Raw genomic sequence first — 57671 nt, 5'->3', positions numbered from 1 at the left:
CCAGCTTTTACCAAACCAATAACTTCGAATGCTATAAAAATAGTTAAAACACATGGCTGGTTTGGTGAAAAATACGAGGTTCAGTCAAGTTTAGCTAAATCACACTTAGGAGATAAATTTTCAGATAGGTATATAACTAATCCTCCTAGTGATGGTAAGGTTACAGAGTCTAATATATCTAAACCATTACCTAGATACTGTATAGATTCAGCCGCATTAAGATTTATACCTCTAGATAAAATGAAAAAGGATGGTTATTCGAAATATATCAAGTATGTAAAATAATAATATCTTTATTTATAATTTTTGTTTTTTACAAGCTTATTTTTTAGTATGCTAAATGGTAGAATTTAGATAAAATATTTTAAGGACTAAATTATGTATAAATTATATTCAATTGCAGGCAGCTGCTCTACTGCAATAACCACATTAATGGAAAAACTTAATTTGGATTATGAAGTAGTTCAAAGATCTGAAGTTGCTAATTATTCAGATATAGTACCAACCAACCAGGTTCCTGCATTAGTATGTGAAGATCAAATAATTACAGAAGGAGCTGCTATAGCTTTATTTTTATTAGAGAAACATTGTAACTATCTTAAGAACCTTGAGCTTAATCAGAAGGCTAAATTCTATCAAATGTTAATGTTCAACTATGCTACTTTACATCCTGCATACTCTAAAATATTAACTGTATCTAGTATTATGGATACTAAAGAGCATACTTTATTACAAAGCCTTGCAGATAAAGTATCAGATAATTGGAGAATTATAGATAATCACTTACAAAATAATGAATTCATGTTTGGCAATTCACCAACAATTATTGACTATTTAATAACAATCTATTCAACATGGAGTAGATTTGCTCCAGAGTTAAAATTTGAAATAGGTGAAAACTCAAAGAGATTAGCATTACAGATATCTAAAACACCAGAATTTATAAATGCTTGTAAGAAAGAAAATATCAGATTTGATAGTCAATTACGCTTAAAGCAAGACAAATAGTATGAAACAACTGACCTTTTTGAAAATATAAAAAATCAAAAAGGAAAAAAGTTATCCAACTAGCATATCGACTAATACTGTTTTCAAAGAAGCCTTAAACAAAGGTAAAAGAATCTACATTACAGATAAATCAAATATGTTTTAAAAACCTTATAAAGCTATTAGTGATCTACCCCGTCAATTTGGGACAGTTTACTACTTCATTTTCCATTATATATTCAAATTGATATGGAGTCATATAATTTATTGTAGAATGTCTCCTTTTTGTATTATAGTAAGCTTCAATATATTCAAATATTGATAGTTTAGCTTCTTCTCTAGTTTTATATCTTTCATCATGTACTAACTCTACTTTTAAAGTTCCAAAGAAACTTTCACAAGCAGCATTATCGTAACAGCATCCTTTAGAGCTCATACTTGATAGTAGCCAGTGTTCTTTAATAATGTCTTGATATTGTTTGCTACAGTACTGTGACCCTTTATCAGAGTGTATAATCACACCACTAGGAAAATTTCTTCTAAATAATGCCATATTTAAAGCATTACAAACTAAATCCGCTTTCATCCTAGAATCCATTGCCCAACCAATAACTGATCTTGAGAATAAATCTATAATCACACAAAGATACAGCCACCCCTCTTGTGTAGGTACATAAGTTATATCTGTAACCCACCTATGATTTACAGATAAAGCAGTGAAGTTTTGTTCTAATAAATTATCATAAACATGTTTGTTGTGGTTAGAATCTGTAGTTTTCTTATGCTTACGAGCCGCTTTAGCATGTAAACCAAGTAATTTCATACGTTTAGATACTCTAGGTTGAGTAACTTTCCAACCCATATCTTTAAGCTCTTTGTATATCCTAACACTTCCATATCTAGATTTATGTTCATTAAAATAGCATCATCTAGTTCAGCATCATTATATTGCCTTTTACCTATAGGTTTATGAATCCATCTGTAATATGAAGATGTGCTCACATTCAAAGATTTACATAGTGTTGTTACTGGCATAACTTTATAATGCTCCTTAATAAAGGCGTACCTTACAGATTTTGCTTTGCAAAGTACGCTGCTGACTTTTTTAGTATTTCACGCTCTGTTTCTGCCTGTTTGAGTTTTTTCTTCAAATCAGTATTTTCAAAAGATAGTTGCTGGTACTGCGTTTTATAATCTATCTTTATTTCTTTCTGAGGGTTTGACATGGCTTTGGATATCCAACTGCAAATGGTTTTATATTTAACCCCTAAATTATCTGCTATTTCTCGTCTATTTGCATCTGGTTGTAAACATAATTTAACAGCTTCATCTTTAAACTCTTTTGTATATCTCTTCTTGTCTCCTTTTCTTAACACCTAAGTGTCCCAAATAGGAGGGTATGATCAAAACACTTAAATAGAAACAGTGTCTGTCAGATTTAATTTGAGCTATTACAATTCTATAAATTATTAATTAACCAAACTCAAAAGAAGTGATGCCATAAATTTCATTGACTGGTAATTGTGGTTGATCATATAAATACATACGCCCTGTTTCAATATAATGTCCCCAGAAAAAGCTACTGATTTTAGAAAGATTTTTATTCCTAGATGTTAAACTTAACTAGATAAATTAGGAAATAGATAAATGAGTAAAAAAAGAGTAACGTATACAGCTGATTTTAAAGCTAAAGTAATTATAGAATTGCTAGAAGGCGATATGACAGTTAATGAGATAGCAAGTAAGTATGATTTACTTCCTAAAAACGTGCATAATTGGAAGCAGCAATTTTTATCTAATGCTTGCTTAGCATTTGATAAAAGCTCTATTGTTAAGGAGTATAAGCAGGAAATAGATGAGCTTAGAAAAGATAAAGATGCAACAAGTAAAAAACTAGTCGAGGTAATAGTAGAGAGGGATTTTTTAATGGGAAAGCTAAAAAGCTTGGTATCATCAAATGATAGAGTAAACTCTGTAGATACTAAGCTAGAATTATCTTTAAATAATCAGCTTAAACTATTATCTGTATCTAAGAGTGTGTACTATTATACACCAATATCAAAATTTAGTAGTAATGATGATATTAAACTATTAAATGCAATAGATTTGATACATACTAAACATCCATATTATGGTACGAGAAGGCTAGTAAAGTTGCTAAATAGATTAGGATTTCTAGTTGGAAGGAAGCTAATCAAAAGTGCTATGTAATTCATGGGTATTAAGGCATTGTATCCTAAAAAAAAGACAACTGTCATTAATAAGCAAGACAAGAAATATCCATACTTACTTAATGTATTTAAAAATGAGACGAATCAGGTTGTTATAGATAAAGCTAATAAGGTATGGAGTGCTGATATCACGTATATTAGACTAGAATGTGGGTATGCATATTTAGCAGCCATAATAGATTGGCATAGCAAGAAAATACTAGCTTGGAAGATTTCTAATACTATGGATACACATCTAACAACTAGTGTGTTAAAAGAAGCGTTATTTAAATATGGTAAACCTGATATCTTTAACTCTGATCAAGGAACTCAATATACAGCAAAAGAGCATATTAAAATATTATCTGATAATAAAATAAATATATCTATGGATGCTAAAGGAAGATCTATAGATAATATTGCAATTGAGAGATTTTGGAAAACACTGAAATATGAAAATGTTTATCCGGCATCATATATAACTATGAAAGAGGCTAAAGTAGGTATCAAAGAATATATTGATATTTACAACAATGAAAGACTACATTCTAGTATTGGATATATGACTCCTGATGAAGTATATTCTGGTATTTTAGATGCTGCATAAAAGCAAGGAATAAAAATATTTTATAAAGTGGTATTGAATAACAGGGACAGTTTATAATATTTAATGGAAATAGTAAAGTTTAGTAAATTATTAATGTAGTAAATGTTTATAAGAATATCTTTTATACGTATTTGGAATAAATAATAGCTATATGCAAATTTCGTATTTTTATTAGTGTTGTATAAGTTTTATCAAATATGCTAGAATTTTACTTAAATTAAAATAGAAAAATAAAAATCCATGAAAAAAATAATATTAACATCATTATTTTTATCTATGTCTGCTTCAACGGTTGTCTATGCAGATAATGTCAAGAATAACACTTGTCCTAGTAATTTAAAGTATAAAAATATAAATATGGAGGATATGGACTTTAAATATGCTAAATATGATGATCATATTTGTGCTATTTTGAAAATTAATCTTGATAAAAATAAAAGCTGGAAAGAGCAAGGAAGTGGCTGGTTTGCAGCAGGCTTTGGCGCACAAACTATGAAAGGTTCTAATATGTTTATATTTGTTCCGCAAAAATCTGATAATGAAAAAGTGAAATATGATGTCTTTGCAAATATCGGTGGCGCATATGGTCCGACAAAGCCACTAAATACAAAACCTAAAAAAGGAGAGATAAAGATTTTATCGTCAGCATTAGGGAATATTGAATTTGCTTTATACCCTAAAAAAGTATCAAATCTTGCGGATAGTGGAACTATTAATATGATTTTTTCACATTCTAAAGCTGGTGTTTACAAGTTTGTTCCTCCTCATGTATCAGCCTATGATGATAAAAAAATGGTTATAAAATAAATATTTCCTTTAAGTTGTATTTAACCTCTTAATTAAATACAATTACTCTAGTACTTTTTAGTTAAATTATTTATGGGAAGATCTAGAAGAAGAAAGCTCAAAGAAGGAATCTTTGAGGCTGAAATTATGTCTTTAAGTCATGATGGTAGGGGTATTGCAAAAGTTGATGGTAAAACAACCTTTATACCTTTTACTTTGCCAGGTGAAGTAGTCAAATTTGAATATACTTTCTCAAAAGCAAAATTTGATGAAGCAAAAATTGTAGAGTATATTAAAAAATCACCAGATAGAATCACACCTAAATGTGACTTTTTTGAATTATGCGGTGGCTGCAATTTACAACATATATCTAATAATGCTCAAGTTGAGCATAAGCAAGAAACTTTGCTAAATCAGCTTAAATATATTGGTGAAGGTGTACAGCCTAAAAATGTCCTAGAGCCCTTATTAACAGATAATACCGAAGGCTACCGTAACAAGGCCCGCTTAGGTGTTAGGTATGTTACTAAAAAAGGTAAAATTCTTGTTGGTTTTAGAGAACGTAATGGTAGGTTTTTAGCTGAAATTGACAGATGTATAGTACTTAACCCATTAGTTGGTGAAAAAATTAATGAAATTGCTAAATTTATAGAAAGCTTATCAATATATAATCAAATTGCACAGTTAGAAATAGCGATAGATGATAATCGTCCTGCAATTATTTTTAGACATTTAGAGCCTTTTACTAACGAAGATCTTGCTAAACTAAAAAGTTTTGGCCAAGAAAATAACTATTGGATATATTTGCAGTCAAAAGGACCTGATACTATTTATAGACTTCATCCTGATAGAGAAAATTTACCAACTAAGCTAAGCTATGAGCCAATAGATGGTATTGAAATTAGTTTTGAGCCTAATGATTTTACTCAAGTAAATAATGATATTAATAAAAAAATGATTAAGAAAGCTATAGAGCTTTTAGATATTTCAAAAGAAGATTCTATTATTGATTTATTTTGTGGTCTAGGCAACTTTACTTTACCTATATCAAAATATGCAAAAGCTGTGATTGGTGTTGAAGGCGAATCAACAATGGTTCAAAGAGCTATTGAAACAGCTCAACATAATAGTATTTCAAATGTTAAGTTTTATGCAGCAAATCTTTTTGAGAGTTTTGAAGATAAAGAGTGGTTTAGTAATTTTGAATATAATAAAATGCTTTTAGACCCTCCAAGAGCGGGGGCCCAAGAAGTTTGTCAAGCTATTGAGAAATTTAATGTCGAGAAAATAGTTTACATCTCTTGCAATACTGCTACTTTAGCAAGAGATGCTGGTATTTTAGTAAATCAAAAAGGGTATAAGTTAGTTAGTGCTGGTGTTATGGATATGTTTCCACACACTATGCATGTTGAATCTATAGCTGTTTTTGAAAAAAAATGATGGAGAAACTGATGTATATAGGTTTAGATATCGGGGGTACTAATATATCTGCGGGTCTTTTTGATCAAGATAAAAATTTAATGGCTACGGCTAAGGTTAAATCAAAGGGTAAGAGTCATACTAATATAGTTTTGGGTCAAGTTTTTAAGATAATTAATGAGCTTACAGATAGCTTTAATAAAGATAAAATAAAAGCTATTGGTATTGGCATAGCTGGATTTGTTGACTCAAAGCAAGGAGTGCTTAAGTTTAGTGCTAATATAAATCTAAATGGTGTTAATCTTGCTAAAGAAGTAAGTCAAAAATTTGGTGATGTACCAGTATTTCTTGAAAATGATGTTAATGTTGGTGTGATTGGAGAATGGAAATATGGTATTGGTAAGGGCCATAAGAATATTGTAGGTATCTTTGTGGGTACTGGAATAGGTGGTGGTCTTGTTGTAAATGATCAATTTTTATATGGTGAGACTGGTGCTGCTGGAGCTGTTGGTCATGTGACTATAAATACTCAAGGGGCATACTGTCAAAGTTGTGGTTCCCAAGGATGCATAGAGACATATGCAGGTAAGGTTGGTATTCAAAATAGAATTATGAATCTGCATAAAAAAGGTATCAAAAGTATGCTGATTGATTCTGTTTTAGAAAATAAAGGAGAACTAAATGGCTTATATCTTAAAAAAGCCATAAAAGCTAAAGATCCAGTAGCTATTGATGTAGCAAATACAGCAATGACTCACTTAGGCATAGCTGTGGCAAATTACATAAATTTGATGAATCCATCATTAATTCTTTTTGGTGGAGGTATTATGGAGGCTATAGGTAGAGATTATTTAGATATTATTTACCAGTCGTGTTCAAAGTATGCTTTTAAGACAATGTTAGATGCATGTCAGTTAAAAATAGCAACATTAGGTGATAATTCTGGAGTGTATGGTGCTATGGATATAGCAGTTAATAGATTAGAAGGAAATTGGTAATGTTTATAGGTGTAGATATCGGTGGTTCGAATATGGCTGCTGGTTTATTTGATGAAAGTAGAAAGTTAATAACAACTGCAAAAGTTAAGTCCAAAGCAAAAGATGCAACGGAGGTAGTTATTGGGCAGTTATTTAAAGTTATTAATAAACTAATAGCTGAGATTCCTAAAGATAAAGAACTTAAAGGTATTGGCATTGGTGTTGCAGGTTTAATAGATAAAAAAACATCTGTAGTACGTAGAAGTGTGAATATTAACATTAATGGAGTTAACTTAAAGTATATACTAGAAGAAGAGTATAGTGTTTTAGCCGAGATAGATAATGATGTCAATGTTGGGATACTAGGTGAAGCTAAATATGGTGCAGGCATTGGTTGTGATGATATAGTTGGAGCATTTGTAGGTACTGGAATTGGTGGAGGGTTAGTTTTAAATGGTAAGTTATATACTGGTAATAGTGGTTTAGCTGCAGAACTTGGCCATACTATTATTAAACAGGGTGGTTCATATTGTCCTGGCTGTGGCTCACAAGGTTGTCTAGAGGCTTATGCTGGTAAGGTAGGTATAGAAAAGAAAGTAAAAAACCTAGCTAAAAAGAAAATTAAAAGTACGTTAATTGAATTAGTAATTGAGAACGATGGTAAACTCAAAAGTAGCCATATTAAAAAAGCACTTGATGAGAATGATGAAATTGCTCTAGATATTTTATCAGAAGCTATGGTATATTTAGGTGTAGGCTTAGGAAGTGCTTTAAATATGATTAATCCATCTATGGTAATCTTAGGCGGAGGGGTAATGGAAGCTATTGGTGAAAAATATCTCCCTCAAATAAAAAGAGCAGCTATGAGAAATTCATTTGCTGATGTTTATGCCGAATGTGAATTTAAATTAGCAAAATTAGGTGATCAGGCAGGTATATATGGCGCTATGGAACTAGTTGCTAATTAAATTTACTTGGATATAGAATGCTTAATCAGGTTCTTTATGGCTTTTTCTCACAGCTATCTAGTTATCTTAAAGGATTCAAAGATATAGATCTCAGAAAAATTTTTGATGACTATAACTCTTTTGAGATTCTATGGTTTATATGTTCTGTTGGAGTGCTTGGCTTTATAAGTATATTAACTACTAACCAGTACTTAATTTTGACAACTATTGCCATAGTCACAGGGATGTTGAATCTTTTTCTAATCGCAAAAGGTAAAACTCTTAATTATTTTTTTGCTTTTATTAATAACCTAACATATGCCTATGTTTGTTATAAACAAGATATTTTTGGTCAGTTCTTATTATTTGCATTTTTCTTTTTCCCGATGCAGTTTTATGGTTTATATAATTGGACAAAGCCACAAAATATAGGTAAAAATAATGATATTGTGACAAGAAGTCTCACCACTAAGCAGAGGGTATACTTATCTATAGGTATTATTATTTCGGCTATTTTATATGGTACTTTTATATTAAAAGGTATATTTAATCAGCAAATTGGGCTTTTTGCTGACTCATTAACAGGTGTTGTTTCTGTTGTTGCTATTATACTTATGGTAAAGGCATATTTGGAGCAATGGACATTATGGATAATTATTAATACTCTTTCAACAATTATATGGTTACAGCAATACATATCAGGGTCTGGTGATAGTGAGGCTTTTCTTGCTATGTGGCTAATTTATCTATTTAATGCTATATATGGCTACATAAATTGGAAAAATTTAGAAAAAGACTCTTAAACTTCCTGCATAAACTTAACTTAGAACTTCACTTACTATATAATCAGCATTGTTCATCGATTAGATTTCTGGGAGTTAGATCATGTCTATTAGACAAACTTTATTTTTGATTCTTACACCAATAGTAGCGATGTGTATCTTGTCATTTGGGAATGGTTTTTTTACAACGTATTCATCCATTGAACTTAATGACCTTGGTCGCTCTAATCTAATGATTGGTTTGGTTTCAGCCGCTTACTTTTTTGGTATGATGGCAGGCTCTTATTTTTCACAGTCTACAATTGTCAGGGTTGGTTATATTAGAGCATTTGTATTATTTGCTTCATTAATGGCGATAAGTACTCTAATAATAGGTATTTTTAAAGAAATATCAGTTTGGATGTTTTTTAGATTTGTCTGTGGTTTTTCATTAGCTGCTTTATTTATTGTAATTGAAAGCTGGTGTATATTATCCTCTGAGAAAAAAAATAGAGGCTTAATATTTTCTATATATTTATTTGTTTACTATGGCACACAGGCTTTATCTCAGTTGATGATAAATTTTCATTTTAGTCAAGCTTTGTTGGCTTATTGTTTTATATCATCATTGTGTAGTATTGCTATTGTGTTAATGGCATTTACAAAAACAGTTGCTCCTGTGCCCCAATCAGAAGAAATCTGTTCACCGATACAGATTATGATAAAAGTTCCTTTAGCAATGGTTGCAAGTGTTGTAGGAGGAGCTTTATTAGGAGCTATTTACACTATACTTCCAGTATTCTTAGTTAGAGTTGATAGTAATCATGATATGATATCATTTCTAATGATGACTACCATTTTAGGAGGCATGTTATTACAAATTCCTATGGGTAAATTATCAGATATTATAGATAGACGAAAAGTAATTTTATTAGCTGGAGCAGGAATCTGTTTGGCTTCTATTTTAATCTGTATGTTACATAATTCATACCTTATATTTTCGATTATTATATTTGTATTTGGAGGGTGTGCTTTTGTGATCTACCCTTTATCAATATCTCATGCTAGCGATTTTCTTGATGAAAGTGAAATATTAGGAACAATTGGGGTCTTAACAATCGCATATGGCTTAGGATCTGTAGTTGGTCCAGTTGTAATATCTAGTTTTATGGCAGTAGTTGGTCCTTTTGGGTTTTTTGCTATAACAGCGTTACTTAGTGCTAGTTTATGTGTTTACTCTATTTATAGGATTTCTAAAAGAAAATCTGCAACGGATACCGTACAATTTATAGCAGCAACTCCAGAGAGTCTTAATTTTAGTGAAGCACAAGAGATTGTTTCAGATAAGTCATTAGAAGAAGAATAGCCTTAAAGGTCTATATTCAAATTGCAAAGCATACTCAGCTAGCTTATAATTACAGAAACTTGTATATATGCAAGAAAGACTTAACATATCTTAAGGAGTTTATAGTTATGTCATCACAAATAAGTAAAGTTTTTGCAAGACAAATATTAGATTCACGTGGAAACCCCACTGTTGAAGTAGATGTTGTTTTGGAAAGTGGTGCTTTTGGTAGAGCAGCTGTGCCATCAGGGGCTTCAACAGGTATTAGAGAAGCTCTAGAGCTAAGAGATGGAAATAAGAAACTTTTTCTTGGTAAAAGTGTTTATAAGGCAGTAGAAAATGTAAATACAAGAATTACCCAAGCAGTTAAAGGTCTAGATGCTTTAGATCAAAGATTGGTTGATAAAACTATGATTGAGTTAGATGGTTCAGAAAACAAAAAGAATCTGGGTGCAAATGCAATTCTAGGTGTTTCATTAGCTACAGCTAGAGCAGCAGCATCCCATTTAAGAAAACCTTTTTATCGTTATTTGATGGATGTTAAAGAATATCTAATGCCAGTACCAATGATGAATGTTATCAATGGTGGTTCGCACGCTGATAATAATGTTGATATGCAAGAATTTATGATTGTACCTGCTGGTTTTGAGACTTTTTCAGAGGCACTTAGATGTGGTACAGAAGTGTTCCATACGCTTAAAAAAGTCTTAATTGCAGATGGCTACAGTGTTGCAGGTGTTGGTGATGAAGGTGGTTATGCTCCTGATCTTCCGTCAAATGAAGCTGCTATTGAATCAATTTTAAAAGCTATTAAAGAAGCAGGATATAAGCCTGGTAAACATGTATTTATAGCCTTAGATCCAGCAAGTAGCGAATACTATAAAAATGGTAAATATGAGCTTGCTTCAGAAGGAAAATCTCTAACTTCAGCAGAAATGGTTGAGTACTTTGCTAAATGGGTTGAGAAATATCCAATTGTATCTATTGAAGATGGTATGGCGGAAGAAGACTGGGATGGCTGGAAATTAATGACTGAAAAATTAGGTAAAAAAGTTCAGTTAGTAGGAGATGACCTATTTGTAACAAATCCTAGTATTTTAGCTAAAGGTATCGAGAAGGGTGTTGCTAATTCGATATTAATTAAGCTTAATCAAATTGGTTCATTAACTGAGACTTTTGAAGCTATGGCAATGGCTGGTCAAGCTGGTTATACATGTGTGGTTTCACATCGCTCAGGTGAAACATCTGATACTATTATTGCTGATTTAGCAGTAGCTACTTGTTCAGGTCAAATCAAAACAGGTTCGCTTTCTAGATCTGATCGTATTGCAAAATATAATCAATTACTTAGGATAGAAGAAGAGTTGGGTGAAAATGCAATCTATCCTGGTTTAAAATCTTTTGTTTTTAGTCCAGAAGACGATAGTTCTAGTGATAATGATGCTCAAGAGATTATTGTTGAAGAAAGTGAGACTGAAAAAGTTATAGTTCAGGTAGAAGAATAATAACTATTTCATGAATACAAAATCAAACTTCTTTTTTTACTTTTTTATTTCTGCTGTTGTATTGTTAATTATTATATTACAATACGATCTTTGGTTTAGTAACACCGGTTTAATTAAATATAATGCATTAAAGAAAACTGTTGCTACTCAATCAAAAGAGGTCAAACAAAAATCTCAAACTAATGTTCAGCTATATTCAGAAGTTGTATCATTGCGTAAAAATAATGAAGTTCTTCAGAGTTTAGCTCGTGAAAATATGGGCTTAATTAAGAAGGGTGAGGTTTTTTATAGTGTCAAATAAATATGTGATCATTCCTGCTGCTGGTATTGGTACAAGGATGCAATTGGATATTCCCAAACAATATTATAAGCTTTCTAATGATAAAACTATTCTTGATAATACTTTAGAGAAGTTTATAGATAATCCACTTTTCGATTATATAATTATATCTTTAAATTCTCAAGATGAATTTTGGGATCAATCAATTTACTATGATCATCCTAAAGTTGATACTTGTATAGGGGGAGCAACTCGCTTTGAAAGCGTTTATAATGCTTTGAGATTTATAAGAGGTAATAGCAATGATTGGATATTTGTTCATGATGCTGCTAGGCCTTGTGTTGATACTGAAAATATTATAGCTTTATATGAGCTGACAAAAACTTCTCATTCCCAAGCTGGTATTTTGGCAGTCAAAGCGTTTGAAACTGTGAAAAAAATTGCTACCAAGAATATTGTAGTAAAAACTATTGATCGTAATGATATTTGGTTAGCTCAAACACCACAGCTATCTAGATTGGGGCAGTTAGAAAAGTCTTTTGATTTCTGTTATTCAAATAATCTTATTAATAAAATAACTGATGAAGCTTCGGCTTTAGAGTTATATGGTATTAATCCGATAGTTATCGAAGGTGGTAGAAGAAATATTAAGATAACTACCCAGGATGATTTGGATATTGTTAACTGGCAGTTAAGTAAATAATACTATTTTATTAGCAACCCAATCACATATCCAAATATAATTACTAATCCCATTATAAATAAGGTCGAATTAAAAATTACTTTCCTATATGCTTTACATTTAATATTTTTATAGATAATTATTACAGGTAAAATATACAGTAGAAAAGCAACAGCCGGAGCTACTAATATACCTATAATATTAAGGATTTTAAAATTACATATTGTGCATATCCATAAAATTATAAATATTAAGCTAATGCATATTTTATTTATTATTGATTCTGATACTTCTTTATTGCAAACATTTTTGAAAAAATATTTAAACAAATATTTTAGAGCTTCTTTTGAGCCTATGTAACATCCTATAAATGAACTTATAATAGCAGTAAAGACAATCATAGGGGCTAAGATGTCTAGCATGGTACTATGATGTTGCTCTTGGATTAGAGTCACTATTGATAGGTTATTATTATTGGCTCTACTTAAATCTGTAACAGTTGTGCTAAGTAGACAAGATGTTACAAAAAGCAGTACAAAGATGAATAGTATTAAGGCATTGATTTTGAGTATTTTATATATCTTTATTTTTTCTTCATACTCATCAAGTTTTACATAGTTCTTGTAAAAAACGACTAAGCTAGAGATAACAGGAGAATGGTTCATAGATAATATTAATATTGGTAAAACCATTAAGATGCCTACGATATATTGAGAGAAGTTAAAGTGACTATCTGTAATAAAACTGTAATTCCAGAAAGGTATAATATATATCGATAATATCACTACCATTACTATTAAGAAAATTACGATAAGTTGCATAAATTTTAGGATAATATTTATGCCTAAAGAAACTATTATTAATAGAGTCGTTAATATACTAAAACTAAACCAAATATTTGCCGATAAATCTATATCTGTAATATTATGATTTAGCAAAAAGTTGCTTAGCTCATTGTTTAAGCCAATAGAATACATTGGCATATTTAAGAAAATAGCAAAGAAATAAATAATAACACAAGTTAAACCAAAAAATTTTCCTAAATTATGAGTGAAAACACCAGTAATACCGTCATTCTCAGAGATAATTACAATATTTGCCATATTTCTATGTGAGTAATATGTTAGAGGTAGGGCAAATATCATCACAGTTAGTAGCGCCCAAAAACCACTATCCCCAGCTTGAACAGGTAAATATAGTAACCCTGCACCAATAGCAGTACCAAATAGAGTAAAAACCCATTGAGAATCAACTTTTTTGGAGTTTACCTTTTTCATGAGCTACTCCAGTCGAGAATTACTTTGCCGCACTTGCCACTTTTCATTATCTCAAATCCTTTTTTATAATCATCAATATGTAACCTATGGGTTATTATTGGACTTACGTTCATACCAGCTTGAATCATGCTAGACATTAAATACCATGTTTCAAACATTTCTCTACCATAAATACCTTTTAGAATTAAGCCTTTGAATAGAATGGTTCCCCAGTTTATAGAAACATCTCCTGCAGCTATTCCTAATAAAGATAGTTTACTTCCGTGATTCATAACATCTAGCATCATTGATATAGCTGAATTAATACCAGACATCTCTAAACCAACATCAAATCCTTCACTCATGCCAATGTCAGACATTACTTTCTGCATTTGTATAGTTAACTCTTGTTGGTTTTTATATGGTGCTACATTTAATGCAACTGTTGCGCCAAACTCTTCAGCTTTTTTTAAGCGATACTCATTAACATCTGTAATAACTATTCTACGAGCCCCACAGAATCTAGCAATTTTTATAGCCATTAATCCTATTGGTCCAGCTCCTGTTATAAGTACATCTTCACCAGTTAGGTTAAATGAGAGTGCGGTATGAACTGCGTTACCAAGAGGGTCAAATATACTAGCGACCTCATCTGAAATTGTATCAGGAAGTTTAAAAACATTTGATGCAGGCATAGCTAAAAACTCGGCAAATGCCCCTTGTACATTAACACCTATTCCCATAGTTTCTCGACAAAGATGGCGTTTTCCTGCCTTACAGTTACGACAGTGTCCACAGACAAGATGACCTTCACCAGATACTCTATCACCAATATTCAATCCTGTTACACCATTACCTTTAGCTACAATCTCACCAACAAATTCATGGCCAGTAATCATTGGTACAGGAATTGTCTCTTGAGACCATTTATCCCAATTGTATATATGTAGATCTGTTCCACATATAGCAGTTTTTCTAATTTTAATTAAAACATCATTGTATCCATACTCTGGCATTGGAGCATCATTTATCATCCATATACCAGGTTCTTTTTTTAATTTAGATAATGCTTTCATAATTTAAATCCTTTAAAATGAAACTAAATAGAGAAATAGTAATTCTCTATTACTTTGTTAGATTATACCTAGATCTTTAGCTGCTTTAGTGAAAGCTTCTACAGCTTTATCTATTTGTTCAAATGTATGTGCTGCAGACATTTGTGTTCTAATACGAGCTTTACCTTTAGGAACAACAGGGTATGAAAATGCGACTACGTATATACCATAGTCAAGAAGTCTCTCAGCAAACTCAGCAGCTTTCTTCTCATCATAAATCATTACTGGGATAATAGGATGCTCCCCAGGGATTAGATCAAATCCAGCAGCTGTCATTTTGGATCTAAATCTTTGCTGATTTGCTTGTAATTGATCTCTTAGCTCATTAGAGTTTTTAGTTATTTCTAAAGCTTTTAAAGATGTTTTAGCAATAATTGGAGCTAAAGAGTTTGAAAAAAGATACGGTCTTGATAAGTTTTTCAGTAGATCAACAATTTCTTTTTTAGCACTTATATATCCACCAGATGCTCCACCTAGACCTTTTCCTAACGTTCCTGTTAGGATATCCACTCGACCCATTACACCACAGTGTTCTATAGAGCCTTTACCATTTTTCCCAACAAAGCCAGATGCATGTGAATCATCAACCATTACAATGGCATTATATTTATCAGCTAAGTCACAGACAGCTTTAAGGTTAGCAATAATACCATCCATAGAGAAAACCCCATCAGTAGCAATCATTTTGAACCTTGCGCCAGCTTTATCTGCCTCGATAAGCTTCTCTTCTAGAGCTTGCATATCGTTGTTATTGTATCTAAATCTCATAGCTTTACATAATCTAACGCCATCGATAATACTTGCATGATTAAGAGAATCACTAATAATAGCATCTTCTTTGGTAAGTAAAGTTTCAAAAAGACCAGCATTTGCATCAAAGCAGGACGGATATAAGATAGTATCTTCAAACTCAAAAAAATCACTCAATTCTCTTTCAAGCTGCTTGTGAACACTATTTGTACCGCAAATAAATCTTACAGAGGCCATCCCATAGCCACATTCTTCAATATGTTTTTTAGCATAAGCAACTATTTCAGGATTATTTGCAAAACCAAGATAATTATTAGCACAAAAATTGATGAGTGTTTCGCCGTTTTCTAAGCTTATAACCGGGTCTTGAGGAGTGGAGATTATTCTCTCACCTTTGTAAGTGCCAGCTGTTTTTATTTCTTGAATTTTATTATTGATGTTGTTGTAGAAATTTTTATTCATACTTAAATCCTTAATTGTTTCTCAGCTATCCCTACTCTAATACTATATAAGAATAGTTAAATTTGGAATTTCAAAATGTTAGATTTTACAAAAAATATATTTGTGCGAGAATATTTGCTTAGTTTTTTGTTAACGTAAATCTTCATTCAAATTTTTATGTTTGAGTAAATATCTTTCATATAGCTTTAGTAGCACAAAAAATACCGAGACTATATAATTTTTTGTAAATTATAATAAAAAATTAAGTTTTTCTAAAAGGACTCCAATAATCATAAATAATTATAATTTTTGTTGTATTTTTTTTTTTTATCTTTATACAATTAATTATGAGCACCAAGAGGAGAATAAGATGATTGGGGAAAAGAAGCTAGCGACTGCGATATCATATATGCTGATGGGTTTATGTTCATTTACACTAGCAGAAGCAGCTACGAGTAATAGCGTTGAGACTTATGATTTTAAAGCACCATTTAAGGATTATAATAATAAAATAGTTCTAAATATTAATAATGTATCATCAGCAAAGATGGTTGAATTTACAAGCAATTTTAAACCGAAGGCTGGTTGGGGTAATTGTTTTGGAACTAGAGCAGATCTTGTTGATTTTGTATCTACACAAAGTAGCAATGGCGACTATGTAACCAAAATGACGTTGAAAGACGGAGGATCTTTTGATCTAACGCAATCTTGTGATATTATGGGGACAGATTCTGGTAATGCAATTGTGTTACCTGGGGTTGTTGTTCCTTTAGTTAATGACCTTAAGATTGATGGTAAAAATCTTGAAATTGAAAGACCATGTGCTGGAAATATATGTAAGGATCCTGCTCCAGGATATACAAATTCAGCATATTATGCACAATGGGCTGTATGGGGACGCAAATATAACCCTTATGATTTTAAATATAATAAGTTAAATACAATAATTTATGCATTTATAGGTTTTGATAAAGATACAGGTAATATAAAAACACTTGATGCTTCAGCAGATACATGGGGACTTTCAGCAGCAGCTCGTGCAGCTAAGAAGTATCCATATCTAAAATCATTTTTATCATTTGGTGGTTGGACGAATAATGGTGTTACAACAGCTCCGATGTTTGAGCAGTTAGCTTCAAATCAACAAAGTATGGAGACTTTTGCTAAACAGTCTGTAGGGTTGATGCGTAAACTTGGTTTTAATGGTATAGATATTGACTGGGAGTGGTGGTCTGATTATGGTAATGATGTAGCTCCAGCTAAGAAAATGTTAGCTTTCTTTAAAGTTCTTCGTGCTAAGTTAGACAAGGCTGGTAAAGAAGATGGTAAGAAATACTATCTGGCAATTGCTGTTAATGGGGCTAGAAGTCGTATTGAAGCAATGGAAGATCCAAACAATCCAAATAGAGTATCAGATTTCTGGAAACAAACTGGTGAGTTAATGGATGAAATAAATGTTATGAACTATGACTATCAAGGTGCATGGGGTGCTGGTTTTCCTGCATATTTCCAGGCATCTGCAACATTCCCAGATGTATCTCAATATAGTGCTAATAGATATAATGCTGGAAAAGTATCTGGAGATGTACAAGATAATGTTACAGATAGTGCTAGTAGTGGTGTTAGTTTAAGTGAATCTATTGGTAAAGCTGGTGGATGGTCAATCCATGATTCTATTGATGCATATATCAAAGCTGGAGTTCCTGCTAAGAAATTAATAGTAGGTTTACCTTTATATGCAAGGTCAATGGCTGTTGATAGTGATGTAAATGGAGGTTTATTCCAAGTAATTACTGGATCTGGACTTGGTGATTATGAGAATGGTGTATTTGACTATAAATGTTTAGTTAATCCTGTTAGTGATCCAGTAACTGGTTGTGGAACATCAAAACCAGTAAATGGGTTATCAGATTTACAATTTTATAATGAAAAATCAAATTTAGATATTTTTGATAAGTACGGTAAAGTTGCGATGCAGCCATGGGCATATAGTCCATCTACCAAGTCATTTATAACTTATGATGATGCTTGGTCTGTAGCTAAGAAAACAGAATTTGCTATGGGTAGAGGGCTTGGTGGAACAATGTTCTGGCAGGCTGATGGAGATTCTACAGATGATGGTAAGTCTTTAATAAGTGCAGTAGCTGCTGTATACCAATCAGATAGCATTTATGTATCTGTAGATAATGTAACAGAGACATCAGCAACAATATCTTGGAATAAGCCAGAACTTGATGGTAATGTTACATATATAGTTAAACTAAATGGGAATATAATTGCTCAAAATATTAGTGTTCAAAACTATATACTAACTAATTTAGATAAAGCTACTAACTATAATATTGAAGTTATTGCTAATGCTTTAGGTGAATCTAGAGAAGATAAATTGTCATTTACAACAGCTAGTGGTAATGATCAAAATCAAACAGATGATGTAGCTACAAGTAACTGGGATCCAGATAAAGCTTATACTAAAGGTGAAAAAATAGAAGTTAATGGAGTAGTATACGAAGCACAATGGTGGACTAAAGGTGAAAACCCTACTCAATCAGGAGAATGGGGTGTATGGCGAGAGTTTGATAATCAAACAAATGATCAAGGCGATGATACTTCTTCATCTTCAGGAACATGGAGTACTAAGACTGTGTACAGTAAAGGAGATCAGGTAACGTATAATGGTCAAATATATACAGCTCAATGGTGGACGCAAGGTGATATTCCATCAAATGGAGGTGCTTGGGAAAAACCAGTTATTCCTGGAGGTGCTTGGGAAAGTGGTATTGCATATACAAGTGGGCAAACAGTAACTTTAGATGGAAATACATATAAAGCTAAGTGGTGGACTAGTGATGATAATCCTAAAGATGGAGGTGTATGGCAGAAGTTATAGAATAAAAGTTAGTCAATTACTTAATCTAAATATTTATTCTAAAATATATTTGATCTTTTTTTTAAAAACATATAGAAGTTCCAAAAATAGCTACAGTCGTATTTGGTCTATAAAGTATTTTATTTATTGGGTTATTAATACTATTTTGCTTACTGTATGTATTTAGAGATTAGTTGCTAATATTATGTTGAAGAATGGAATTGAAAGAAAGTTTAAAAATATTCAAAAAAGCGCTTGCGTTTTGGATGGATGATGCGTATTATATGTCTTCACCGGCTGACGAGTGATGTTGCTGGTAAGAGGCTAAGGTCTTTTAAGATATTTAATAGATATATTATATACAAACACTTTGTTAAAGAATTTGAGTAATCAGTAGTTAGAGTCAGAATTTGAGAATTAAACTGAAGAGTTTGATCCTGGCTCAGATTGAACGCTGGTGGCATGCTTAACACATGCAAGTCGAACGGTAACAGGAGAAGCTTGCTTCTTGCTGACGAGTGGCGGACGGGTGAGTAACGCGTAGGAATCTGCCCATTTGTGGGGGATACCAGTTGGAAACGACTGTTAATACCGCATACTATCTGAGGATTAAAGGTGGCCTTTGTGCTGCCGCAGATGGATGAGCCTGCGTTAGATTAGCTTGTTGGTGGGGTAAAGGCCTACCAAGGCTACGATCTATAGCTGATTTGAGAGGATGATCAGCCACATTGGGACTGAGACACGGCCCAAACTCCTACGGGAGGCAGCAGTGGGGAATATTGGACAATGGAGGAAACTCTGATCCAGCAATGCCATGTGTGTGAAGAAGGCTCTAGGGTTGTAAAGCACTTTAGTTGGGGAGGAAAGCTTATGAGTTAATAGCTCATGAGAAGGACGTTACCCAAAGAATAAGGACCGGCTAACTCCGTGCCAGCAGCCGCGGTAATACGGGGGGTCCGAGCGTTAATCGGAATTACTGGGCGTAAAGGGTCTGTAGGTGGTTTGTTAAGTCAGATGTGAAAGCCCAGGGCTCAACCTTGGAACTGCATTTGATACTGGCAAACTAGAGTATGGTAGAGGAATGGGGAATTTCTGGTGTAGCGGTGAAATGCGTAGAGATCAGAAGGAACACCAATGGCGAAGGCAACATTCTGGACCAATACTGACACTGAGGGACGAAAGCGTGGGGATCAAACAGGATTAGATACCCTGGTAGTCCACGCTGTAAACGATGAGTACTAGCTGTTGGATTCGGTGTAAAGGATCTAGTGGCGTAGCTAACGCGTTAAGTACTCCGCCTGGGGACTACGGCCGCAAGGCTAAAACTCAAAGGAATTGACGGGGACCCGCACAAGCGGTGGAGCATGTGGTTTAATTCGATGCAACGCGAAGAACCTTACCTGGTCTTGACATCCTGCGAACTTTCTAGAGATAGATTGGTGCCTTCGGGAACGCAGTGACAGGTGCTGCACGGCTGTCGTCAGCTCGTGTTGTGAAATGTTGGGTTAAGTCCCGCAACGAGCGCAACCCCTATTGATAGTTACCATCATTAAGTTGGGTACTCTATTGAGACTGCCGCTGACAAGGCGGAGGAAGGTGGGGACGACGTCAAGTCATCATGGCCCTTACGACCAGGGCTACACACGTGCTACAATGGGTATTACAGAGGGCAGCGAAGTAGCGATATGGAGCGAAACTCAGAAAGGTACTCTTAGTCCGGATTGCAGTCTGCAACTCGACTGCATGAAGTCGGAATCGCTAGTAATCGCAGGTCAGAATACTGCGGTGAATACGTTCCCGGGTCTTGTACACACCGCCCGTCACACCATGGGAGTGGGTTGCTCCAGAAGTAGATAGCTTAACGAATGGGCGTTTACCACGGAGTGATTCATGACTGGGGTGAAGTCGTAACAAGGTAGCCGTAGGGGAACCTGCGGCTGGATCACCTCCTTAACGGAAATACGAAAAAAATAATAAGCTTTGACTATTGGTTTTCAGATAATTTAGCTTAGTGTTTGTAGATAATATATTTTAGTGTAAATAAAATACGGGTCTGTAGCTCAGTTGGTTAGAGCGCACCCCTGATAAGGGTGAGGTCGGTAGTTCGAGTCTACTCAGACCCACCAGTTTTTGGGGCCATAGCTCAGCTGGGAGAGCACCTGCTTTGCACGCAGGGGGTCAGCGGTTCGATCCCGCTTGGCTCCACCATTGTTTTATTTGCATGATATAGAGATATTTAACAATTTAGTATAGAAATAGACTTAAGAGAATAAGTGCAAGCGGTGGATGCCTTGGCATTCAGAGGCGATGAAGGACGTGTTAATCTGCGATAAGCTTCGGTTAGTTGGTAAATAAACTATGATCCGGAGATTTCCGAATGGGGGAACCCACCTAACATCAGTTAGGTACTCACTCGATATGGAGTGTAGAGCGAACGAGGGGAACTGAAACATCTAAGTACCCTTAGGAAGAGAAATCAATTGAGATTCCCATAGTAGCGGCGAGCGAAGTGGGAAGAGCCTGGTATGATTTAGCTATAATTATAGTAGAACAAGTTGGGAAGCTTGACGATAGAGGGTGATAGTCCCGTATACGAAATAATCATAGTGGAACTAAGCATACGAACAAGTAGGACGGGGCACGAGAAACCTTGTTTGAACATGGGGGGACCATCCTCCAAGGCTAAATACTCCTGAATGACCGATAGTGAACTAGTACCGTGAGGGAAAGGTGAAAAGAACCCTTATAAAGGGAGTGAAATAGAATCTGAAACCGCTTGCATACAAGCAGTAGGAGCACGATTTAGTTGTGTGACTGCGTACCTTTTGTATAATGGGTCAGCGAGTTACTTTTAGTGGCAAGGATAACTGAATAAGGGATCCGTAGCGAAAGCGAGTCTTAATAGGGCGACTAGTCGCTAGGAGTAGACCCGAAACCGGCGCGATCTATCCATGGCCAGGTTGAAGGTTAGGTAATACTAACTGGAGGACCGAACCCAATAATGTTGCAAAATTATGGGATGAGCTGTGGATCGGAGTGAAAGGCTAATCAAGCACGGAGATAGCTGGTTCTCCCCGAAAACTATTTAGGTAGTGCCTCGTGTATAACTGATTGGGGTAAAGCACTGTTTCGACGATGGGGGTTTTACGACCTTACTGACTCGATGCAAACTCAGAATACGATCAAGTTCAATCACGGGAGACACACTGCGGGTGCTAAGGTCCGTAGTGGAGAGGGAAACAGCCCAGACCGCCAACTAAGGTCCCCAAGTCATAGCTAAGTGGGAAACGAAGTGGGAAGGCCCAGACAGCCAGGAGGTTGGCTTAGAAGCAGCCATCCTTTAAAGAAAGCGTAATAGCTCACTGGTCGAGTCGGCCTGCACGTAAGATTTAACGGGGCTAAGCTATGCACCGAAGTTGCGGAATATATAGTATATATTGGTAGGGGAGCGTTCTGTAAGCCGATGAAGGTGAATTGAGAAGTTTGCTGGAGGTATCAGAAGTGCGAATGCTGACATGAGTAACGTAAAATAAGTGAGATTCTTATTGGCCGAAAACCCAAGGATTCCTACGCAATGTTAATCAACGTAGGGTAAGCCGGCCCCTAAGGCGTAGCTGAAGAGTGAAGTCGATGGGAAACAGGTTAATATTCCTGTGCCGCTTATATGAACGAAGGAGGGACGGAGAAGGTTAGGTAGGCCTGGCGAATGGTTGTCCAGGTAAAAGTATGTAGGTAGAGATGCTAGGCAAATCCGGCATTTTGTTGATCTGAGATACGAGACGAAGTCAAACTTGTTTGACGAAGCTATTGATACCAAGCTTCCAGGAAAAGCTTCTAAGTATATTGTATAAGTGACCGTACTGTAAACCGACACTGGTGGGTAGGTAGAGAATACTAAGGCTATGAGATAACTCTGGTGAAGGAACTAGGCAAAATGACACCGTAACTTTGGAAGAAGGTGTGCCCTTGATGGTGATAAGACTTGCTCTTTGAGCTGTTGGGGGTTGCAGATACCAGGTGGCTGCGACTGTTTATCAAAAACACAGCACTCTGCTAAATCGTAAGATGAAGTATAGGGTGTGACGCCTGCCCGGTGCTGGAAGGTTAATTGAAGGGGTTAGCGCAAGCGAAGCTCTGGATCGAAGCCCCAGTAAACGGCGGCCGTAACTATAACGGTCCTAAGGTAGCGAAATTCCTTGTCGGGTAAGTTCCGACCTGCACGAATGGCGTAACGACGGCCACACTGTCTCCACCAGAGACTCAGTGAAATTGAAATCGCTGTGAAGATGCAGTGTACCCGCGGTTAGACGGAAAGACCCCGTGAACCTTTACTACAGCTTTGCACTGGACTTTGAATATTTATGTGTAGGATAGGTGGGAGACTATGAAGCATGATCGCTAGATTGTGTGGAGTCGACCTTGAAATACCACCCTTGAATATTTAGAGTTCTAACTCAGGAGAAATTCGAGGACAGTGTATGGTGGGTAGTTTGACTGGGGCGGTCTCCTCCTAAAGAGTAACGGAGGAGTACGAAGGTGCACTCGGTATGGTCGGAAATCATACCTAGAGTATAAAGGCAAAAGTGCGCTTGACTGCGAGAGTGACGGCTCGAGCAGGTACGAAAGTAGGTCTTAGTGATCCGGTGGTTCTGTATGGAAAGGCCATCGCTCAACGGATAAAAGGTACTCCGGGGATAACAGGCTGATTCCTCCCAAGAGTTCATATCGACGGAGGAGTTTGGCACCTCGATGTCGGCTCATCACATCCTGGGGCTGAAGCAGGTCCCAAGGGTATGGCTGTTCGCCATTTAAAGTGGTACGCGAGCTGGGTTCAGAACGTCGTGAGACAGTTCGGTCCCTATCTGCCGTGGGCGTTAGAGATTTGAGAAGAGTTGCTCCTAGTACGAGAGGACCGGAGTGAACGAACCACTGGTGTTCCGGTTGTTTCGCCAGAAGCATTGCCGGGTAGCTACGTTCGGAAGGGATAACCGCTGAAAGCATCTAAGCGGGAAGCCTCCTTCAAGATTAGATCTCTCTAGCTATAAGCTAGTAAGGAACGTTGGAGACTACGACGTTGATAGGCTGGATGTGGAAGTACAGTAATGTATGAAGCTTACCAGTACTAATGATCCGAGAGACTTAAGTCTATTTCTATGCTGAATTGTTAAATATTTTTAATCCAAAACATAAAGTTTTGGCGATGATAGCTTGTAGGAACCACCTGATCCCATTCCGAACTCAGAAGTGAAACTATAACACGCCGATGATAGTCTGGCATTTGCTCAGGTGAAAGTAGGTAGTCGCCATCTTTTTCGAATATCAAAGTCTCAACAACAAGAGCACAATATGAAAGCCTTGCCTAATCAGCAGGGCTTTTTTTGTTTCTGACGATTAATAATTTTACATACAAGAAGTTTAACTATAGTCATATTTTCCGTAGTTTAATATGTTTAAATTATGATCTACCCCGTCAATTTGGGACAGTTTACTACTTCATTTTCCATTATATATTCAAATTGATATGGAGTCATATAATTTATTGTAGAATGTCTCCTTTTTGTATTATAGTAAGCTTCAATATATTCAAATATTGATAGTTTAGCTTCTTCTCTAGTTTTATATCTTTCATCATGTACTAACTCTACTTTTAAAGTTCCAAAGAAACTTTCACAAGCAGCATTATCGTAACAGCATCCTTTAGAGCTCATACTTGATAGTAGCCAGTGTTCTTTAATAATGTCTTGATATTGTTTGCTACAGTACTGTGACCCTTTATCAGAGTGTATAATCACACCACTAGGAAAATTTCTTCTAAATAATGCCATATTTAAAGCATTACAAACTAAATCCGCTTTCATCCTAGAATCCATTGCCCAACCAATAACTGATCTTGAGAATAAATCTATAATCACACAAAGATACAGCCACCCCTCTTGTGTAGGTACATAAGTTATATCTGTAACCCACCTATGATTTACAGATAAAGCAGTGAAGTTTTGTTCTAATAAATTATCATAAACATGTTTGTTGTGGTTAGAATCTGTAGTTTTCTTATGCTTACGAGCCGCTTTAGCATGTAAACCAAGTAATTTCATACGTTTAGATACTCTAGGTTGAGTAACTTTCCAACCCATATCTTTAAGCTCTTTGTATATCCTAACACTTCCATATCTAGATTTATGTTCATTAAAATAGCATCATCTAGTTCAGCATCATTATATTGCCTTTTACCTATAGGTTTATGAATCCATCTGTAATATGAAGATGTGCTCACATTCAAAGATTTACATAGTGTTGTTACTGGCATAACTTTATAATGCTCCTTAATAAAGGCGTACCTTACAGATTTTGCTTTGCAAAGTACGCTGCTGACTTTTTTAGTATTTCACGCTCTGTTTCTGCCTGTTTGAGTTTTTTCTTCAAATCAGTATTTTCAAAAGATAGTTGCTGGTACTGCGTTTTATAATCTATCTTTATTTCTTTCTGAGGGTTTGACATGGCTTTGGATATCCAACTGCAAATGGTTTTATATTTAACCCCTAAATTATCTGCTATTTCTCGTCTATTTGCATCTGGTTGTAAACATAATTTAACAGCTTCATCTTTAAACTCTTTTGTATATCTCATCTTGTCTCCTTTTCTTAACACCTAAGTGTCCCAAATAGGAGGGTATGATTAGTTGCTCATATTATACTCTTTTTGATAAAGAGAAGGCTTGAATTTGAGCTTCTATTTTAGAAGACAATAAATTGAATAATGTTTGTAATAGCTACTATAAATGGCTTCATAATATAAAATAATAAATTTGATCCATTGAATGGAATAATTATTAGAGCAAGTAAAATAAAAAAGCCGTATCTTTGAATGCTGTTATACTTAAACGCTAGAGATGGTGGTAGAAAAGCTGTTACAATCTTACTTCCATCTAACGGGGGCATAGGTATTAAATTTAAAATCATTAATACTATATTTATCATTATGCCGTAAAAGGCATTCCTTGAACATAAGGGTGAAAAGTTACATATTTTGCAACTATAGCCCATAACAAAGCCATTATAAAATTTGCTAAAAGGCCGGCAGCAGCAACCAAAGCCATATCGAATCTAGGATTTTTTAATTTGTTATAATCTACAGGTACTGATTTAGCCCATCCAAAAATGAAAGGAAATCCAGAGGCTATTGAAGATAGTAGCATTATTCCTGGAATTAGTAGAGTTCCAATAGGATCTATATGAGGGACAGGGTTTAAAGTAACCCTGCCAAGAGTATATGCTGTATTATCTCCTCTTAGTTTTGCAATAAGTCCATGAGCAGCCTCATGCATAGTTATAGCAAATATTAATGGAATTCCTGCCATCAATAGAACCATTAGAATGTGATTTAAATCAATGTTTAATAATTAATTTAATTGATTATGGATAAATTATATGTAAAACTAATACAATATATTATAATAAAGTGTTAATTAATTAGGATTTATTATTAATATGCAATGTTGTTCTAATTAAGAATAATTAAGTAATATGACTAACGAATAAATGTTTTATTAAAATTAATTTTTTAACTTTAACATTAATTATAAATTATTTAATAATTATGTTTATTTTAAGTTAAAATTTAGAAGTTTTAACATTTGCTTTATCAAAAGCTTGTTGTAGATAAAAAAGTAATATTTTTTGTTCACGAGGTCATTCACTTTTTAATTATAAATTAAAGGAGGCTCAATTTTATGGCAAATCAATATTCAGGGAACTTTGAACAAATAGTTGAAGATAGATTTAAGTGTTCAGCACGAGAAATGCTACTGAAATGTCAAAGGGATGGTTTAAGTTATCAAGATGCTGAAAAAGTTTTAGGCTTTAAGCATGTAACAATTAGGAAGTGGGCAAAAAGGTTTGATATCAAGCTACCTCCTAGATTTAGAATGAATGAAGATAGTGCAGATCTTAATAGAGAAGTAGCTTACCTTAATGAGTGTAAATCAGAAAACCTAACTAAAACAAATATATTTAGTCGCTGTTGGGTAAATATGAGTCTTTATTCAACTATAAAGGCTAAATCTTGATTGACTTGTATGGCTGAGCCATTCGTATCAAAATTAAAAGATACTTTTTTTCCTGGCGTCAGGATAATAACAGTTGAGCCATAGTTAAACCAACCTATGGTACCACCTTTTTTAAATTCGATGTTAAAATTATCGTTATTGTAATCCCAGGTTTGGATATTCTTATAATAATTAGGAGCAACCTTACCGTACCATACCGTTTCTATACCTGCTACTAAAAGGGCCCCTACAAAAATTACAGCAATTTCGCCAATTTGTGTATTAAAATAACAAATTAGTCTTTCATTCTTAGCAAATAGGTTATCTATTTTATTTGTTGTTAGTTTATTTACAGAGTAGAGATTGCCGGGGATATAGACCATTTTTGTTAATTTACCATCTATAGGCATATGGACTCTGTGATAATCTTTGGGTGATAAATATATTGTTGCAAATTTTGTAAAATCTGTTTGAGAGCTGTTTGCTATTAGTGATTCTGTAGTAAAATATTTTCCTTTTGCTTGAATAAGGTCGCCACTTTCTATGTTTCCAAATTCACTCAAAATACCGTCAGCTGGAGATGTAATCACTGTTGGATCTGTGTTTAGAGGTCTTACATCATCTTTTAATTTTCTTGTAAAGAAATCATTAAATGATATATAGCTATCAGGATTAGTTTCTTTTGCTTCATTGATATTTATTTTGAACTTTTTTATAGCTAAATTAATTAAGTAGTTTTTTATAGCTTTATTTCTTGATTCAGCAAGTCTACTTATTAGGCGTGACGTTAAACCATGCGGTAATAAATATTGTAAAAATATAAATAAGTTATTTTTCATTAGGTATACTCATGTTTATTTACTAAAAGCTTATTATATATCAGTATATCACTGTGTTATAATATTTGGCTAACTTAATCATATTAATTTAAAATAATGAGAAATATATCTAAAATACTTGTAATATTGAGTTTTGTCTTTTTATTACAGGACTGTTCAACAAATAAAGTTGATAATGATTTTTCGTATGAAAATTTATCAGAAACTGTAAGTGGAGCACCATTTAGAAATAGAAAATATGATTATGCAAGAGTTCAAGTAAAAGAGGAGTCACCTTTAAAAGTACCGACTGGCTTAAATGGTAATAAAATAAAACCAGCGCTTAAACTTCCAGAAGGTGATAATGATTATGCTAGATTAGAAAGCAGTGAGGCTCAGAAGCAGATGTTACCTCCAAATTATTCTGATAAGTTTAATATGTCTAAAATTATTGATGATCAAATTGCTAAAGTTTCGATTAGTGTTCTTTATGATGATACTGGGGAATTGAAATTAGTTTTTAGAGAACCAATAGCTATAACCTTAAACTTACTTGAAGAATATTTTAAAGCTAGGCCAAAAGATTATAAGCTTATGTCAGTAAAAGACGAGATGTTATCTGGGAATCTGATAAAGGTTAAAGATATACATAAACAATTAATATTTGTTATTAAAGCTCGTAAGGTTGATGATTTATCTAGCTTGGTAAAAGTAAACGCAGTATTTACAGCTGATGGTAAAACACAAGCACCAGATCATATAAATCAAAGTGTTAAACTATTGAGTGAGATACGTAAAGCTTTAAATAATGCTGAGCTTAAGAGTAAAGCTAATATTAAGATAGTTAAGCAGACAGAAGCTCAACTAACTACAACTACATTATCTGCAAAAGATAATAAACACAGTATGAGTGGAATTTCAGGTTCTTCGAAAAAAAGTAAATTTGGCTTTGGTTCGTATGATAGAACTATGGATAAATCCCAACCACAGCAACAAAAATCCGAATCATACCATGACTATACTCAGATGACAGCACCGTCAGATAGTAAGGTTTATAATAGTGATACACAGGCTCAAGTATTAAATACATAGGTAGTAAAATGTATGATATTTCAGTATTTATAGGCAGATTTCAGCCTTTTCATAAAGGACATTTACATAATATTTTAGTAGCTCTTTCGAAGAGTAGGAGAATAATAATAAATGTTGGAAGCTCTTTTAATGCACCTAATATTAAGAACCCTTTTTCTTTTGAACAAAGAGTGTTGATGATCGAGGAAGATTTAAAGGCTTCAGCAGTTGATTTATCCAGAGTTATGATAGAACCTTTGGCAGATTATTACTATGAAGAGCAAAAGTGGGAAGAAGCTTTACGTAATAATGTTGCTAAATACACTAAGGCAGGTCAAACAATTGCTATTGCTGGACATATCAAAGATGATTCTAGTTATTATCTTGAGAGTTTTCCTGAATGGGGATTTATTGCTGTTGATAATTATAAGAGCTATAATGCAACAGACTTCAGATTAGAGTTCTATAAAGGATTTATTAAAATCGATTATATGTGTAGTGATGATCCTAATATTGCAACATATAAGTTTCTTAATGATTTTATGAAAACACAAAGCTATCATGATTTAGTAAAAGAGAATGATTATGTTATAGAACATAAAAAATCATGGAAACCTGCTCCATATAAGCCTATTTTAGTAACTGTAGATGCTTTAGTAATAGTGAATGATCATATACTTTTAATACAAAGAAATGGCTTCCCAGGAAAAAATATCTGGGCACTGCCAGGAGGTTTTTTGGATTATGTTGAAACAATATCTCAAGGAATTATTAGAGAGTTATTTGAAGAAACAAATATTGACTTAACAGTTGAACAGTTAGCCATAGCGAAAAGAAAAGAGAAGGTTTTTGATTACCCATCTCGATCAGTACGAGGTAGAATCGTTAGTCATGTTGGCTTGTTTATATTTGAAAAATGGCCAAATTTACCTAAGATTAAAGCAGCTGATGATGCAAAGAATGTTAAATGGATATCTATAAGGTCAATTATTAATAATATGTATGATAGAATGCTAGAAGATCATTATCAAATTATTACAGTTTTACTAGAAAACTATTATAGAAATAAAGTGTAGGGAGATTTTTATATTATGAGTTTATCAGTTGTGATTTTAGCGGCAGGTAAAGGTTCTAGAATGAACTCAAATAAACCAAAGGTTTTGCAAACACTTGCAGGCAAGACTCTTATAGAGCACGTTGTTGAATCTGTTGTAAAATTAAATCCTGATAATATTGTTGTTGTAACAGGACATTTAAAAGAACAGGTTGAGAATATCCTAGATGGTAGAGATATCACATTTGTGCATCAAAAAGAGCAGTTAGGAACAGGTCATGCTGTTTTACAAACATTACCATATCTAGAAAGTCAGAAAATTTTAATTTTATATGGAGATGTTCCTTTAATATCAGCGGAAGTTTTAGATAACTTAGTTTCTACAACTCATGACTATGATCTAGGTGTATTAACTGCTCTTGTTGAAAATCCAAAAGGTTTAGGGCGAATTATAAGAGATAAGTTTGGTGCAGTATCAGAAATTGTTGAAGAGAAAGATGCAAATGATGTACAACGTCAAATAAAAGAAATAAATACTGGTATCTACTGTGCCCATAAAAAGCTTTTAGAAAAGTGGCTACCTAATTTAGAGGCTAATAATGCTCAACAAGAGTATTATCTAACGGATATTGTTACATTTGCTAAAAATGATAAGTTATCTATAAATGTAACTCATCCTATTAATGAGTTTGAAATATTAGGTGTAAATGATAGACAACAGCTTGCAGACCTTGAAAGAACTTGGCAAAGAACAATAGCAGAAAGAATCATGGCTAAAGGTGTTAGTATTGCAGATCCAAATAGATTCGATGTAAGAGGACACTTAGATGTTGGAAAAGACTGCTGGTTAGATGTTAATGTTATCATCAAAGGTAATGTAAAGCTTGGTAATAATGTTGTTATTGGTGCAAACTGTACTTTGAAAGATTGCATTATTGAAGATAACGTTAAAATTAAATCAAATAGTGTGGTTGATGGTTCAATTATAAGAAAAAATGCTATCGTTGGACCATTTGCTAGAGTTAGGCCAGATTGTGATATAAAAGAAGAAGCGGTTATAGGTAACTTTGTTGAGACAAAAAAAACTATTCTTGGCAGAGGCTCAAAAGCTTCCCATTTAACTTATCTTGGTGATAGTGAAATAGGTTCTAATTGTAATATAGGCGCAGGAGTAATCACCTGTAATTATGATGGGGTTAATAAGCATAAAACTATAATTGAAGATTATGCATTTATTGGTTCAGATTCTCAACTAGTTGCCCCAGTGAGCATTGGACAAGGGGCTACTGTTGGTGCAGGATCAACAATTGCAAAAGATGTCCCTGCTGATAACTTAGCGATATCACGAGCTAGGCAGCGTCATATTGATAGTTGGGGAAGACCTGTGAAGAAAACAGATAAGTAAAATAATTAATAAGGTTTTATTATGTGTGGAATAGTTGGTGCTAACTCAACAAGGAATGTTACAAATATTTTAATTGAAGGCTTAAAGAAACTTGAGTATAGAGGCTATGATTCAGCTGGCTTAGCAATAATTGATGGTGAGCAAGATATTGATATATGTAAAGAAGTTGGTAAAGTTATTGAGCTTGAAAAATCAGTACGTTCTTTATCAGATTTTAAAGGTAGTATTGGTATTGCGCATACAAGGTGGGCTACTCATGGTAAACCATCAAAAGAAAATTCTCATCCTCATGCATCAGAAAAGTTTTGTATTGTGCATAATGGTGTGATAGAGAATTTTTCTGAACTTAAAAAATCATTAATAGCAGATGGTTATGGATTTAAGTCAGACACTGATACTGAAGTTGTTGTCCATTTATTAGATAGAGAATGGAAGAACCAAGAGACTATAATAGATAATATTAAGCGTATTATAAGTTTGTTAAAAGGCGCTTATGCTTTAGCAATTATATCGCAAAAATTCCCTGACAAAATTATCGCAGTGCGTTCTGGATCACCTTTAGTAATAGGTGTTGGTATTGATGAGAATTTTGTATCATCTGATGCTTTATCTTTATTGCCAGTGACAAATAAATTTTCCTATCTTGATGAAGGTGATATTGCTATAGTGTCAAAAATAGATGTGAAAGTCTTTGATAATCAAGGAATACCAAAAAATCTTGAAGTTGAAGAATATAATTATTCAGCTTCAAGCACATCAAAAGATGGTTATAAACATTATATGCTTAAAGAGATATATGAGCAGCCCGAGGCTATTTCAAATACAATTCTAGCATCATTAAAAGATAATAATGAAATCAGTTTGGAGAATTTTGATAATAAAGCAAAAGAGCTGTTTGAGAAAACTAAGCATATCTGTATTGTAGCATGTGGTACAAGTTATAATGCTGGTATGACAGCTAAATATTGGATAGAAAAATATGCAAAAATATCATGTAGTGTCGAGATAGCAAGTGAGCTTAGATATCGAGATAATGTGGTTGTAGATGGTTCGCTATTTGTAAGTATTTCTCAATCAGGTGAAACGGCAGATACCTTAGAATCGCTTAGGAAGAGTAAAAAGCAAGCTTATGCGGGAAGTATGTGTATTTGTAATGTACCAAATAGTTCACTAGTAAGGGAGTCTGATGTTGCATTTATGACAAAAGCAGGTGTTGAGATAGGAGTTGCATCTACTAAAGCATTTACTACTCAGCTGATAGTGTTAGCAATATTTACACTAGCCATGGCTAAACTTAGAAGAAGCTTATCTGATGTTGAAGTTAAAAAATACATACAAGAGTTAAAAAATGCACGAGCTTCGGTTATGGGAGCTTTAAAGCTTGACCCTGAGATAGATGAAATAAGTGAGTATTTTTCAGATAAAGAGCATACGATCTTTTTAGGTAGAGGCTTATATTTCCCTATAGCTGTTGAAGGTGCTCTGAAGCTTAAAGAGATTTCTTATATTCACGCAGAAGCTTATCCATCTGGAGAGTTAAAGCATGGTCCATTAGCTTTAGTTGATAAAAATATGCCAATAGTAGCAGTAGTACCTAATGATGAATTATTAGATAAAACTCTTTCTAATCTTCAAGAAGTACATGCCAGAGGCGGTAAGTTAATTCTTTTTGTTGATAAGGTAATTAAAGATCGAGTTGATTTTGATAATAGTATTGTATTAGAATTAGATGGTGGTCATGATTTTAGTGCACCAATAGTATTTACAGTACCCCTTCAGCTTCTTTCATATCATGTTGCTATACTTAAAGGAACCGATGTCGATCAGCCTAGAAACTTAGCTAAATCTGTAACAGTTGAGTAGGATAAAAGTTTCACTGTTTACTACGCAAAGTTAATATTCTGTTCATTTTTTTTATAGAAATGGGGTTGTTTATGGATTTTAATAAATCTTTATCGTATGAAAATGTTAGCCTTCAAGTAATACATCAAAGTGATTTTGATAGCTTGTTTAAATTGGCCAGTGATCCTGAAATATGGGATCAGCATAATGATCAATAACGTTGTAAAAAGGAAGGGTTTAAGAAATTTTTCGATGGAGGCATAAATAATTCTCAAAATTGTTATTTGATATTCTATAAAGAGGAGCTAGTTGGATCAACCAGATATTATGAATACAACCTTGATGGGCCATCAATAAAGATAGGGTATACATTTTATGCGAAAAAATATTGGGGAACAAGTTTAAATAAAAAGGTTAAAAAGCTAATGCTTAGTTATGCTTTTAAATATGTCGAAAATGTATTTTTTGATGTTTGGATTGAGAATTTTTGTTCACAAAAATCTGTTGAAAAACTAGGTGCTAATCTTTATAAAAAAAATAACATACATGGAAAATTGGTTTTTAAGCTAACTAAAAGAGATTGTTTGTTAAGCCTTTATTAAACTACAGAGTTTGCCATAAAATAGTCAAATCCTATTTTAAAATATTATTTTGATGTAGAATTCTTTTAATGTTATAACTTTGATTAGAGGTTGTTGGTATGCGACGTAGTTTACAAGCTTGGTTATATGAATATTCATTAAGTCATCATAATTCTATTAATAAAAAGATTCATAGTATTTGTGTTCCAGCTATTACTTTCTCAATTATTGGGATATTATATTCAGTTAGCTTTTGGCTGGCTTTAATCCTAATAGTCTTATCATTATGTTTTTATTTCTCATTATCTTCTGCGTATGCTTTGATTATGCTATTAGTAAGTTTTGTAATGCTAGGAGTAGTTATATTTATTCCATATATTTTATTAATTTCGATAGCTATATTTGCTATTGGTTGGGCATTACAATTTTATGGGCATCATTTAGAGGATAAAAAGCCATCTTTTCTGAAAGATATTCAATTTCTACTAATAGGTCCTTTATGGGTAATACAGAAATTTTATGAAAATATTCGAGATTAGAAAAAGAATCATAGTGTTTAAAATTTATTTTTCTAGGTATAGAGAAGCATTAAAAGAAATAAATTGATATTCATGAATAAGGAAAAATAATTAACTGAAAACTCTTCTTTGAGCAATTCTTGCCCTTTTTACAGCCGCTCTCTTAGCTAATTTTCTTTTTTCGGTTGGCTTAATATAGTGCTGTCTATCTCTAAGCTCTTGCTTGATTCCAGCTTTTTCGCAAGCACGTTTGAAGTTTCTTAAGCTGATATCAAAAGGTTTACGCTCATCTACTCTAATACTAGGCATTATAGTACCTCAATATTCGCAGCTTCAGGACCTTTTTTACCTTCTTGAGTTTCAAAAGTAACCTGTTGGCCTTCTAAAAGTGTTTCGCCATTTAGTTTTGATATATGTACAAATACATCTTTACTACCATCTTCAGGAGTTATAAAACCAAATCCTTTTTGGTCATTGAAAAATTTTATTGTACCTTGTGATTTATTATCCATTTTTATTCTCTTTAATTTTTATTTGGTTAGTTTTCTATAGCTTATTACAAAGCTATTAATTTATATGTATGGATTCATATGATATTACAACTTAAGAGATCAAGCAAAAATTGAACATTAACATAGCGAAAATTAAAACTTTCTTATCCTTACACCGCTAGTCTAGTATAAAAATGTTATAAAAGATATAGTTAGTTATAAAATACCTACTATAATTGTGCATATATTTAATTAATCTAACTTGGCTCTTTTTGCTTTAAGTAGTTCACTAGAGCTTTGCCATTGCTTTACTCGTGGTTCTAAACCTTGTATTTTTTTATTAAACTCTATCTCAAGATCTACATCATATAAATTAGCAATTTCAAGTACACATACTAAAATATCAGTTAGCTCTGATTTGATTTTTTTATTATTCTACAACACTTATGTCTACAGAAGGGCGTAATGTTGAACATACAGCCAGTGCTTCGTGTACAGGGTGGTCAGCAAACTTCTCAAAAGGAGCATTAGCCCCTGCTTTATTATTAATATATGGGATAGCTTGTTGCATTAGGTTATAGTCAAACCTAGGTGCCCATTTGCGTGAACCAAGCCTAGCTGTTGTTGAACAATTATCAACCATATGAGCAACACCTTTAAAATGCATGTATGGGTTTAGTGAATCAACCGCTTCAATAATAGATTCGTTGACTATCTCAGAATAAGCATGGCCTTTTTGAACTAAAATATCAGATTGAGCCATTATACAAGCAATATAAACGCCAGCTGTAATTGGATCGATTGGAGTTGTATGTTCATTGCGTTTAGCTCTTACTTTTTCACCAATTTTCCATAGCTCAGTTTTATCAATTTTGCCCATTGGTAAACGATCATGGCGTGCACCAGCCATTACAACTGAACGGATTTCATTACCACTTTCAACATCTTCATAACACTCAATTAGAATATCAAATAAAGGAGTATAAGCAGCATTATAGGCATTTTCAAACTTTTGTTTATCTTCAGTAGTTTCTAAACTATCGTATACTTTTTTCATACCTTGAGTTGATATGATTTTAGATATAGGCCCAGTAATTGCTTCAGCAGTGCGGCGGAAAGCTTCTTCCTTGTCCATGCCATTATCTGTAAAGTATCGATAAAGAACTTCAATAATTCCATGAACACCACCAAGTAAAATACCTCTTTCTCCAAAGATATCTGAGCGATACTCCATTTCCATAGTTGTTGGGAATACAAATGGTGCACCACAGGCTATAGCCCAACCTAGAGCTTGCTCAGTTGCTTTACCATTAATATCTTGATAAACACCAATACTACTATTAATACCCGCTCCATTAATTGTTTTACCTTGTTCGTATAAACGACGAACAGAAGGCCCCATACCTTTAGGACACATTGCAATAATATTTATATCATCTCTAATTCGGCAATTAATGCCCTTAACGAAACCAATTAAGAAACCATGAGAAAAACCTAACGTTGCTCCAGGCTTAACAGCTGCGAAAATTTTATCGTAAAGTTTAGCTTGAGCGGCATCTGAGATTAAGATAATAGCCATATCTGATTCTTTTATTACTTCAAACATTTCTCCAAGAGTTCCACTTTCCCTAGTAAAGCCAACAGCCTCAGCTTCTTTTTCTGAGCTTGAACCAGAACGTAAACCAACTTTAACTTTAATATTTGTTCCTTCTAGAGAGTCACGTAAGTTCTGAGCCTGTGCAGGACCTTGAGATCCCCAACCAATTACACCAACCTGTTTAATTCCTTCAAATGCTTGAGGTAATTTTTCAAATAGATGACGCCCACCAGCAACAATAGTTTCGTTGCATCCGCCTAAGTTATACTCTTTAACTTCAAAAATGTTACTTTGAATTTTCATAATAGTCTCCGGTATTTAGCTCTTTTATTATTAGTTTAACTATAAAATTACATAAAAAGTTGCTTGAAATAAAGTGAAAAATTTGCAATTATTTATTGCATAAGATGCAACATAAGTTAATTGTGATTGATAAAAAAGAATTGAATGCATTTAAGGTTTTGGCTGAAACTTTGCATTTTGGAAAGGCAAGTAAAAAATGTTTCTTAACACCATCAGCGTTAACCCGTCTTATTCAACGGATTGAACAAGAGATGGAGGTAATATTTTTTGAAAGAGATAACAGAAATATTAAATTAACAGATGCTGGTAAGGTTTATTATCAATTTACTAAAGAAATGTTGCAAAAATATGAAGATATAAATTATATATTACATCCTAAAGAAGGACAGATAATTGGTGATATTAGGTTATCTTGTACTGTAACGGCATCACATGTGGTTTTACCAGATATTATTAAGAAGCTACATATTAATTACCCAGGTATAAAAATACAGTTAACTACAGGCTCAATAAAAAATTGTACTAGCCAACTTGAAGAAGATGCTACTGATGTAATCATAGCTATTTTATCAAAAGATATTCCTAGTAACTTTTGTGTTAAAGAAGTGTTAACTACAAAAATGGTAATGATTGTACCTGCCATAAAGAAGATTAAAAATTTAAGAGAAGTTATTGGTGAAATACCATTTATTCGACCATCTCATTATATAGGTGGTAGTAATTTGGATGAATGGTTTACCAAGCAGAACTTAAAACCAGAAGTATATGGTGATGTTGATGGTAATGAGGCTATTTTGTCACTAGTATCATCAGGTATAGGTACTTCTATATTGCCAGAAGTAATACTAAAACATAGTCATCTATCCAAATCTGTAAATGTAATAAAAACTGATGGTCTACCAGAAATATCTGTGGGTGTAGTGATGAGAAAAGAAGCACTAGCTTCACCAATTAAAAAAATATTTTGGGAGCTTATTGAGAGGTTAGACGTGATCAAAATTTAGCATGCTAAAATTATCAATAAGACGTAGAGAGAAATCCTATGCCCTCAGGTATTTTATGTATATATTCATTATATGATAGTTTATAATGGCTAGTTAGATTTTTTGAAAAGTTTGATATTGATAAAATGAGTGAAATAATTATAAAAACATTTGAAGAAATAGAGAAAATGCGTGTTGCTGGAAAATTAGCGGCAGAAGTTTTAAAGATGATTACTCCATATGTAAAAGAAGGTATTACAACTGGAGAATTAGATAAAATGTGCCATGATTATATTGTTAATGAACAAAATGCATATCCAGCACCTCTTAACTATCACGGTTTTCCTAAATCTATATGTACATCAATAAATCATGTCGTTTGCCATGGAATACCTGCAGATAAAAAACTTAAAAAAGGTGATATTTTGAATATTGATGTCACGGTTAAAAAAGATGGCTATCATGGTGATACAAGCAAAATGTTTATGATTGGTGAACCATCTGTAATGGCTAAGAAATTGGTTGAAGTTACATATGAATGTTTATGGAAAGGTATAGAAGTAGTTAAACCAGGTAATTATTTTGGTGATATTGGTGCAGTTATTGAGAAACATGCTAAAAAAATTGGTTACTCAATAGTTGATACTTTTTGTGGTCATGGTATCGGTGCGAATTTTCATGAGCCTCCTCATGTTATGCATCATGGTAAATCTGGTACTGGAGATAAAATAGAAGAAGGGATGATCTTCACAATTGAGCCAATGATAAATGTTGGTAAAAGAGCAGTTTCAGTTTTGAAAGATGGCTGGACAGCAGTTACTAAAGATAGATCTCTTTCCGCTCAATGGGAGCATACTATTTTAGTGACAAAAGATGGATGTGAAGTTTTAACTTTAAGAGAAGAAGAAAAAATATAAGATGTCACAAAAAGTAACGCAAAAACTTGTAAATCAAAAGTGTGAATTATTAAAATCACAGAATGAGGATATTACTGTTAATAAAGTTAGAAAACTTATTGGTGGAAATATCTCAATTATTGATTTAGTAGAAAAGGTTACTTTATACAAACAAGACAAAAAAAAGGCTTTTACTGAAGCAGAAATAGAGGAACAGCCACTTCAAGATAAACCTCGTGATCAGTTATTAAATATTACTCAAAAAATATTAAAAGAATACTCAATTGAAGAAAATCAAATAGCTTTTGGCTTACGTAGTGGTTTAAAAAAATATATAGATCAGCAAGTCTCTGAAAAATCTAAAAAGCTTAAACAGAAGCAAGTTGAGATATCTAATAAGAATGATAGTTTAGAGATATCTAACTTGACCTTAAACAGACTCTATAATGAACTTCTTGAGAAATATAATGAGCTTAAAGAAGAGTCGTATAGTTTAAAGCAAAATTATAATTCAAAGTCGATGCGTTTTATTGAAAAGGAAACTGTAGAAAAAACTCTTTTAGCATGGGAGGATTTTAAGGATATTAAAGAGCAAATGTCAAGTTTAGGGGCTTATGCAAAAACAGCAATATATGATAAAAGAGGAGTTGTTGTTATAAAGTTTCCAGCTACAGATTTTTTGACTCAAGAATGTCGTTCAGGTGTTAGTAGATATCTAAAAGCTAAAACAACTTTTGATTATTCTATCCAAGCTTGGATTCTTTCAGGATTTACAGATATTTTGAAAACATTAGATTTTTTAAAGAGAAATAAATTTATTTTTTCAAAAGAGCTAGAAACTATAGCTTATCACCGTAGAAAAGGACTAGATTAACTAGTTATAGTAAACTAGTATAGAAGCCATTGTTGATATATAATTTAGAGATAAATTATTAATAATTTCTCTTAATAAATGGATTTATTCTCAAGTTTGGAAAATAAACAGTCTGTAGGCGAGTTTTCAGAGCAAGCATATCTAAACTATTCAATGTATGTGATATTAGATAGAGCATTGCCACATATTTCTGATGGTTTAAAACCTGTACAAAGACGCATTATTTACGCAATGAGTGAGATTGGTCTAAGTCACTTATCTAAATATAAAAAATCTGCGCGTACAGTTGGTGATGTGTTAGGTAAATATCATCCTCATGGTGATAGTGCTTGTTATGAAGCAATGGTTTTGATGGCTCAAGATTTTTCTTATCGTTATCCTTTCATTGATGGTCAAGGTAACTGGGGATCAGTGGATGATCCAAAATCATTTGCAGCGATGCGTTATACAGAGTCACGTCTATCTAAATATGCAGTTCTACTATTAGATGAACTTAAAAAAGGTACAGTTGATTGGGTTAAAAACTTTGATGGCACAATGGATGAGCCTAAGCTTTTGCCTGCGCAGGTTCCAAATATCTTACTAAATGGTGCCATGGGTATTGCTGTGGGGATGTCGACATATATACCTCCTCATAATATTACAGAAGTTATGAATGTTTGTTTGCATCTTTTATCAAATCCTAAGTCCTCAATAGAAGATATTCTAGAGATAGTAGAAGCTCCAGATTATCCAGGTGGTGCAAATATAATTAGTACTAGAGAAGAAATAGCAGATGTATATAAATCTGGTATAGGCTCAATTAGACAACAAGCAATATATGATTATGATAGTAGTGGTAATGTTGTAATTACAAAACTACCTCATCAAGTCTCAAGTTCTGCTGTTATGGAGCAAATAGCAAATCAGCTAAAACAGCAGAAAATTACTTGGATTAAGAATATTCAAGATGAGTCTGATGATAAAGAGCCGGTTAAGATAGTTTTATATTCTGGAACTACAAGAAAAAATATTAGTAAGATCATGGGGCACTTATTAGCTAGAACAGATCTTGAAAAAAGTTTCCGCGTTAATATGAATATGATAGGTTTAGATTATAAGCCTAAAGTTAAAAATTTATTAGATATTTTAAATGAGTGGCTTGAATATCGTAGACAAACTTTACGCAGAAGGTTACAAACTAGTTTAGATAAAGTGCTTGCAAGATTGCATATTTTAGAAGGTTTGTTGATAGCATTTTTAAATATAGATGAAGTTATTGATATTATCAGGAATTACGATGATCCGAGTATTGAATTACAAAATAAATTTTCTCTTTCAGAAATTCAGGCAGAAGCAATTTTAAATATTAGATTACGTAAGTTAGCAAAAATTGAAGAAATTGAGATAAAAAAAGAGCAGAAAGAATTAGTAAAAGAAAAAGAGCTTTTAGAAGGTTATCTAAATAGTGAAGTTAAATTTAAAAACTTAATGAAAAAAGAGTTTAAACAAATATTAAAAGACTTTGGTGATGATAGACGTTCAAAAGTTACTCAAACTGAGAAGGCCCAAGCGTTAGAAGAGAAGGATTTAATCCCTAGTGAAAAAGTTACAGTGATTTTATCAAAAGCTGGTTGGGTCAGATGCGCCAAAGGAGATAATGTTGATCCTAATGGCTTAAATTATAAACCAGAGGACAAGTTTTTTCTTGCAGTTTCAGGTAATAGCAATATTAAAGTAATATTTTTTACAAAGCTTGGTAAAGCTTACTCGATGTATGTCGATAAATTTCCTTCAGCCAGGGGGTATGGTGAACACATTACTACATATATCCCACTAGATAAAAAAGATGAAATTATCAATATGGAGTTTGTCAATACAGCTTCGCATTTTTTAATTGCTAGCACTAGTGGTAAAGGCTTTGTTATTGCTGCGAATGATCTTATTACCAATAAAGTTACCGGTAAGAATATTTTTGATGCAGATGATGTGTTTAAATTCATACCATTTGATGAGAATATGAAGATGCTTGGTGTAAGCTCTAATGGTAGAACTGTTATTAGAGGTTTTGCTAATTTTGCTATACTTAAAAAAGGTAAAGGTAAATTAATTATTAGGCTTGATAAAAGAGATAAGCTAAGGTTTGTAGAGCTATTAAGTTCAGAACAAGAGGCTATCTTAAATGCAGGTAAAAGATTTATACGTATAGATAATAAAAATATAGAAACATATCTAACTGACAAGCCCTCTGGTGGAGGAGTACTTTTACCACAAGGGTTTAGAAAAATAACAAAAATAGAGCTAGAAGGTAAATAAAATGAAAAAAATAGCAATTTTAGGAGCTATGGAAATAGAAATCCAACCAATATTAGAGAAACTAGATAGTTATGAAACAGTTGAATATGCAAATAATAAATATTATTTAGCAACATATAAAGATAAAGAACTTATCATTGCTTATAGTAAAATAGGCAAAGTATTTTCTAGTTTAACAGCAACTATAATGATAGAACATTTTGGCGCACAAGCCTTACTATTTACAGGTGTCGCTGGAGGTTTACAAGATTTAAAAGTTGGTGATATGATTGCTGCTACTGCTACTGTACAACATGATGTAGATCTTACACCATTTGGTTATCCACATGGTAAGATTCCTATTTCAGAAGTACAAATTAAGACTTCGGATTTTATTCTTGATCATGCTAAAGATGTTGCAAAAGACCTTGATCTTGATCTTCACACTGGGATTATAGCAACTGGAGATCAATTTATTAGCTCAGCTGAAAAAAAGGACTTTGTTGTTAAAGAATTTATGGCAAAAGCTATAGAAATGGAAGGTGGTAGTGTTAACCTTGTATGTAATGAAATGAATATACCAAGCTTAATTTTAAGAAGCATTTCTGATGCTGCAGATGGTGATGCTACTGAAAATTTTGATGAATTTGCGAAAAGTGCAGCTCAAAAATCAGCAAATTTTGTTATAAATCTAGTTGAGAGAATATAAAAAGGAGATTAGTTTGTGTTTTAAGAAGTTTATTATTTGTAGTATTAGTTTTTTCTAGGTCTTATCTTATGGTTTGACAGATAGACAAATTAATGATGTAAAACAACAACTTAAACAAATACAGCAAAAACAAAGTAACAATAATTTACAGATTAAATCTAGCTTAAAAACTATTAACTTAGATAGTTACCTTAAATATAAAAATATATCTCAAAATCCTGAAATATTTACACAAAAGCAGATTGCAAACTATATCAATAATCATCAAGATGAGTATTGGGCATCAGCATTATGTGATGATTTAGCTATACATTATGCTAAAAATAAAAACTGGCAAATGTTTAAAAAATTTTATGATGGAAATTTGGAAACAGATGGTAAATGTTGGATAGCACAAGATGATCAAAATGAAGAGTTCAGACAAAAATCTATTATAGATTTTACTAAACTTTGGCAAAAAGATGAGACCTCGTCAGCCTTAGAGTGTCAGATATCTAAATAAAGGTAAAGGCTATCCAAATAAAGGTAAAGGCTGTGTAGTAAATAAAGCTTATACTCTTGCATTTAATAATAGTTTTGATAACGCATTAAGACTACTTGATAAGCATATTAAACAACGGTCATATAGTGACTATATAAGTGCATGGAAAGAAATTATAAAAAATCCTTAGAACTTAGATGAATTCATTGCGAAATATCATAATTATCCAAAGTTTAGTGAAGTGCTGATAGATATATCAAATGATTTAACAAAACATAATCTTCAGCGTTATGCAAAGATATGGTCAGAATTAAAAAATACAAAATATTTGGATACAAAGCTTTATAGTCAAGCTGTACTACCTATAGCTATTAGTTTAGCTAAAAATCATGATGCTAATTCAGAACAATGGTTTTTAAAAGCTAATAAGAAATATTATAGTGATGATGCTTGGCAGTGGTTATTAAGAGCAGATTTATATAATTCAGATTTTAGTAATTACATCAGAACATATCAAAAACTACCTAAGCATCTACAAAAGGAGAATGTCTGGAAGTATTGTTTGGCATATAGTTATGCTAAAAAGGACTATAAAGCAAAAGCTAATACTATTTATCAGAAGCTTGCTAAGAAAAAAGGTTTTGACTATTATGTTTTATTATCAACAGATGCTTTAGGACAATCGTATGATTTAGGTTCTAGAAATGCAACTACGATATCTAAATCAAAATATTCTGAGCTATTAAAAGATCACAATATTTATCAAGCCATAGCTTTGTATAATGCTAAACAGTATAAAGATTCTACTAGACTATGGCGTTGGATTATAAGAGAGAAATTTAATAGTAGAGATAGATTTCAAGTTTATGATTTAGAAGAAGTGGCAGCATATAATAAAATGCATTATCAAGCTATTTTTGCAATGGGTATGTTAGGAGTAAAGAGTCGTTTAGTATACTACCCCAATAAATTAAACAATATTTTCAATTATTTAGTTCCCATCTAAGCCGCCCGTTTTTCCAATAAGTTATCGTAATAAAATTCCATAGGTTTTTTATAATTGATAGACTCATGAAATCTTCTATTATTATAAAAATCTATATAATCATCCACATCGTTTCTTAGTTCAACAATGCCAGGATATTGATTTAAATAAAATCTCTCACATTTAGCACTTCTCCAAAATCTTTCGATGCAAATGTTATCAGTTGCTCTACCTTTACCATCCATAGATATAGTAATTTTTTTATCCAATAATGTTTGGATATGAATGTTAGATGTGTACTGGCTACCTTGATCAGTGTTAAATATTTCTGGTACTCCATATTTATACAGAGCTTCATTTAAAACTTTCATAACTAAACTACTATCCATAGTGTTGGATATCTCCCAACTTAGTACAGCCTTAGAGTACCAATCAATAATAGCTGCCATATAAACTGTGCCAGCATCAGTCTTAATATATGTAATATCTGTAGACCAAACTTGATTAGGTCTCAATATGCTTAAACCTTTTAGTTTGTAACTATAAATAGCATGCTCTTTGTTAGGTTCAGATAAGTTTAAGTTTGGTTTTTTCACCGCCAATATAGCTTTGATGCCTAACTCTTTACGATACTTTTGTACTGTGTTCTCACAGATGCTAAACCCATCTTCTATTAATTGCTTATGAGCTTTTATATAGCCGTAGCAGGGAATCTCCTCATGTATCTGTATAAGCTTTGCTTTTACTTCTTCTTTATGTTCGTTAACCACAGGCTTGTAATATAAACCAGCTCTAGAAACTTCTAATAAGAAACTTTGTTTTACAACAGATAATTTATGCTTAGGATCAATCATTGCTTTTCTATCAGATAATCCCAAGCTTACGAGCTTTCACTCAAGAAATTCCTTCTCAATTGTTAGTTGTCCAACCTTCTTAGAATACTGATCTATCTTGGTTTGAAGCTTTGCATTGTCTTTTTTATATTGTGATACTGATTTGGATGGATCCATTGCCAACTCAGCATTTTCTAAAAAGGCTGTTTTTCAATTATTTATGTTTTTGGGCGTAATATTATATTTTACTGATAACTGTGTGATTGTTTGATCTTTCCCCAATACTTCCAAGACAACTTTAGTCTTAAATTCAACGGTATATATTTTTCTCTTATTACTCATTTACATTTATCCTAAATTGCTCATTTATAGTTTAGCTACTTTAGGAACTAAATTCTCAAAATTGTTGTTAAAATTTCATGGGGTATTATATAGAACTTTTATTTCCTAACCCTTTTATAGAACTTGTAAGTGAGCAGTCGAAGAAATATGACTTAGAAGAATCATTAATATTTGCAATTATGAGAAGAGAATCTTTATTTTATCGAGAGGTTAGCTTATCAGTGGGTGCAAAAGGGTTGATGCAAGTTACAAACTCGACTGCAGATTTTATTGCTAAAAGATATAAACTGACTCAATTTGAGGAACGACAAATATATAACTCTACTGTCAATATTAAAGTAGGTAGCGCTAATTTGGACTTTTTGGCGGATTTATTTAAGAATAACCTGATTTTGAGTATTGCTGCTTATAATGCAGGCCTAGGAAATGTTGCGAAATGGTTAACTAATAAAGATATACCTGCAAAACAATGGGTAGAAAATATACCATTTGTTGAGACTAGAAATTATGTTAGACATGTTCTGGTTAATATGGTGGTTTATGATAATTTAGTACTAAAAAATGATCATGTAAGATTAAGTGATCTTTTACAAACTAAGTTGTCAAATAAACTTAGTTTTAAGAAATAACTTAATAATATTCGATTTTGATATTACTTTTCTGTTTTCTATGTGACAGATGTGTGATTAGTGATCTTATCACCTCAATAATACAAATTATCAGTAAAGTAGGATCTAATAAATAGTTCCAAATATTAACCTGTAATATGTGTGTGAGTAACATTGCTGATGATAGAACAATGATAGTGTTAAATAATATAAACCTCTTAGATATAGACAGTAGCGCTAATCCATATATAAAGATAAAGGGTGTAACTATATATGGATTAAAGCCAAAGTCATAAAGTTTATAAGAAGATACAAAGAATAAGCCATAAAAAATAATCATGATTGGTAGAAATGCTAAGCTAGTGTATGGAAAGATAGTGGTTTTATTATTTATGAAAATTGACGCAATAATAGATACTAAGAATAGGAATGATGAAAAACTAAAGTAGCTTGTAACTCCTATAATAAAATAATATATAGTTTCATTATTAGATGTTACGTTTATCAAGTTCAAAGCTAATAAGACAATAACTATTATTAATAGTATTTTCTTTTGTAAAAAGCCAAATAATCTTAGAAAAATATATATTGTAAAAATATTTGCTACTAGAAGGTTGTAGTAATTAAGCATCAGTTTTTTCTCCTTTAATCTCAACAACTCTTATTGTTTGCTTCAGCTTATCTGAGAATGATAAAATAATATTACTTTTATAAAAAGTAAAAGCAGGATAAGATAGCTTGCCTTTTGCTTTATTGGTGAAAATGTATATGTTTTGCCAATTTTGAGAGTTATCTGGCTTATAAGCTAAGCTGAGATTTGATCTGCCAGAACTAGCATTATTGTAAGCTAGAAGTATACCTTCTTTGGTTTTTATCGCAGCAATTCCTGAATCTGGGTTATTAAGCATTGTTGGCTTTACGGTAGTCCAAGTTTTCCCGTTGTTATATGTTTGATTTATATAGATTTTTTTAATTGAGCTATGCATTTGTCTATAAAAAGCTAAAGCATGTGTCTTTGATAGAGGTACTACAGTTGGCTGTAAATTTACTCCATTATTAGTCATTTCTGATACCTTTATAAGATGACCTGCGCTATCAAAAATAAAGCATCTCCCATTAAGATTGTTAAATTCTTTGTATACAGGAACTGCAAAATAGCCATTATCTAGTTTAATAGCTGAACCTCTAGTAAGAGTGCTGAAGTTAAAAATAGGAGAAGCAATTACTATTTTAGGTTTACTCCAAGTTTTACCTAGATCTGTTGAGTACATGGTATTTAAAGAAGATGTAACCCAACCTCCAGTAGATGAGGTAAAGATTAACCATATTTTTTTACCTTGGGCATATATTATGGGATTACCTAAATGATGAATATGTTTTTTAAATATAGACTGAAACTCTTGGCGACTCATAATAGATTTTGTTTTAGAAAATTTCCAGTGTCCATCTATTTTTTTAGCTATTGCAAGCATTATATTTGTATTAGGGGCTGTTTCATGGTCACCACTATACCAAGTTACAAAAAGCGTGTTTCCAGATGTCGTTACTGATGATGCATGGTTATATTTTAGGTAGTCTAAATTAGCAATAGTTTTTACATCTATATTTTTTGAGATTTTTTTATTTGTTGGCGTAGACATTGAAAAACGATGATTGCATTGTTTATCAAAGCTATAAAAAACAATTACCAAGATTAAGTATATAAAGCCAAATATAAGAATTAAACTAAGTTTATTTTTCATATTTTTAAATTAATAAGTAAGATCTATTTTTATAATTGTAATCTAACTAGAAGTAAATATACTAGCTTTAAATGTTCTATATAGGTAAATACTGCATTTTGATAGAATAAGAAATTTTTCTTAGTACAAATTATTAGCTTATACTTAGAATCGTTAGTTTTTTAGCTTTAATAATGTTAGTATTTTTAGCAAAATAAATTTCTAATAGTTAAGTTATTATGTTTAGTAAAAATTTTGTAATAAGTTGTTTATTATTTTTGTCTGTAGGTATTGGGTATAGTCTTACTACTGAGCAAATTCAAGTTTCAAAACAAGCATTAAGAGATTTAGAAGCAAAAGATTATAAATCTTATTATTATCTTAAATCTAAACTTAAAAATACTAGTATATATCCATACTTTCAGTATAAAGAAGTTAGTAGTGATCCAGAGCTCTTTAAGCCATCTACGATTGATGCATATTTTAAACAGGATAATAATAAATACTGGCAAGATAAGCTATCTGATACTTTAGCGCAATACTATGCACAAAAACAAAATTGGAAGCTTTTTAAAAAATACTATAAGGGAGATCTTGGTATTTCAGGTAAATGCTGGAACATGCAAGCAGAATATGAATCAGGAGATAAACATCAAGCTTTAAAAGAGTATGGTAATCTTTGGCAGAATCGCGTATACATGCCTTCTAGTTGTTCAGTTATGCAAAAATATTGGAATAAATCAGACTATAAACCAAAGATTTACTTAACCAATAAAGCTTATACACTTGCATTTGCTAGCAAGTTTGACGACAGTCTGTGGTTATTGAAAACTTATGTTAAGAATAATGAAGACTACATTAATTATATTACTGCATGGCAAGAAGCGACAAAAAATCCTGTCAAATTAGATGGGTTTATAGCTAAATATCATAGTTATCGAAAATTTAATCAAGTATTTGTAGTTATTTCAACTAATCTTATTAATAGAAACGCATCTAACTATGCAAAGATCTGGGATAACTTAAAAAACAAAAGATACTTAAGTAAAAGGGCTAAACAAGAGTGTATTTCTGCAATTGCTGTTAGTTTTGCAAGATCTCAGTTACCTGAAGCAAAGTTGTGGCTAGAAAGAGTGGATAAGCAGTATCTAGATGTTGTAGCGTGGGAATGGTTGTTAAGGGTGGATTTGTATAACAATGATTTTGCAAGCTATATAAAAACATATTACCAGTTACCAAAAAAATCACAGCAAAATGATGCTTGGAAATACTGGTTGGCATACAGCTATGATAAACAAGGTCAGACGTCAAAAGCTAAAAATATATATGAGAAGTTAATCAAAGATCCATTAAATTATTATTCATTTTTAGCATCTGATAAGCTTAACAAACCATATAATTTTGGTAATAACATTGCTGATAAATTAAGTAGCTATGAGACTAAAAAATTGCTTTCTCAAGATGCTACTGAACAAGCTATTAGTTTATATCAAATAGGGCAGTATAAAGATTCTACTAGTATATGGTGTTGGAGTATAAGAAATAAATTAAAAGCAAACCAGATTAGTGAAATTAAAGAGCTTGTTCGTTTAGCAGAAGATAATCATATGTATTATGCAGCTATATTTAATATGGCTGTGATTGGTAAATATAATAATCTTGATGTACTTTTTCCTAAGGCCTTTATACACACAGTAAATGAAAATGTTAAGAGATTCGGTATTGATAGAGATCTTGTACTTTCTATTATGCGTAAAGAATCTTTATTTGATATAGAAGCAGGATCTTGGGCTGGAGCAAAAGGTTTGATGCAAGTTACCGAACCTACAGCTAAATTTATTGCTAAGAAATATAAATTATCTTTAATTGGGAATAAATCCAAAGGGATGAACAGTCAAATATTTATTCCTCAGAATAATATTAAATTAGGTACGGCAAACCTATATTTCTTAGAAAAATTATTTGATAAAAATACTGTTTTAGGAATAGCTGCATACAATGCAGGGCCAGGTAATGTAGCTAAATGGTTAAATAAAAGAGAAGTTCCAGCACCTATATGGATAGAGAATGTTCCATTTGGTGAGACAAGACATTATATAAGAAAAGTATTAATGTATATGATTGTCTATAATAATTTTGTCTTTAAAGATAAGAAGGATAATATTAGTAAATTCTTAGATCATAAGTTGTCTGAGAAGCAAAGTTTTAGAAAGTAATAAGCTCTAAAAAGAGTACTGTAGACCAGATGTTACAAAGTTTTGTGACTCTCCTGAGAAAGAAATTGTGTATGTGTATGTAACCTTAAGGCTAAGATTATCCACATACTTGATTGGAAACATTAGACCTACTGGGAAGACAGCAAAACCTCCCCAAGTATCATTTGTCGCTAAATAGTCACTAGGAGCATTTTGTTGATTTTTTATACCGTTGATGTTTGTATGACCGAGACCTAGTCCAGCCGCAGCATATGCTGTTACGTAATTGTTTATTTTATAATAGTATTTGGCAGCACCAGCAAAGTAGTTGTTAACTTGTGTTGTATTATATTCACTAACTAGGAAGTTTTGATAAACAAATTCTAAAGCGAAAGATTCTGTAAAGCTATAGCCTAAACTAGCAATTATTGTTGCACCACCTTTGGCCATATTTGTCTGCTGTCCCCAACCACCATTTACACTAATATATGCCATAGGTTTAAATGTTTTTTTGTAACATTGTCAAGGTCATTAATGTTATAGTAATTTTTAGGTAGTTTATAAAGGCCTTTAGCATTTTTTTCAATATGCTTTGTATCACTATCTAGTCTTTTTGCATCAGTATCTATATGGGAATCTATAGTTGATACAGAGTTAGCATTAGCAATTAGTGGTAATGTTGAAAAAGGTAGCATTACTAGCAAAAGTTTTTTTATATTCATTATTTTAACGATTATCGAAATGTTCTATATTGCAAAAGTTTTTGATTTTGTTTTGATAGAGTTGGAGAGTTAAAATATCATTCAAATAATCATTTATCAAGCTGATTTAAAATCATTTTGTGATTTTACAATTCATTTATAGTAATATTTATAGCTAAGTTCATAAAATAAAATATATCTATAATGATTTCTCATCTTAGAGTTCATACAGGATTTTCCGTTGTGGATAGTACTGTGCGTTTAGGCGATCTTTTTGCTAGAGCAAAAGATAAAAATATCGTAGCAATAGCACTTACCGATGTATGTAACTTATTTGCTGCAGTGAAGTTTTATAAACAGGCTTTGGAAAGTGGTGTTAAACCAATTTTTGGAGCTGAGTTAAAAATTGATACTGAATTGGGAGTTTCTGATTTAATACTTTTAGCTGAAAATAAAAATGGTTACCAAAATGTTGTTGATTTAATCTCTAGAGTATATCAAGAAGCAGATAGAGTTGGTTCAATACCACTTATTCCAAAAAGTTGGCTCAAAGAATCTAGTTTAGAGAATGTGATATGCTTAAGTGGTGGTCAGAATGGAGAGCTTGGTAAAGCAATTTTAGCTAAAGATAATGTTAAAGCTGAAGAGATTATCACTGAAAATCTAGCAATATTTGGCCAAGATAATTATGTCATTGAAATTCATAAGCTAGGGTATGAAAATGAAGGTTTATATAATGAAAAAGTTCTTGAATTAGCGACTAAATATAATCTAATTGCAGTAGCGACAAACCTTACAGTATTTATGGAGTCTGATGATTATGACATTCATGAGATTAGAGTATGTATTAATGAAAAAACTACAATTCTTGATGAATCACGCAAATCAAGGTTTACACGACAACAATATCTAAAATCAGCAGATGAGATGTATGATACTTTTAGCTCTTTGCCAGTTTTAGTTGATAATACATTAGCTATTGCAAAACGTTGTAATGTGACATTTGATTTAGGTAAGCCTTATCTACCGACTGTAGATATTCCAGATGGTTTAACAGAGAAAGAATATTTCTCAAAGCTATGCTATCAAGGCTTAGAAAGCCGTTTAGAAAAAGTACTAGCAAATAAGTCACAAGATAAACATGAACATATTATAAAGGTTTATAAAGATAGGCTACAAAGAGAGATTGATATTATTTGTGATATGGGGTTTCCTGGCTATTTTCTAATAGTAGAGGATTTCATCAGGTGGTCAAAAGAAAATGATATTCCAGTTGGACCAGGGCGCGGTTCTGGTGCCGGTTCATTGGTGGCGTATTCGTTACTTATTACAGACATTGATCCTTTACCGTATGGACTACTTTTTGAGAGATTTTTGAATCCAGAAAGGGTATCAATGCCAGATTTTGATATTGATTTTTGTATTCAAGGTAGAGATAGAGTTATTAAATATGTAGAGCAAAAATATGGTAAGCAAAGTGTTGGTCAGATTATAACCTATGGGACAATGGCTGCTAAAGGTGTAGTGCGAGATGTAGTGCGTGTAATGGGTCAAAGTTTTAGTTTTGGTGATAGGATTGCTAAATTGATTCCTGAAACTCCTGGGACTACATTTAAAAAGATTCTCCACGAGGGTGAGCCTTTATATGATGAAACGCAAATTGATGAAGATGTTGCTGAAATTGTTGAAAAAGCTCAAAAACTGGAAGGTCTACCACGTAGTTTAGGTAAGCATGCTGCTGGTATTGTTATATCGCCAACAAAAATTTCTGATTTTGCTCCAGTATATTGTGAAGATAAGGGTGGCGATATTGTAACTCAGTTTGATAAAGGTGATGTTGAAGATGTTGGTCTTGTTAAATTTGACTTTTTAGGACTAAAAAACTTAACAATTATCAAAAATGCGATTACAAGTATTAATACAAAACGATCAAATGATGAAACTTCACTAAATATATCAGATATTCCCTTAGATGATGAGAAGACATTTAAGCTATTACAAGCAGGCAATACTACAGGGATATTCCAGTTAGAGTCACAAGGGATGCGCCAGATTGTCAAAGATCTTGGCACCTCTAATTTTGGAGAAATTATTGCACTAGTGGCACTATATCGTCCAGGTCCGATGGAAAATATTCCGATCTTTATTGATCGTAAACATGGTAGAAAAAGAACTATATATTTGCATCCATTACTAGAAGAAGTTTTAAAAGAAACTTATGGTATCCCAGTTTACCAAGAGCAAGTAATGCAAATGGCACAAAAACTTGCTGGTTATACTCTTGGTGGAGCAGATTTATTACGTCGTGCAATGGGTAAGAAAAAGCCAGAAGAAATGGAAAAACAGCGTAAGATTTTTAAAGAAGGTGCTGCAAAATATCATAATATTGAAGCTAGTCTTGCTGATGAAATATTTGACCAAATGGAAGCTTTTGCTGGGTATGGTTTTAATAAATCACATGCTGCTGCGTATGCGTTGATTGCTTATCAAACTGCTTGGTTAAAAGCACACTATCCAGATGAGTACATGGCTGCATTGATGTCAGGAGATATGGGCAATACTGACCAGCTAGTTAAGTTTATCTTAGATTGTAAAAATATGGGGATTACAGTTTTAGCACCTAGTGTGAATAAGAGTGCTTATGATTGTATAGCTATTTCAAAAAGTATTATTTTACTTGGTTTAGGAGCTATTAAAGGACTTGGTGGTGAGGCTATTAAGAGTATACTTACAGAGCGACAAGCAGAAGGAGAGTTTAGCTCAATATTTGATCTGACGCGTAGAGTAGACTTACGTAAAGTTAATAAGAAAGCTCTTGAAGCTTTATGTTTTGCAGGAGCTATCAAAGATATATCTAGAAATAGGGCAACAGCATTTAATTCTATCGAGAAAGCTATCAAAAATGCAGGTTATGTAAATGAGATGGTAGCTGCTGGGCAAAATGATTTATTTGGTTTTACAGAGCAAGAAAACGATACTGATACAGAGCTAGAAAGAGAATGTATATCAGAAGAGTGGAGTCTTAAAAAGCTATTAATCAATGAAAAGAAAGCTCTAGGAATGTATTTTTCAGGGCATATTCTTGATGAAGAGAGTCATTGGCGTAATCATGTTAGTTTTAGTGATCTTCAAAAGATCCAACAGTCTAATATGGATGGTAATTCTGTGAGAATTATCGCGAGTATGATAGCTCCAGCTATACGTAGAAGAACCAAAACTGGTAGGATTTTATATATTATAAATATTGATGATGAATTTGATAGAGTTGATTGCTTAGTTGGTGAAGATGTATTTGCCTTAGTGAAAGATAATATTCAGGTTGATGATATTGTTGTCGTTGAGGGTAAAGTTAGCCGTGATATCCAACGTGAATGTAATAAATTAAGTGTTGGTAAGGTCCAGCCAATATCACAATATATTGATGAGAATTTTAGTAAGATTGAGGTAAATCTTAGAACTAAAAATATAAACCCTACAAATCTTAAAAAAGTCCTTGATAACTTAAGGATAAATATTGCATCTGTAGATACTCAAAAAGAAAATGCTTTAGAAATAGAGGTTTATTTAGATGGTGTGGATGGTAAATTTGATTGCTTACGAAAGCCTTTTTCGATATATGAATTTGTAAATGATATTAGTAGATTGATAGCTGAGGGTAGTACGGTTAATTTGAGTAGTGGTTGATTTATAAAATAAAGAAAGAAATATTATGATTGGTATACTTGCTGGTATGGGACCAATGTCGACAGCACCATTTATTGAAGCCCTAATGATTGCATGGCGTAAAAAAAAATGATGCAAAGCATGATATGGATTATCCTCATGTTATAATATATTCATTGCCAACTCCTTTCTATTTAGATCGTGAAATAAATCATTAAGAGTTAGAACAATCAATAGTTCAAGGTTTAATTAGATTACAAAGTTGGGGAGCCAAATTAATTGCAATGCCTTGTAATATGGCTCATAGATATTTTGAGCAGCTGCAAGCATCAATCAATGTGCCATTATTAAATATTATTGATGCAACTTTAGCTAAATTACCGAATTGATCTACCCCGTCAATTTGGGACAGTTTACTACTTCATTTTCCATTATATATTCAAATTGATATGGAGTCATATAATTTATTGTAGAATGTCTCCTTTTTGTATTATAGTAAGCTTCAATATATTCAAATATTGATAGTTTAGCTTCTTCTCTAGTTTTATAGCTTTCATCATGTACTAACTCTACTTTTAAAGTTCCAAAGAAACTTTCACAAGCAGCATTATCGTAACAGCATCCTTTAGAGCTCATACTTGATAGTAGCCAGTGTTCTTTAATAATGTCTTGATATTGTTTGCTACAGTACTGTGACCCTTTATCAGAGTGTATAATCACACCACTAGGAAAATTTCTTCTAAATAATGCCATATTTAAAGCATTACAAACTAAATCCGCTTTCATCCTAGAATCCATTGCCCAACCAATAACTGATCTTGAGAATAAATCTATAATCACACAAAGATACAGCCACCCCTCTTGTGTAGGTACATAAGTTATATCTGTAACCCACCTATGATTTACAGATAAAGCAGTGAAGTTTTGTTCTAATAAATTATCATAAACATGTTTGTTGTGGTTAGAATCTGTAGTTTTCGTATGCTTACGAGCCGCTTTAGCATGTAAACCAAGTAATTTCATACGTTTAGATACTCTAGGTTGAGTAACTTTCCAACCCATATCTTTAAGCTCTTTGTATATCCTAACACTTCCATATCTAGATTTATGTTCATTAAAATAGCATCATCTAGTTCAGCATTGCCTTTTACCTATAGGTTTATGAATCCATCTGTAATATGAAGATGTGCTCACATTCAAAGATTTACATAGTGTTGTTACTGGCATAACTTTATAATGCTCCTTAATAAAGGCGTACCTTACAGATTTTGCTTTGCAAAGTAAGCTGTGCCTTTTTTAGTATTTCACGCTCTGTTTCTGCCTGTTTGAGTTTTTTCTTCAAATCAGTATTTTCAAAAGATAGTTGCTGGTACTGCGTTTTATAATCTATCTTTATTTCTTTCTGAGGGTTTGACATGGCTTTGGATATCCAACTGCAAATGGTTTTATATTTAACCCCTAAGTTATCTGCTATTTCTCGTCTATTTGCATCTGGTTGTAAACATAATTTAACAGCTTCATCTTTAAACTCTTTTGTATATCTCATCTTGTCTCCTTTTCTTAACACCTAAGTGTCCCAAATAGGAGGGTATGATCAAAATTAAAGTTAATTTTCAGTGGATTAGATCTTTTCCACTGATAGTACCACACCTATTCAAAGTAGTATTTTGAGACTTTAGTTATATCAAGGATATTTTTTTTAAAATAACTCTTTTTGTTGACATATAGATTAAGAGGAGTATTATAACACCAACTGACGATCATAGCAGTCTGGAACCACCTGATTTCCATTCCTAACTCAGAAGTGAAACGGGCTTTCGCCAATGATAGTCTGGCATTTTCCCAGGTGAAAGTAGGTAGTCATCAGATCTTTTAAAATATTTTATTCAAAGTGCGAATTCTTATGAAATTGTTTAAATACAGTTAGTATATTTTGATTTTTAAGGGAATTGTTATCTAGATGTTGCCTAAAGTTATAGCGTGTGGGAGCAACACCTGACTTTGTATAGTCAAAATAATACCAACTGTATTTAGAACATCGTATGTAAGATTAGCAATGTTAAACCTATGTAACTTATAACTAATCCTCCTAAATAGATGTAAAGGTAATTAAATCGAGATTTAAAAAACATTTTTATCATATATTCAAATCACTAAATTTAAAAATAATTCCTGCTATAATTATAAGATAAAATAGTGTTATAACAATTAGGTAAAATTAACAAGCACAATTAATTTTTAATAAAGGTTTATAAAATTTAAACTAAATAAATTTTTGGTAATTATTTTTAAAATGTTTTTCACAGCCTAATATGCTATCCTATAGTACAATTTTTCTTATTAAAAAATTAAATGTTTAGAAATTTACCTTTATTTATTGGTTTGAGATATATTCGTGCGAAGAAGCGTAATAGATTTATATCTATTATTTCAGCTATATCGTTTTTAGGTATATCACTAGGAGTAGCAGTTTTAATAACTGTAATGTCTGTTATGAATGGCTTTGACCAACAGATTAAAAGCAAAATTCTAATGATGGTACCACCGTTAAAAGTTTATGAAATGGGTGGCAAGCTTGAAAATTGGCAATCACTCTCAAAAAAAATATTAGCAAATAATCCCAAAGTTACTGCAGCAGCTCCTATAGTTGAATCTCAGGGATTACTTAGTGCTAACGCCGGTGGCAGCACTACTGCATTCGTACAAATACAAGGGATAGAGCCAAAATATCAAACAAAAGTATTACCAATTAAGAAGCATATTGTAGATGGAAGTCTATCGTCTTTAGATGATGGTAAGGGATATAATATTGTTTTAGGTAGTGTGTTAGCCGGTAGTTTAGGAGTATCTGTTGGTGATAAGGTTACACTGATAGTACCTAAAATTAGCTTGACTCCAGCAGGTATGATTCCTCGAATTAAACAGTTCACAGTAACTGGGATTTTTTCTGTAAGTTATCAATATGATGCCTATTATGCAATGATTAATATCAAAGATGCTCAAAAAGTTTTTGAGACTGGAAATGCTATTACATCATTACAGCTTGGTATTAAAAATGTATATGATGCCCCAATTATTAAAAATAAACTAAATGATGGTGGTTTATCATCTTATTATTTCACTCGTGATTGGACAGATGAAAATAAATCATTTTTTGATGCATTGAAAATGGAAAAAACAATGATGTTCTTTATATTGCTGTTGATAATAACTGTAGCAATATTTAACTTATTATCATCTTTAGTTATGGTTGTTACAGATAAACGTAGCGATATAGCTATTTTGAGAACCATGGGGATGTCATCACGTCAAATTATTGCAGTATTTATATACCAGGGTTTTATAATTGGTCTTATAGGTACAATTATTGGGGTATTCTTAGGGGTGTTGTTATCAACGTATGCTACAGATATTGTTAATTTTATTCAGCATGTAACAGGTAGGCAGTTTCTGAGTGCAAGTGTTTATTTGATTGATTATATTCCATCAGAATTGCTGTTTTCTGATGTTGTTAAAGTAACTTTAGTTTCGATGCTTTTAAGTTTCTTAGCAACATTGTATCCTGCTTGGAGTGCTTCGAGAGTTCAACCAGTAGAGGCTCTTAGATATGAGTAATATTGTTTTAAGTTGTAAAAATGTTTCAAAGAAATACACAGAGTTTAAAAATGATATAGTAATTCTTAAAGATATTAATCTTGAGATTGAAAAAGGTGAAAAGGTTGCTATATTAGGTCTATCAGGCTCT

At 32.6% G+C, this 57671-nt stretch carries 54 protein-coding genes, 2 tRNA genes, 4 rRNA genes and 2 pseudogenes (2 of these 62 running past the window's edge); 40 read left to right on the top strand and 22 right to left on the bottom strand.

Going from position 1 to position 57671, the window contains the following annotated elements:
• Both msrB and CDV26_RS08905 read left to right on the top strand, forming a co-directional pair.
• On the top strand, positions 1-285 hold the 3' portion of the coding sequence (msrB, locus tag CDV26_RS08910; RefSeq protein ID WP_088772972.1) for a peptide-methionine (R)-S-oxide reductase MsrB. The gene continues 270 nt to the left of window position 1, outside the view; 285 of the gene's 555 nt are visible here — the last part of the coding sequence; its start codon lies beyond the left edge, outside the window; its stop codon occupies positions 283-285.
• 93 nt (positions 286-378) lie between these two features.
• Complete coding sequence (locus CDV26_RS08905; RefSeq protein WP_088772971.1) at positions 379-1008, top strand: glutathione S-transferase family protein; 630 nt, start codon at positions 379-381, stop codon at positions 1006-1008.
• A 169-nt stretch (positions 1009-1177) separates the two neighbouring features.
• Here CDV26_RS08905 and CDV26_RS08900 read toward each other — a convergent pair whose 3' ends face one another.
• Genes CDV26_RS08900 through CDV26_RS08890 form a run of 3 tightly spaced genes read right to left on the bottom strand, consistent with a single transcriptional unit; the run spans position 1178 to position 2363 of the window.
• Positions 1178-1849 carry an IS3 family transposase gene (locus tag CDV26_RS08900; RefSeq protein ID WP_088772770.1) on the bottom strand — a complete coding sequence of 224 codons (672 nt, stop codon included), beginning with the start codon at positions 1847-1849 and terminating at the stop codon, positions 1178-1180.
• The gene (locus tag CDV26_RS08895; protein ID WP_088771820.1) at positions 1807-2022 is read right to left on the bottom strand and encodes a hypothetical protein; all 216 of its coding nucleotides are present in this window, start codon (positions 2020-2022) and stop codon (positions 1807-1809) included. The genes CDV26_RS08900 and CDV26_RS08895 overlap by 43 nt, the downstream gene beginning before the upstream one ends.
• Positions 2023-2054: 32 nt before the next feature.
• Positions 2055-2363 carry a transposase gene (locus CDV26_RS08890; RefSeq protein ID WP_088772970.1) on the bottom strand — a complete coding sequence of 103 codons (309 nt, stop codon included), beginning with the start codon at positions 2361-2363 and terminating at the stop codon, positions 2055-2057.
• Between the two features lie 271 nt (positions 2364-2634).
• Here CDV26_RS08890 and CDV26_RS13240 point away from each other — a divergent pair, with 271 nt between their 5' ends.
• From CDV26_RS13240 to ispD, 11 genes are all read left to right on the top strand, one after another.
• Entirely contained in the window at positions 2635-3198 is a 564-nt protein-coding gene (locus CDV26_RS13240) for a transposase (RefSeq protein WP_245806429.1), read from the top strand.
• 3 nt (positions 3199-3201) lie between these two features.
• Positions 3202-3804: an IS3 family transposase gene (locus CDV26_RS13235; protein WP_245806428.1), complete on the top strand. Its 603-nt coding sequence runs from the start codon at positions 3202-3204 to the stop codon at positions 3802-3804.
• 240 nt (positions 3805-4044) lie between these two features.
• On the top strand, positions 4045-4611 hold the full coding sequence (locus CDV26_RS08880) for a hypothetical protein (protein ID WP_088772969.1): 567 nt from the start codon (positions 4045-4047) through the stop codon (positions 4609-4611).
• Positions 4612-4683: 72 nt separating this feature from the next.
• Positions 4684-6030 (top strand): 23S rRNA (uracil(1939)-C(5))-methyltransferase RlmD, encoded by a 1347-nt coding sequence (rlmD, locus tag CDV26_RS08875; protein ID WP_088772968.1) that lies wholly within the window; start codon positions 4684-4686, stop codon positions 6028-6030.
• An 11-nt stretch (positions 6031-6041) separates the two neighbouring features.
• The gene (locus CDV26_RS08870; RefSeq protein WP_088772967.1) at positions 6042-7007 is read left to right on the top strand and encodes an ROK family protein; all 966 of its coding nucleotides are present in this window, start codon (positions 6042-6044) and stop codon (positions 7005-7007) included.
• Positions 7007-7954 carry an ROK family protein gene (locus tag CDV26_RS08865; protein WP_088772966.1) on the top strand — a complete coding sequence of 316 codons (948 nt, stop codon included), beginning with the start codon at positions 7007-7009 and terminating at the stop codon, positions 7952-7954. Before CDV26_RS08870 ends, CDV26_RS08865 begins: the two co-directional genes overlap by 1 nt.
• A 17-nt stretch (positions 7955-7971) precedes the next feature.
• The gene (pnuC, locus tag CDV26_RS08860) at positions 7972-8736 is read left to right on the top strand and encodes a nicotinamide riboside transporter PnuC (protein WP_088772965.1); all 765 of its coding nucleotides are present in this window, start codon (positions 7972-7974) and stop codon (positions 8734-8736) included.
• A gap of 82 nt (positions 8737-8818) precedes the next feature.
• Positions 8819-10060: an MFS transporter gene (locus CDV26_RS08855; protein WP_088772964.1), complete on the top strand. Its 1242-nt coding sequence runs from the start codon at positions 8819-8821 to the stop codon at positions 10058-10060.
• A gap of 107 nt (positions 10061-10167) precedes the next feature.
• Entirely contained in the window at positions 10168-11544 is a 1377-nt protein-coding gene (gene eno / locus CDV26_RS08850; RefSeq protein WP_088772963.1) for a phosphopyruvate hydratase, read from the top strand.
• A gap of 10 nt (positions 11545-11554) precedes the next feature.
• Positions 11555-11845, top strand: a complete 291-nt coding sequence (locus CDV26_RS08845; RefSeq protein ID WP_088772962.1) for an FtsB family cell division protein — start codon at positions 11555-11557, stop codon at positions 11843-11845.
• A complete protein-coding gene (gene ispD / locus CDV26_RS08840; RefSeq protein WP_088772961.1) occupies positions 11835-12527 on the top strand; it encodes a 2-C-methyl-D-erythritol 4-phosphate cytidylyltransferase in 693 nt (230 codons plus the stop codon). Before CDV26_RS08845 ends, ispD begins: the two co-directional genes overlap by 11 nt.
• Before the next feature lie 2 nt (positions 12528-12529).
• On the opposite strand, the gene CDV26_RS08835 is transcribed toward ispD, so the two are convergent.
• The 3 genes from CDV26_RS08835 to CDV26_RS08825 are packed head-to-tail and all read right to left on the bottom strand — an operon-like array spanning position 12530 to position 16089.
• Positions 12530-13783, bottom strand: coding sequence for an amino acid permease (locus CDV26_RS08835; protein WP_088772960.1), 1254 nt, complete (start codon positions 13781-13783; stop codon positions 12530-12532).
• Positions 13780-14838, bottom strand: a complete 1059-nt coding sequence (tdh, locus tag CDV26_RS08830) for an L-threonine 3-dehydrogenase (protein ID WP_088772959.1) — start codon at positions 14836-14838, stop codon at positions 13780-13782. The genes CDV26_RS08835 and tdh overlap by 4 nt, the downstream gene beginning before the upstream one ends.
• 57 nt (positions 14839-14895) lie before the next feature.
• Positions 14896-16089 carry a glycine C-acetyltransferase gene (locus CDV26_RS08825; protein WP_088772958.1) on the bottom strand — a complete coding sequence of 398 codons (1194 nt, stop codon included), beginning with the start codon at positions 16087-16089 and terminating at the stop codon, positions 14896-14898.
• A gap of 349 nt (positions 16090-16438) precedes the next feature.
• Between CDV26_RS08825 and CDV26_RS08820 the strand changes: the two genes are divergently transcribed.
• The 6 genes from CDV26_RS08820 to rrf (CDV26_RS08795) all read left to right on the top strand — a co-directional run bounded on the left by CDV26_RS08820 (position 16439) and on the right by rrf (CDV26_RS08795) (position 24246).
• A complete protein-coding gene (locus tag CDV26_RS08820) occupies positions 16439-18958 on the top strand; it encodes a glycosyl hydrolase family 18 protein (protein WP_245806427.1) in 2520 nt (839 codons plus the stop codon).
• 398 nt (positions 18959-19356) lie between these two features.
• A 16S ribosomal RNA gene (locus CDV26_RS08815) occupies positions 19357-20890 on the top strand.
• A 96-nt stretch (positions 20891-20986) separates the two neighbouring features.
• Positions 20987-21063, top strand: a tRNA-Ile gene (locus CDV26_RS08810).
• A gap of 6 nt (positions 21064-21069) precedes the next feature.
• A tRNA-Ala gene (locus CDV26_RS08805) sits at positions 21070-21145 on the top strand.
• Between the two features lie 51 nt (positions 21146-21196).
• A 23S ribosomal RNA gene (locus CDV26_RS08800) occupies positions 21197-24084 on the top strand.
• Positions 24085-24130: 46 nt separating this feature from the next.
• Positions 24131-24246 (top strand): 5S ribosomal RNA (gene rrf / locus CDV26_RS08795).
• Together the 16S, 23S and 5S rRNA genes with 2 tRNA genes alongside form the textbook arrangement of a ribosomal RNA operon.
• A 153-nt stretch (positions 24247-24399) precedes the next feature.
• Here the strand turns inward: rrf (CDV26_RS08795) and CDV26_RS08790 are convergent.
• The 4 genes and pseudogenes from CDV26_RS08790 to CDV26_RS08775 form a co-directional block, all read right to left on the bottom strand.
• A complete protein-coding gene (locus CDV26_RS08790; RefSeq protein ID WP_088772770.1) occupies positions 24400-25071 on the bottom strand; it encodes an IS3 family transposase in 672 nt (223 codons plus the stop codon).
• Entirely contained in the window at positions 25029-25244 is a 216-nt protein-coding gene (locus CDV26_RS08785) for a hypothetical protein (protein WP_088771820.1), read from the bottom strand. Before CDV26_RS08785 ends, CDV26_RS08790 begins: the two co-directional genes overlap by 43 nt.
• 32 nt (positions 25245-25276) lie before the next feature.
• Positions 25277-25585, bottom strand: a complete 309-nt coding sequence (locus CDV26_RS08780) for a transposase (protein WP_157671249.1) — start codon at positions 25583-25585, stop codon at positions 25277-25279.
• Positions 25586-25671: 86 nt separating this feature from the next.
• Positions 25672-26327, bottom strand: a pseudogene (locus tag CDV26_RS08775) (site-2 protease family protein).
• 339 nt (positions 26328-26666) lie between these two features.
• On the opposite strand from CDV26_RS08775, the gene fevR reads away from it, so the two are divergent.
• Positions 26667-27002, top strand: coding sequence for a transcriptional regulator FevR (gene fevR / locus CDV26_RS08770; protein ID WP_088772957.1), 336 nt, complete (start codon positions 26667-26669; stop codon positions 27000-27002).
• Here fevR and asd read toward each other — a convergent pair.
• On the bottom strand, positions 26975-27820 hold the full coding sequence (asd, locus tag CDV26_RS08765) for an archaetidylserine decarboxylase (protein WP_088772956.1): 846 nt from the start codon (positions 27818-27820) through the stop codon (positions 26975-26977). The genes fevR and asd overlap by 28 nt on opposite strands.
• Positions 27821-27916: 96 nt before the next feature.
• On the opposite strand from asd, the gene CDV26_RS08760 reads away from it, so the two are divergent.
• The 6 genes and pseudogenes from CDV26_RS08760 to CDV26_RS08735 all read left to right on the top strand — a co-directional run bounded on the left by CDV26_RS08760 (position 27917) and on the right by CDV26_RS08735 (position 34291).
• Positions 27917-28891: a hypothetical protein gene (locus CDV26_RS08760; RefSeq protein ID WP_088772955.1), complete on the top strand. Its 975-nt coding sequence runs from the start codon at positions 27917-27919 to the stop codon at positions 28889-28891.
• Between the two features lie 8 nt (positions 28892-28899).
• Positions 28900-29946, top strand: a complete 1047-nt coding sequence (locus CDV26_RS08755; RefSeq protein ID WP_088772954.1) for a bifunctional nicotinamide-nucleotide adenylyltransferase/Nudix hydroxylase — start codon at positions 28900-28902, stop codon at positions 29944-29946.
• A gap of 15 nt (positions 29947-29961) precedes the next feature.
• Positions 29962-31329: a bifunctional UDP-N-acetylglucosamine diphosphorylase/glucosamine-1-phosphate N-acetyltransferase GlmU gene (glmU, locus tag CDV26_RS08750; RefSeq protein ID WP_088772953.1), complete on the top strand. Its 1368-nt coding sequence runs from the start codon at positions 29962-29964 to the stop codon at positions 31327-31329.
• Positions 31330-31350: 21 nt separating this feature from the next.
• A complete protein-coding gene (glmS, locus tag CDV26_RS08745; RefSeq protein ID WP_088772952.1) occupies positions 31351-33192 on the top strand; it encodes a glutamine--fructose-6-phosphate transaminase (isomerizing) in 1842 nt (613 codons plus the stop codon).
• A gap of 71 nt (positions 33193-33263) precedes the next feature.
• Positions 33264-33773 (top strand): annotated as a pseudogene (locus CDV26_RS08740) (GNAT family N-acetyltransferase).
• 98 nt (positions 33774-33871) lie between these two features.
• Positions 33872-34291 carry an Mpo1 family 2-hydroxy fatty acid dioxygenase gene (locus CDV26_RS08735; protein WP_088772951.1) on the top strand — a complete coding sequence of 140 codons (420 nt, stop codon included), beginning with the start codon at positions 33872-33874 and terminating at the stop codon, positions 34289-34291.
• Between the two features lie 90 nt (positions 34292-34381).
• On the opposite strand, the gene rpsU is transcribed toward CDV26_RS08735, so the two are convergent.
• From rpsU to CDV26_RS08715, 3 genes are all read right to left on the bottom strand, one after another.
• Entirely contained in the window at positions 34382-34579 is a 198-nt protein-coding gene (rpsU, locus tag CDV26_RS08730) for a 30S ribosomal protein S21 (protein WP_088772950.1), read from the bottom strand.
• Entirely contained in the window at positions 34579-34782 is a 204-nt protein-coding gene (locus CDV26_RS08725; RefSeq protein WP_088772949.1) for a cold-shock protein, read from the bottom strand. The genes rpsU and CDV26_RS08725 overlap by 1 nt, the downstream gene beginning before the upstream one ends.
• Before the next feature lie 409 nt (positions 34783-35191).
• A complete protein-coding gene (locus tag CDV26_RS08715) occupies positions 35192-36661 on the bottom strand; it encodes a ketol-acid reductoisomerase (protein WP_211276364.1) in 1470 nt (489 codons plus the stop codon).
• A 104-nt stretch (positions 36662-36765) separates the two neighbouring features.
• Between CDV26_RS08715 and CDV26_RS08710 the strand changes: the two genes are divergently transcribed.
• The 7 genes from CDV26_RS08710 to CDV26_RS08680 all read left to right on the top strand — a co-directional run bounded on the left by CDV26_RS08710 (position 36766) and on the right by CDV26_RS08680 (position 43884).
• The gene (locus tag CDV26_RS08710; protein WP_088772947.1) at positions 36766-37665 is read left to right on the top strand and encodes a LysR substrate-binding domain-containing protein; all 900 of its coding nucleotides are present in this window, start codon (positions 36766-36768) and stop codon (positions 37663-37665) included.
• A gap of 125 nt (positions 37666-37790) precedes the next feature.
• Complete coding sequence (gene map, locus CDV26_RS08705) at positions 37791-38561, top strand: type I methionyl aminopeptidase (protein WP_088772946.1); 771 nt, start codon at positions 37791-37793, stop codon at positions 38559-38561.
• Position 38562: 1 nt separating this feature from the next.
• Positions 38563-39414, top strand: a complete 852-nt coding sequence (locus CDV26_RS08700; RefSeq protein WP_088772945.1) for a hypothetical protein — start codon at positions 38563-38565, stop codon at positions 39412-39414.
• A gap of 78 nt (positions 39415-39492) precedes the next feature.
• Positions 39493-41709 (top strand): DNA topoisomerase IV subunit A, encoded by a 2217-nt coding sequence (parC, locus tag CDV26_RS08695; protein ID WP_088772944.1) that lies wholly within the window; start codon positions 39493-39495, stop codon positions 41707-41709.
• 1 nt (position 41710) lies between these two features.
• Positions 41711-42397, top strand: a complete 687-nt coding sequence (locus CDV26_RS08690; protein WP_088772943.1) for a 5'-methylthioadenosine/adenosylhomocysteine nucleosidase — start codon at positions 41711-41713, stop codon at positions 42395-42397.
• Between the two features lie 73 nt (positions 42398-42470).
• Positions 42471-42899 (top strand): hypothetical protein, encoded by a 429-nt coding sequence (locus CDV26_RS08685; protein ID WP_088772942.1) that lies wholly within the window; start codon positions 42471-42473, stop codon positions 42897-42899.
• A gap of 220 nt (positions 42900-43119) precedes the next feature.
• Positions 43120-43884: a hypothetical protein gene (locus CDV26_RS08680; RefSeq protein ID WP_088772941.1), complete on the top strand. Its 765-nt coding sequence runs from the start codon at positions 43120-43122 to the stop codon at positions 43882-43884.
• Here the strand turns inward: CDV26_RS08680 and CDV26_RS08675 are convergent.
• Complete coding sequence (locus CDV26_RS08675; protein WP_088771628.1) at positions 43881-44741, bottom strand: IS3 family transposase; 861 nt, start codon at positions 44739-44741, stop codon at positions 43881-43883. The two genes, CDV26_RS08680 and CDV26_RS08675, sit on opposite strands and share 4 nt — an antisense overlap.
• A 165-nt stretch (positions 44742-44906) precedes the next feature.
• Positions 44907-45038: a transposase gene (locus CDV26_RS13660; RefSeq protein ID WP_169709695.1), complete on the bottom strand. Its 132-nt coding sequence runs from the start codon at positions 45036-45038 to the stop codon at positions 44907-44909.
• Between the two features lie 77 nt (positions 45039-45115).
• On the opposite strand from CDV26_RS13660, the gene CDV26_RS08670 reads away from it, so the two are divergent.
• Positions 45116-45667, top strand: a complete 552-nt coding sequence (locus tag CDV26_RS08670; protein ID WP_088772940.1) for a lytic transglycosylase domain-containing protein — start codon at positions 45116-45118, stop codon at positions 45665-45667.
• A gap of 1 nt (position 45668) precedes the next feature.
• On the opposite strand, the gene CDV26_RS08665 is transcribed toward CDV26_RS08670, so the two are convergent.
• Together CDV26_RS08665 and CDV26_RS08660 are read right to left on the bottom strand one after the other, a co-directional pair.
• A complete protein-coding gene (locus CDV26_RS08665) occupies positions 45669-46277 on the bottom strand; it encodes a hypothetical protein (protein ID WP_088772939.1) in 609 nt (202 codons plus the stop codon).
• Positions 46270-47388: an exo-alpha-sialidase gene (locus tag CDV26_RS08660; RefSeq protein WP_088772938.1), complete on the bottom strand. Its 1119-nt coding sequence runs from the start codon at positions 47386-47388 to the stop codon at positions 46270-46272. Before CDV26_RS08660 ends, CDV26_RS08665 begins: the two co-directional genes overlap by 8 nt.
• Positions 47389-47606: 218 nt before the next feature.
• Between CDV26_RS08660 and CDV26_RS08655 the strand changes: the two genes are divergently transcribed.
• Positions 47607-49583: a lytic transglycosylase domain-containing protein gene (locus CDV26_RS08655; protein ID WP_088772937.1), complete on the top strand. Its 1977-nt coding sequence runs from the start codon at positions 47607-47609 to the stop codon at positions 49581-49583.
• Positions 49584-49589: 6 nt separating this feature from the next.
• Here CDV26_RS08655 and CDV26_RS08650 read toward each other — a convergent pair whose 3' ends face one another.
• Both CDV26_RS08650 and CDV26_RS08645 read right to left on the bottom strand, forming a co-directional pair.
• On the bottom strand, positions 49590-50057 hold the full coding sequence (locus tag CDV26_RS08650) for an outer membrane beta-barrel protein (protein ID WP_245806426.1): 468 nt from the start codon (positions 50055-50057) through the stop codon (positions 49590-49592).
• A complete protein-coding gene (locus tag CDV26_RS08645) occupies positions 50039-50284 on the bottom strand; it encodes a hypothetical protein (protein WP_088772936.1) in 246 nt (81 codons plus the stop codon). Before CDV26_RS08645 ends, CDV26_RS08650 begins: the two co-directional genes overlap by 19 nt.
• Before the next feature lie 183 nt (positions 50285-50467).
• Between CDV26_RS08645 and dnaE the strand changes: the two genes are divergently transcribed.
• Together dnaE and CDV26_RS14055 are read left to right on the top strand one after the other, a co-directional pair.
• Complete coding sequence (gene dnaE / locus CDV26_RS08640; protein WP_088772935.1) at positions 50468-53947, top strand: DNA polymerase III subunit alpha; 3480 nt, start codon at positions 50468-50470, stop codon at positions 53945-53947.
• A gap of 263 nt (positions 53948-54210) precedes the next feature.
• Entirely contained in the window at positions 54211-54315 is a 105-nt protein-coding gene (locus CDV26_RS14055) for a hypothetical protein (protein WP_420809883.1), read from the top strand.
• Position 54316: 1 nt separating this feature from the next.
• On the opposite strand, the gene CDV26_RS08630 is transcribed toward CDV26_RS14055, so the two are convergent.
• Entirely contained in the window at positions 54317-54988 is a 672-nt protein-coding gene (locus CDV26_RS08630; protein WP_088773483.1) for an IS3 family transposase, read from the bottom strand.
• Between the two features lie 181 nt (positions 54989-55169).
• Positions 55170-55493: a transposase gene (locus tag CDV26_RS08625; RefSeq protein ID WP_157671496.1), complete on the bottom strand. Its 324-nt coding sequence runs from the start codon at positions 55491-55493 to the stop codon at positions 55170-55172.
• Positions 55494-55678: 185 nt separating this feature from the next.
• On the opposite strand from CDV26_RS08625, the gene rrf (CDV26_RS08620) reads away from it, so the two are divergent.
• From rrf (CDV26_RS08620) to CDV26_RS08610, 3 genes are all read left to right on the top strand, one after another.
• Positions 55679-55795 (top strand): 5S ribosomal RNA (rrf, locus tag CDV26_RS08620).
• A gap of 483 nt (positions 55796-56278) precedes the next feature.
• Positions 56279-57541, top strand: coding sequence for a lipoprotein-releasing ABC transporter permease subunit (locus CDV26_RS08615; RefSeq protein WP_088772933.1), 1263 nt, complete (start codon positions 56279-56281; stop codon positions 57539-57541).
• Positions 57534-57671, top strand: partial view of an ABC transporter ATP-binding protein gene (locus CDV26_RS08610; protein WP_088772932.1) — the start only. The gene runs 546 nt beyond the window's last position; 138 of the gene's 684 nt are visible here — the first part of the coding sequence; the start codon lies at positions 57534-57536; the stop codon falls past the right edge of the window. The genes CDV26_RS08615 and CDV26_RS08610 overlap by 8 nt, the downstream gene beginning before the upstream one ends.

The sequence above is a fragment of the Francisella halioticida genome (assembly GCF_002211785.1).
In the GTDB taxonomy this organism is placed as follows: domain Bacteria; phylum Pseudomonadota; class Gammaproteobacteria; order Francisellales; family Francisellaceae; genus Francisella; species Francisella halioticida.
The sequence above is the reverse complement of the archived record's forward strand: the minus strand, read 5'-3'. Positions and strand labels throughout refer to the sequence as shown.

Bases quoted from the DNA above. Each gene is read 5' to 3' on its own strand.
- rpsU (WP_088772950.1), bottom strand. From the start codon at position 34,579: ATGCCTAGTATTAGAGTAGATGAGCGTAAACCTTTTGATATCAGCTTA.
- CDV26_RS08650 (WP_245806426.1), bottom strand. From the start codon at position 50,057: ATGGCATATATTAGTGTAAATGGTGGTTGGGGACAGCAGACAAATATG.
- CDV26_RS13240 (WP_245806429.1), top strand. From the start codon at position 2,635: ATGAGTAAAAAAAGAGTAACGTATACAGCTGATTTTAAAGCTAAAGTA.
- CDV26_RS08865 (WP_088772966.1), top strand. From the start codon at position 7,007: ATGTTTATAGGTGTAGATATCGGTGGTTCGAATATGGCTGCTGGTTTA.
- CDV26_RS08855 (WP_088772964.1), top strand. From the start codon at position 8,819: ATGTCTATTAGACAAACTTTATTTTTGATTCTTACACCAATAGTAGCG.
- pnuC (WP_088772965.1), top strand. From the start codon at position 7,972: ATGCTTAATCAGGTTCTTTATGGCTTTTTCTCACAGCTATCTAGTTAT.
- CDV26_RS08820 (WP_245806427.1), top strand. From the start codon at position 16,439: ATGATTGGGGAAAAGAAGCTAGCGACTGCGATATCATATATGCTGATG.
- CDV26_RS08785 (WP_088771820.1), bottom strand. From the start codon at position 25,244: ATGCCAGTAACAACACTATGTAAATCTTTGAATGTGAGCACATCTTCA.
- CDV26_RS08760 (WP_088772955.1), top strand. From the start codon at position 27,917: ATGAGAAATATATCTAAAATACTTGTAATATTGAGTTTTGTCTTTTTA.
- CDV26_RS08690 (WP_088772943.1), top strand. From the start codon at position 41,711: ATGAAAAAAATAGCAATTTTAGGAGCTATGGAAATAGAAATCCAACCA.
- CDV26_RS08615 (WP_088772933.1), top strand. From the start codon at position 56,279: ATGTTTAGAAATTTACCTTTATTTATTGGTTTGAGATATATTCGTGCG.
- parC (WP_088772944.1), top strand. From the start codon at position 39,493: ATGGATTTATTCTCAAGTTTGGAAAATAAACAGTCTGTAGGCGAGTTT.
- tdh (WP_088772959.1), bottom strand. From the start codon at position 14,838: ATGAAAGCATTATCTAAATTAAAAAAAGAACCTGGTATATGGATGATA.
- CDV26_RS08755 (WP_088772954.1), top strand. From the start codon at position 28,900: ATGTATGATATTTCAGTATTTATAGGCAGATTTCAGCCTTTTCATAAA.
- asd (WP_088772956.1), bottom strand. From the start codon at position 27,820: ATGAAAAATAACTTATTTATATTTTTACAATATTTATTACCGCATGGT.
- CDV26_RS13660 (WP_169709695.1), bottom strand. From the start codon at position 45,038: ATGAGTAATAAGAGAAAAATATATACCGTTGAATTTAAGACTAAAGTT.
- CDV26_RS08735 (WP_088772951.1), top strand. From the start codon at position 33,872: ATGCGACGTAGTTTACAAGCTTGGTTATATGAATATTCATTAAGTCAT.
- CDV26_RS08835 (WP_088772960.1), bottom strand. From the start codon at position 13,783: ATGAAAAAGGTAAACTCCAAAAAAGTTGATTCTCAATGGGTTTTTACT.
- CDV26_RS08700 (WP_088772945.1), top strand. From the start codon at position 38,563: ATGTCACAAAAAGTAACGCAAAAACTTGTAAATCAAAAGTGTGAATTA.
- CDV26_RS08725 (WP_088772949.1), bottom strand. From the start codon at position 34,782: ATGGATAATAAATCACAAGGTACAATAAAATTTTTCAATGACCAAAAA.
- dnaE (WP_088772935.1), top strand. From the start codon at position 50,468: ATGATTTCTCATCTTAGAGTTCATACAGGATTTTCCGTTGTGGATAGT.
- glmS (WP_088772952.1), top strand. From the start codon at position 31,351: ATGTGTGGAATAGTTGGTGCTAACTCAACAAGGAATGTTACAAATATT.
- CDV26_RS08645 (WP_088772936.1), bottom strand. From the start codon at position 50,284: ATGAATATAAAAAAACTTTTGCTAGTAATGCTACCTTTTTCAACATTA.
- CDV26_RS08670 (WP_088772940.1), top strand. From the start codon at position 45,116: ATGGGGTATTATATAGAACTTTTATTTCCTAACCCTTTTATAGAACTT.
- CDV26_RS08710 (WP_088772947.1), top strand. From the start codon at position 36,766: ATGCAACATAAGTTAATTGTGATTGATAAAAAAGAATTGAATGCATTT.
- CDV26_RS08715 (WP_211276364.1), bottom strand. From the start codon at position 36,661: ATGAAAATTCAAAGTAACATTTTTGAAGTTAAAGAGTATAACTTAGGC.
- CDV26_RS08895 (WP_088771820.1), bottom strand. From the start codon at position 2,022: ATGCCAGTAACAACACTATGTAAATCTTTGAATGTGAGCACATCTTCA.
- CDV26_RS14055 (WP_420809883.1), top strand. From the start codon at position 54,211: ATGCCTTGTAATATGGCTCATAGATATTTTGAGCAGCTGCAAGCATCA.
- CDV26_RS08655 (WP_088772937.1), top strand. From the start codon at position 47,607: ATGTTTAGTAAAAATTTTGTAATAAGTTGTTTATTATTTTTGTCTGTA.
- CDV26_RS08665 (WP_088772939.1), bottom strand. From the start codon at position 46,277: ATGCTTAATTACTACAACCTTCTAGTAGCAAATATTTTTACAATATAT.
- rlmD (WP_088772968.1), top strand. From the start codon at position 4,684: ATGGGAAGATCTAGAAGAAGAAAGCTCAAAGAAGGAATCTTTGAGGCT.
- CDV26_RS08870 (WP_088772967.1), top strand. From the start codon at position 6,042: ATGTATATAGGTTTAGATATCGGGGGTACTAATATATCTGCGGGTCTT.
- CDV26_RS08845 (WP_088772962.1), top strand. From the start codon at position 11,555: ATGAATACAAAATCAAACTTCTTTTTTTACTTTTTTATTTCTGCTGTT.
- map (WP_088772946.1), top strand. From the start codon at position 37,791: ATGAGTGAAATAATTATAAAAACATTTGAAGAAATAGAGAAAATGCGT.
- glmU (WP_088772953.1), top strand. From the start codon at position 29,962: ATGAGTTTATCAGTTGTGATTTTAGCGGCAGGTAAAGGTTCTAGAATG.
- CDV26_RS08900 (WP_088772770.1), bottom strand. From the start codon at position 1,849: ATGGGTTGGAAAGTTACTCAACCTAGAGTATCTAAACGTATGAAATTA.
- CDV26_RS08905 (WP_088772971.1), top strand. From the start codon at position 379: ATGTATAAATTATATTCAATTGCAGGCAGCTGCTCTACTGCAATAACC.
- CDV26_RS13235 (WP_245806428.1), top strand. From the start codon at position 3,202: ATGGGTATTAAGGCATTGTATCCTAAAAAAAAGACAACTGTCATTAAT.
- CDV26_RS08790 (WP_088772770.1), bottom strand. From the start codon at position 25,071: ATGGGTTGGAAAGTTACTCAACCTAGAGTATCTAAACGTATGAAATTA.
- CDV26_RS08630 (WP_088773483.1), bottom strand. From the start codon at position 54,988: ATGGGTTGGAAAGTTACTCAACCTAGAGTATCTAAACGTATGAAATTA.
- CDV26_RS08880 (WP_088772969.1), top strand. From the start codon at position 4,045: ATGAAAAAAATAATATTAACATCATTATTTTTATCTATGTCTGCTTCA.
- CDV26_RS08660 (WP_088772938.1), bottom strand. From the start codon at position 47,388: ATGAAAAATAAACTTAGTTTAATTCTTATATTTGGCTTTATATACTTA.
- fevR (WP_088772957.1), top strand. From the start codon at position 26,667: ATGGCAAATCAATATTCAGGGAACTTTGAACAAATAGTTGAAGATAGA.
- CDV26_RS08825 (WP_088772958.1), bottom strand. From the start codon at position 16,089: ATGAATAAAAATTTCTACAACAACATCAATAATAAAATTCAAGAAATA.
- eno (WP_088772963.1), top strand. From the start codon at position 10,168: ATGTCATCACAAATAAGTAAAGTTTTTGCAAGACAAATATTAGATTCA.